45 protein-coding genes (2 of these 45 cut by a window edge) are annotated in these 57671 nt (G+C 50.8%); 20 read left to right on the top strand and 25 right to left on the bottom strand.

Going from position 1 to position 57671, the window contains the following annotated elements; all coding sequences use genetic code 11:
* The 3 genes from KD147_RS09260 to KD147_RS09250 form a co-directional block, all read right to left on the bottom strand.
* Positions 1 to 832, bottom strand: partial view of an ABC transporter ATP-binding protein gene (locus KD147_RS09260; protein WP_105254401.1) — the 5' portion only. It extends 95 nt beyond the left edge of the window; 832 of the gene's 927 nt are visible here — the first part of the coding sequence; it begins with the start codon at positions 830 to 832; its stop codon lies off the left edge, out of view.
* Positions 829 to 1785, bottom strand: a complete 957-nt coding sequence (locus KD147_RS09255; RefSeq protein WP_212547630.1) for an HlyD family secretion protein — start codon at positions 1783 to 1785, stop codon at positions 829 to 831. Before KD147_RS09255 ends, KD147_RS09260 begins: the two co-directional genes overlap by 4 nt.
* Before the next feature lie 279 nt (positions 1786 to 2064).
* Positions 2065 to 3888: a serine hydrolase gene (locus tag KD147_RS09250; protein ID WP_212547629.1), complete on the bottom strand. Its 1824-nt coding sequence runs from the start codon at positions 3886 to 3888 to the stop codon at positions 2065 to 2067.
* Between the two features lie 346 nt (positions 3889 to 4234).
* Here KD147_RS09250 and KD147_RS09245 point away from each other — a divergent pair, with 346 nt between their 5' ends.
* Both KD147_RS09245 and KD147_RS09240 read left to right on the top strand, forming a co-directional pair.
* A complete protein-coding gene (locus KD147_RS09245) occupies positions 4235 to 4552 on the top strand; it encodes a response regulator transcription factor (RefSeq protein WP_212547628.1) in 318 nt (105 codons plus the stop codon).
* Positions 4553 to 4559: 7 nt separating this feature from the next.
* Entirely contained in the window at positions 4560 to 4715 is a 156-nt protein-coding gene (locus KD147_RS09240) for a helix-turn-helix domain-containing protein (protein WP_212547627.1), read from the top strand.
* Positions 4716 to 4727: 12 nt separating this feature from the next.
* Here KD147_RS09240 and KD147_RS09235 read toward each other — a convergent pair whose 3' ends face one another.
* The 3 genes from KD147_RS09235 to KD147_RS09225 form a co-directional block, all read right to left on the bottom strand.
* Positions 4728 to 5810, bottom strand: coding sequence for a leucine-rich repeat domain-containing protein (locus KD147_RS09235; RefSeq protein ID WP_212547626.1), 1083 nt, complete (start codon positions 5808 to 5810; stop codon positions 4728 to 4730).
* Positions 5811 to 5926: 116 nt separating this feature from the next.
* Positions 5927 to 6223: a hypothetical protein gene (locus KD147_RS09230; protein ID WP_105254414.1), complete on the bottom strand. Its 297-nt coding sequence runs from the start codon at positions 6221 to 6223 to the stop codon at positions 5927 to 5929.
* 28 nt (positions 6224 to 6251) lie between these two features.
* Positions 6252 to 8582, bottom strand: a complete 2331-nt coding sequence (locus KD147_RS09225; protein ID WP_105254415.1) for a sensor domain-containing protein — start codon at positions 8580 to 8582, stop codon at positions 6252 to 6254.
* A gap of 599 nt (positions 8583 to 9181) precedes the next feature.
* Here KD147_RS09225 and KD147_RS09220 point away from each other — a divergent pair.
* On the top strand, positions 9182 to 10108 hold the full coding sequence (locus tag KD147_RS09220; protein WP_249319092.1) for a tetratricopeptide repeat protein: 927 nt from the start codon (positions 9182 to 9184) through the stop codon (positions 10106 to 10108).
* 99 nt (positions 10109 to 10207) lie between these two features.
* On the opposite strand, the gene KD147_RS09215 is transcribed toward KD147_RS09220, so the two are convergent.
* Positions 10208 to 10708, bottom strand: coding sequence for a nuclear transport factor 2 family protein (locus KD147_RS09215; protein WP_212547625.1), 501 nt, complete (start codon positions 10706 to 10708; stop codon positions 10208 to 10210).
* A 17-nt stretch (positions 10709 to 10725) separates the two neighbouring features.
* Positions 10726 to 11466 carry a ferredoxin--NADP reductase gene (locus KD147_RS09210; RefSeq protein ID WP_212547624.1) on the bottom strand — a complete coding sequence of 247 codons (741 nt, stop codon included), beginning with the start codon at positions 11464 to 11466 and terminating at the stop codon, positions 10726 to 10728.
* A 250-nt stretch (positions 11467 to 11716) separates the two neighbouring features.
* On the opposite strand from KD147_RS09210, the gene KD147_RS09205 reads away from it, so the two are divergent.
* The 6 genes from KD147_RS09205 to cyoE all read left to right on the top strand — a co-directional run bounded on the left by KD147_RS09205 (position 11717) and on the right by cyoE (position 17220).
* Positions 11717 to 12127 (top strand): hypothetical protein, encoded by a 411-nt coding sequence (locus KD147_RS09205; RefSeq protein ID WP_212547623.1) that lies wholly within the window; start codon positions 11717 to 11719, stop codon positions 12125 to 12127.
* A 310-nt stretch (positions 12128 to 12437) separates the two neighbouring features.
* Entirely contained in the window at positions 12438 to 13343 is a 906-nt protein-coding gene (cyoA, locus tag KD147_RS09200; protein WP_212547622.1) for a ubiquinol oxidase subunit II, read from the top strand.
* 2 nt (positions 13344 to 13345) lie between these two features.
* Positions 13346 to 15334 (top strand): cytochrome o ubiquinol oxidase subunit I, encoded by a 1989-nt coding sequence (cyoB, locus tag KD147_RS09195; RefSeq protein WP_212547621.1) that lies wholly within the window; start codon positions 13346 to 13348, stop codon positions 15332 to 15334.
* Entirely contained in the window at positions 15331 to 15963 is a 633-nt protein-coding gene (gene cyoC / locus KD147_RS09190) for a cytochrome o ubiquinol oxidase subunit III (RefSeq protein ID WP_212547620.1), read from the top strand. The genes cyoB and cyoC overlap by 4 nt, the downstream gene beginning before the upstream one ends.
* Entirely contained in the window at positions 15963 to 16319 is a 357-nt protein-coding gene (gene cyoD / locus KD147_RS09185) for a cytochrome o ubiquinol oxidase subunit IV (protein WP_105214483.1), read from the top strand. The genes cyoC and cyoD overlap by 1 nt, the downstream gene beginning before the upstream one ends.
* Before the next feature lie 16 nt (positions 16320 to 16335).
* Complete coding sequence (gene cyoE / locus KD147_RS09180) at positions 16336 to 17220, top strand: heme o synthase (protein WP_212547726.1); 885 nt, start codon at positions 16336 to 16338, stop codon at positions 17218 to 17220.
* A 73-nt stretch (positions 17221 to 17293) separates the two neighbouring features.
* On the opposite strand, the gene KD147_RS09175 is transcribed toward cyoE, so the two are convergent.
* Positions 17294 to 18202 (bottom strand): histone deacetylase family protein, encoded by a 909-nt coding sequence (locus tag KD147_RS09175; protein WP_212547619.1) that lies wholly within the window; start codon positions 18200 to 18202, stop codon positions 17294 to 17296.
* A 192-nt stretch (positions 18203 to 18394) separates the two neighbouring features.
* Between KD147_RS09175 and curA the strand changes: the two genes are divergently transcribed.
* Positions 18395 to 19414 carry an NADPH-dependent curcumin/dihydrocurcumin reductase gene (gene curA / locus KD147_RS09170; protein ID WP_212547618.1) on the top strand — a complete coding sequence of 340 codons (1020 nt, stop codon included), beginning with the start codon at positions 18395 to 18397 and terminating at the stop codon, positions 19412 to 19414.
* Positions 19415 to 19460: 46 nt separating this feature from the next.
* On the opposite strand, the gene KD147_RS09165 is transcribed toward curA, so the two are convergent.
* On the bottom strand, positions 19461 to 20984 hold the full coding sequence (locus tag KD147_RS09165; protein ID WP_212547617.1) for a hypothetical protein: 1524 nt from the start codon (positions 20982 to 20984) through the stop codon (positions 19461 to 19463).
* Positions 20985 to 21588: 604 nt separating this feature from the next.
* On the opposite strand from KD147_RS09165, the gene KD147_RS09160 reads away from it, so the two are divergent.
* The gene (locus KD147_RS09160; protein WP_212547616.1) at positions 21589 to 23067 is read left to right on the top strand and encodes a cytochrome-c peroxidase; all 1479 of its coding nucleotides are present in this window, start codon (positions 21589 to 21591) and stop codon (positions 23065 to 23067) included.
* Positions 23068 to 23082: 15 nt separating this feature from the next.
* Here the strand turns inward: KD147_RS09160 and KD147_RS09155 are convergent, their stop codons facing one another.
* Positions 23083 to 25038, bottom strand: coding sequence for a GGDEF domain-containing protein (locus KD147_RS09155; protein WP_212547615.1), 1956 nt, complete (start codon positions 25036 to 25038; stop codon positions 23083 to 23085).
* A gap of 257 nt (positions 25039 to 25295) precedes the next feature.
* On the opposite strand from KD147_RS09155, the gene KD147_RS09150 reads away from it, so the two are divergent.
* On the top strand, positions 25296 to 25790 hold the full coding sequence (locus KD147_RS09150) for a hypothetical protein (RefSeq protein ID WP_105254423.1): 495 nt from the start codon (positions 25296 to 25298) through the stop codon (positions 25788 to 25790).
* Between the two features lie 128 nt (positions 25791 to 25918).
* Positions 25919 to 27646, top strand: a complete 1728-nt coding sequence (locus tag KD147_RS09145; RefSeq protein WP_212547614.1) for a class I SAM-dependent methyltransferase — start codon at positions 25919 to 25921, stop codon at positions 27644 to 27646.
* Between the two features lie 62 nt (positions 27647 to 27708).
* On the opposite strand, the gene KD147_RS09140 is transcribed toward KD147_RS09145, so the two are convergent.
* On the bottom strand, positions 27709 to 30015 hold the full coding sequence (locus tag KD147_RS09140; protein WP_212547613.1) for a nuclease-related domain-containing protein: 2307 nt from the start codon (positions 30013 to 30015) through the stop codon (positions 27709 to 27711).
* Positions 30016 to 30261: 246 nt separating this feature from the next.
* Between KD147_RS09140 and KD147_RS09135 the strand changes: the two genes are divergently transcribed.
* Positions 30262 to 31824: a sensor domain-containing diguanylate cyclase gene (locus tag KD147_RS09135; RefSeq protein ID WP_105254426.1), complete on the top strand. Its 1563-nt coding sequence runs from the start codon at positions 30262 to 30264 to the stop codon at positions 31822 to 31824.
* On the opposite strand, the gene KD147_RS09130 is transcribed toward KD147_RS09135, so the two are convergent.
* Complete coding sequence (locus tag KD147_RS09130) at positions 31821 to 32018, bottom strand: hypothetical protein (RefSeq protein ID WP_212547612.1); 198 nt, start codon at positions 32016 to 32018, stop codon at positions 31821 to 31823. The genes KD147_RS09135 and KD147_RS09130 overlap by 4 nt on opposite strands.
* Before the next feature lie 185 nt (positions 32019 to 32203).
* On the opposite strand from KD147_RS09130, the gene KD147_RS09125 reads away from it, so the two are divergent.
* Positions 32204 to 34387, top strand: coding sequence for a bifunctional diguanylate cyclase/phosphodiesterase (locus KD147_RS09125; protein ID WP_212547611.1), 2184 nt, complete (start codon positions 32204 to 32206; stop codon positions 34385 to 34387).
* 145 nt (positions 34388 to 34532) lie between these two features.
* Positions 34533 to 35513: an ATP-grasp domain-containing protein gene (locus tag KD147_RS09120; protein WP_212547610.1), complete on the top strand. Its 981-nt coding sequence runs from the start codon at positions 34533 to 34535 to the stop codon at positions 35511 to 35513.
* Here KD147_RS09120 and glsB read toward each other — a convergent pair.
* From glsB to KD147_RS09080, 8 genes are all read right to left on the bottom strand, one after another.
* A complete protein-coding gene (gene glsB / locus KD147_RS09115; protein ID WP_212547609.1) occupies positions 35499 to 36419 on the bottom strand; it encodes a glutaminase B in 921 nt (306 codons plus the stop codon). The two genes, KD147_RS09120 and glsB, sit on opposite strands and share 15 nt — an antisense overlap.
* A gap of 129 nt (positions 36420 to 36548) precedes the next feature.
* Positions 36549 to 37916: an exopolysaccharide Pel transporter PelG gene (gene pelG / locus KD147_RS09110; RefSeq protein WP_212547608.1), complete on the bottom strand. Its 1368-nt coding sequence runs from the start codon at positions 37914 to 37916 to the stop codon at positions 36549 to 36551.
* Positions 37904 to 39409: a GT4 family glycosyltransferase PelF gene (gene pelF / locus KD147_RS09105; RefSeq protein ID WP_212547607.1), complete on the bottom strand. Its 1506-nt coding sequence runs from the start codon at positions 39407 to 39409 to the stop codon at positions 37904 to 37906. The genes pelG and pelF overlap by 13 nt, the downstream gene beginning before the upstream one ends.
* A complete protein-coding gene (locus KD147_RS09100) occupies positions 39396 to 40373 on the bottom strand; it encodes a hypothetical protein (RefSeq protein ID WP_212547606.1) in 978 nt (325 codons plus the stop codon). The genes pelF and KD147_RS09100 overlap by 14 nt, the downstream gene beginning before the upstream one ends.
* Positions 40336 to 41703, bottom strand: a complete 1368-nt coding sequence (locus KD147_RS09095) for a PelD GGDEF domain-containing protein (RefSeq protein ID WP_212547605.1) — start codon at positions 41701 to 41703, stop codon at positions 40336 to 40338. The genes KD147_RS09100 and KD147_RS09095 overlap by 38 nt, the downstream gene beginning before the upstream one ends.
* 7 nt (positions 41704 to 41710) lie before the next feature.
* On the bottom strand, positions 41711 to 42220 hold the full coding sequence (locus tag KD147_RS09090; RefSeq protein WP_212547604.1) for a hypothetical protein: 510 nt from the start codon (positions 42218 to 42220) through the stop codon (positions 41711 to 41713).
* Positions 42221 to 42235: 15 nt separating this feature from the next.
* Entirely contained in the window at positions 42236 to 45739 is a 3504-nt protein-coding gene (locus KD147_RS09085; RefSeq protein ID WP_212547603.1) for a tetratricopeptide repeat protein, read from the bottom strand.
* The gene (locus KD147_RS09080; RefSeq protein ID WP_212547602.1) at positions 45739 to 48453 is read right to left on the bottom strand and encodes an endo alpha-1,4 polygalactosaminidase; all 2715 of its coding nucleotides are present in this window, start codon (positions 48451 to 48453) and stop codon (positions 45739 to 45741) included. Before KD147_RS09080 ends, KD147_RS09085 begins: the two co-directional genes overlap by 1 nt.
* A 614-nt stretch (positions 48454 to 49067) precedes the next feature.
* On the opposite strand from KD147_RS09080, the gene KD147_RS09075 reads away from it, so the two are divergent.
* Together KD147_RS09075 and KD147_RS09070 are read left to right on the top strand one after the other, a co-directional pair.
* Positions 49068 to 50621, top strand: a complete 1554-nt coding sequence (locus KD147_RS09075) for a methyl-accepting chemotaxis protein (protein WP_212547601.1) — start codon at positions 49068 to 49070, stop codon at positions 50619 to 50621.
* A 114-nt stretch (positions 50622 to 50735) separates the two neighbouring features.
* Positions 50736 to 51938, top strand: a complete 1203-nt coding sequence (locus KD147_RS09070) for an anhydro-N-acetylmuramic acid kinase (RefSeq protein ID WP_212547600.1) — start codon at positions 50736 to 50738, stop codon at positions 51936 to 51938.
* Here KD147_RS09070 and KD147_RS09065 read toward each other — a convergent pair.
* From KD147_RS09065 to soxR, 4 genes are all read right to left on the bottom strand, one after another.
* Positions 51935 to 52411 (bottom strand): hypothetical protein, encoded by a 477-nt coding sequence (locus tag KD147_RS09065; RefSeq protein WP_212547599.1) that lies wholly within the window; start codon positions 52409 to 52411, stop codon positions 51935 to 51937. The two genes, KD147_RS09070 and KD147_RS09065, sit on opposite strands and share 4 nt — an antisense overlap.
* A 288-nt stretch (positions 52412 to 52699) precedes the next feature.
* Complete coding sequence (locus tag KD147_RS09060; protein ID WP_212547598.1) at positions 52700 to 53215, bottom strand: hypothetical protein; 516 nt, start codon at positions 53213 to 53215, stop codon at positions 52700 to 52702.
* A gap of 148 nt (positions 53216 to 53363) precedes the next feature.
* Complete coding sequence (locus KD147_RS09055; protein ID WP_212547597.1) at positions 53364 to 54563, bottom strand: Nramp family divalent metal transporter; 1200 nt, start codon at positions 54561 to 54563, stop codon at positions 53364 to 53366.
* A 111-nt stretch (positions 54564 to 54674) separates the two neighbouring features.
* On the bottom strand, positions 54675 to 55139 hold the full coding sequence (gene soxR / locus KD147_RS09050) for a redox-sensitive transcriptional activator SoxR (protein WP_212547596.1): 465 nt from the start codon (positions 55137 to 55139) through the stop codon (positions 54675 to 54677).
* 67 nt (positions 55140 to 55206) lie between these two features.
* Here soxR and KD147_RS09045 point away from each other — a divergent pair, with 67 nt between their 5' ends.
* Complete coding sequence (locus KD147_RS09045) at positions 55207 to 55758, top strand: flavodoxin family protein (RefSeq protein ID WP_212547595.1); 552 nt, start codon at positions 55207 to 55209, stop codon at positions 55756 to 55758.
* 350 nt (positions 55759 to 56108) lie between these two features.
* Positions 56109 to 57671, top strand: partial view of a TonB-dependent receptor domain-containing protein gene (locus tag KD147_RS09040; RefSeq protein WP_212547594.1) — the 5' portion only. Its footprint extends 1359 nt past the window's final position; the window shows 1563 of its 2922 coding nt (coding positions 1–1563); it begins with the start codon at positions 56109 to 56111; its stop codon lies off the right edge, out of view.

Below are 57671 nucleotides of genomic sequence, written 5' to 3'. Positions count from 1 at the left end.
ATTTAAGCCAGTCGATTGGGTTGGGTATTTGCTCATAGACGAGGACGCGCAGGCGCACTCCTAGCTGTGCGGCGGAGCGCACCTGTTCATTGGCGATCAGTTTAGATTTTAATGAGCGCAAACCGGAGGTTTTGACCTCAACAATGTTCACCCCCATCTTCTGCATTAATTCATCCGGCGAGCCATCGGCGCGTATTGCCCCAGACTCCATAATCGCCAAGCGGTGGCATCGTTCCGCTTCGTCCATATAATGGGTGGTGACCAAGATGGTGGTGCCTTGCTCGGATAAGTCGAATAGCTTCTCCCAAAAATCCCGTCGATTTTCCGGGTCCACGGCGGAGGTGGGCTCATCGAGAAACAGTAGCTCGGGCTTATTGATGGTGGCGCAGGCCAAAGACAAACGTTGTTTTTCTCCGCCACTCATGCCGCCGACCATTTGCTTTTGTAAGGCATGCAGCCCGTAGGTGTCGATTTGCTCTAGGCAGCGAGCTTTGAGCTCTGTGCCAGCTAAACCGTAAATCTGCCCCATAAAAAACAGGTTTTCTTCCACCGTTAAATCTTCATACAAGGAGAACTTCTGGGTCATATAGCCGATCCTTAGCCTTAATGCGTCTGCTTGGCGAGGAATGGCCAGCCCCAATACCTCAACTTGGCCGGTGGTTGGCGTAAGTAACCCGGTAAGCACCCGAATGGTGGTCGACTTGCCGCAGCCATTGGGCCCTAAAAAGCCATAGATATTGCCTTTTTCCACCTTCAGCGAAATGTTGTCCACGGCTTTTAAGGTGCCAAACTGTTTGCTGAGATTGTGCGCTTGAATCACCAGTTCGGTCATAATGAGTCCAACTTGATCTGCACTGGAATGCCCGCAGGCAGGGCCTTGGTGCTTGCTGGTAGGTCAATTTCGGTCAAATAGACCAGACGCGAGCGATCGCCTTCGCTCATGCTGCGATAGGGTGTAAAGGCGGGCTCCACAGACACCCAACGTATGATGCCGGCGACCTCTTTTTCCACCCCATCGATACGCACCATGACTTCTTTACCGGCGATTATGTTCGCCTTGTAGGGCTCGGGCACATAGACTCGGGCATAGGGGGTGCTGTTAGCCTGTAAAATGGCGACCACACTGTGTTCATCCACCCGCTCACCTACATTGTATGGGAGTGAGTCCAAAATACCGTCGCGGGATGCCCTGACCGTAAGCTCTGCCAAGACGGTTTGTTCATATTCCACATCCGCTCGGGCCGCCGCGAGCGCCGCTCTGGCTAGTTGAATGTCTTCAATGCGCGCCCCGTTAAGGAGTTTTTTGAGGTTTTGCTGGGCTACCTCGACCGCCGCTTTGGCTAACTCCCAGGCGGCAATGGCACTGTCTAACTCTCTTTGTGAGGCCAGGGATTTGGACACCAACTCTTGTGTGCGACTAAGCTGCAACTCGGCTTCATGGGCGGTGGCGTTTGCCGAGGCCAAGTTCGCTTCGCCAGCGAGAATGTCTTCCTCGCGCTCGCCATTGAGTAATTTTGTCAGCTGCATTTGCGCTTGCTGCTCAACCGCCTTGGCCTTGTTTAAGGTCGCTAATTGCTTGGTGTGATTAAATTCAACGAGAATATCGCCCGCTTTTACCCGCGATCCTTCTGCAATCGGCTGTGCCATGATGATTTCATTGGATGTGGCCAACAGCGTGATTCTGTCTCGCTCAAGAATACCGAACGCGGTATTGGAGTCGCTGTCAGTGCATGCCATTAAGCTTGTTAGCAAAACGAACCAAAGCGGGATGTATCTCAATTTCATGGAGCTCGCCCAAGGTTAGGAGCAAATTAGTAAATAACGTCCTGTTAGATATAAGTTTAATTTAAATCTGTGAAATGTTTGGTGGTAATGAAGATATTTATTAGGAAAGCCACATTGACAATTAATGGCAAAGCCGACCACTAGGACGGCTTTGCGCGGCGTAGACGTTAAGTAGAGCACAGGGTGCCGAACGGCGCTAGCGGCCGCTCGGACTAACGCTATTTTTACGCTTTTATCGCGATATGATTAGGGGGCTGCGTTTGCATAAGAATCAACCCACTATTTAGCCAAGTTGGCGATTTGCTTTGCCAGCTCGGTGGGGTTACCCGCATTTCTATTGGCTAGCACGATGACGACCAGCTCATTGCCAAAGTCTAAGCGCCAATAGGTCTTGGCACCGTTTTGTGCGCCAGAATGGCCAAAGACGTTATTTTTCCAGAAGGATTTTCGTGTACTGTCCTTGGTTACTTGACCTGCGAATAGCTTAAGTCCGAGACGTGCCATATCGGTGGCCGAAGACTCCAGGCCTCCACCGGCATACTTCCAGCTAATATTGTCTCTCTTCGCTTCAGATGTCGCACTTTTGTAGATCATTGCCCGCTCTTTCACGGATTTTTTCATATTCTCAGCCCGCAATGTGGGTAAACCAAGCGACTGTCCGAAGTGTTGCTCAATCAGTTTTGGGAAACTGGATTTAGCCGCCCCTTCAAGCGCCGCTCCGGCAACGGTATAGGCATGAGTGCTGTAACATTGCTTACTACCCGGAGAAAACCTCAGGGCGTCATCGATAAACAGTGACATGGCCTGGTTTTGCGTCGAAAATTGGCTAGAACTCTTGTCTTTTCCGGCAAGGTTATTAGGTACCCAACAACACTTGGGATCCGTGTTTTTACAATCTTTAGGTCTGCGGGAACCCTTATAGTGTCGAATGCCCGAACGGTGTTCCAGTAATTGGCGTACGGTATGCGTGTGGGCGGAGGGCAAATCGGACACGTAATCAAGGGTGGGCTTATCCACAGATAATTTATTTTGATCGATTAAACGCATTGCCAACAAAGCCGTTACCGGTTTGCTGACCGAAGCGAGACGGTAAATCGTCCCTGCATGGGCTGCGCTCTTATCCTTCACATTGGCCAATCCAAAGCCGCGTTCATAGACTATCTTGCCTTTTTTGCCTATGGCTACACTGACGCCCGGAATATTGTTGTCTTTACGGTATTTTTCTACGAGTTTATCGATACTTTTACGTGGACCCCAGCTCAGGCGCTCGCCATTTTGCCGCCAAACACCCGCATATCGAGTACCCTTGTTAGTGTTATAGGCCTCAAAATCCTCTAGCCGATAACCTTGATCCCGCGCTGTCTTCCAAGCGTTAGCATACCCTTGGGCTGACATATCACGGAGGGCTTTCCAACCGCGTTTATTGGTGTTCTTCACCCAGATTGCGGCATACTGATGTTTGCCATCGAGACGATATGATTCCAGATCAAGTACCCTATAGCCTTGGTCTCTAAAGCTTTTGAACTTCTCGGCATACTGAGATGCAGACATATTTCTAAACTCGGCCCAGGCAGTGTTGCCGGTATTTTTCACCCAGATAGCAGAATAAGCCGTTTTTCCCCCATTTTTATAGGCTTCAATATCCACCATCCGATAACCATTGGCTTTGTTCTTATTAAACTTTTCTTTGAACTGGGCATCGTTTAAATTGCGGTACGACAGCCATTTTATGTTTTCTTTGTTTTCCACCCACACACCGGCATAGCGCATGCTATTTCCGACTTTGTAGGCCTCTTGATCAATTAAACGATATTTATCTTTGAGGGAGTTCCAGGTATTAGAAAACTGCTCATGGGTTTGATCTCTGAGGCTTCGCCATTTTCGATTGTCTGTGTTGTGCTGCCAAATTGCAGAATACAGACGTTTGCCGTTAACTTTATCGACCTCGATATCGACTACGCGATAGCCTTGGCGTGATTTCTTTTTAAAATATTCTCCGAACTTTTCACTTGAATAACCACGAATACTGGACCAACCGACCTGATCGGGGTCATCGATTGATTGCGCCGACGCGGTATTAAAGAGCAGGATACTGATAATCAACAAAGCCGCCGATATGCTTTGTATGGTATTAGCTCGATTCATCTTAATCTCCTTTTGGGCTTTCCCGAGTGAACGTAGGTGATATTTAAACTCCCGTACCTGGGCATGAAGGAAGCCAAACCGCTTGTTATCGAGACCTTGCTAGGTCACCTACCATACAAGAAAGCCTAATTCATGAAGGTTAAAAGTCCAACGACAGTGCCTCTATCGTTTTTTTACCTGCTTCGCAAATTGTCTAGAGCAAAGCATGTGCAGGCTCAAGCAGCACCAAGGTGGATATTTACGGAAAAATATGCACTAATAAAATACTCACAAAAACTAAATAACTATTCACGGTGTAAGACTTATGAGTGGTAGTGAAACCCAAAGCGTGTATGTAGTTGATGACGATCCTGTGGTGCTTGATGCCATTGCCGAGTTGCTGCAATCCGTCGAGTTAAACACCCATACCTATGCTTCGGCGCAGCAGTTTTTCGATGCCTACAACGACGACATGAGCGGCTGCCTGCTGCTTGATATTCGTATGCCCGACATGAACGGCATGGAGTTGCAAAAGCGTTTAAGTGGCATTAATGCCAAGCTTCCCATTATTTTTATCAGCGGCCATGCCGATGTTTCACTGGCGGTGCGGGCGATGCGCGAGGGTGCCGACCCTGTGTTTTGAGTTACCCATGAGTCGTGCCGATATTGCTAATTTGCTGGGTGTTTCCTCCGAGGCGGTCTGCCGCGAGTTCACCCGCTTAAAGCAAGAGGGCGTACTCGAGGTTAAACGTAAAAAAATCTACATCAGTGATATCGATGAGTTATACGCCCTGGCCAATGAGTAAAGGGCGTATTGGTTAGGTTGGCTCATCAACTATGCATAGACTCCTTCTGAGCTCATCCATATAGTCCCAACTTGGGTGCAGGCGCGTTTTTAACGCGTCGGTGCCCATACTTTTCAGCGCTGCCGGAGCAGTTATCTCGGCCGTTGGATTCCCCCAAAACGCATAACTGCCAATCGAGGTAACGGAGTCGGGCAGGATCACCTCGGTGAGCTCGTTACTATCAAAGGCGCTAGTGCCTATATGGATCAGCGAGTCTGGCAGGGTGACGGCCGTTAGGTGTTGGCAATCAAAGACATGAGGGGCTATGCTGGTGACCGAATCGGCCAGGGTAATGGCCTTACGTTCGCCGCCATAGGCAATCAAGGTGCGGTTAGACTCTTCCCCATAAATAAAGCCATGTGTGATCTTGCCGTTTACCTTTTCAATGCGGTTATAGCGAAACGCGGAATAGTGAATATGCTCCAGTGTTTTTGGCAGGGTGATGGCCGTGAGGGTATTGTGCTCAAAGGTGCCTTCATCAATTCGTGTCACCGCCGCGGGAACCGCGACCGAAGTGAGCTTGTTGACCCGAAAGGCATCCGCCCCCAAATGACTCAGCGAGTCGGGCAGATTAACTTGGGTCAGCAGGTTGTACTCGAACGCCCCGGCGTCAATCCTGCTCAGCGTGTCCGGTAAATCTACACTTACTAACTCATTAAATCTAAAGGCATCTTCGCCAATGTGTGTCAGGGCTGCAGGCAGGCGAACGCCGCTGAGTTTGCTGTCCCAAAAGGCGCGCTTGCCGATGTGGGTGACCGCCTCGCCAATAATGACCTTGGAGAGCCTGATACGCTCAAACGCCGACGGCGCGATATGGGTGATACTCACCCCATCGAGATTACTGGGAATACGCACTGCAACATAATCTGAGATAAAGGTACGCGGGCCATAATTACCTTGGTATTTGACCAGGGTGCCGCTGCTACTATCTAGAATGACATCCTCTGAGGTCAGCGTGTATGGGGTGTAGGTGTAGGCAAACAGGCCAGCTAAAATAATGGCCAATAGGGGCACTAAAACGAACACCAGGGGTCTATTTAATCGACGTGATTTCATCTACTCATCCATGATTTGTGTGGCTTAACTCGGTTCCTTGCGTCATTGCTGTTGGGGCCAGGCGCAGCTCCATTGTAGCGCACCTGAGCCGAGCAAGTCAGCGTTTACAAAGGTTTTTAAATCAAGGGATTGTGTGGCTTGGCCTTGTTCACTGGGTCGATAAATTCAATTTGAGTAAGATGAAAGGGGGTGCCCCATTGCTGTATGGTCATCATATCTCGCTGGGCATAGCCTTGTAGTTTGACCTGAGCGCCGGCTTGTGAAAAGGTTGCAGGCAGGTTTAGTGGTAAAAGGCGCTTGCCATCGCGGGTAACTAGGCCGAAAAAGCCCCCTTCAAGGTTTAAATAACAGACTTCGGCCTCCAACCATTTTTCGTCTGTGTTGCTTGGCGGCGATGCGGGTGACTCTGTCATTAGCTGGACTCCATCTCTTAGTTTATTTTTAGGTTGATGGCAGCAAGGACTCGCCTTGCTCGGTCTTGGTCTTGCTGTCCGAAGCCATAAACAGGCGCTCAAGCTCGGTTGCAGAGACCGGCTTACTGAAATAATAGCCCTGATAAGAGTCGACCTTATAGGATTTCAGTAGATTAAAATGCTCTTTCATTTCAACGCCTTCGGCCACAACGGTCAAATTAAAGTTATTCGCTAAATCGATAATCGATTTCACCACCAGGTGCGCGTGCTCGTCGCTGACCATGTCTTGCACAAAGGTGCGGTCGATTTTAATTTCATCTATGGGCAGCGAGCGTAAATAACTCAATGAAGAATAGCCGGTGCCGAAATCATCCAAGGCGATGGACACGCCAAACTCTCTGAGTTTATTGAGCTTTTCGGTGGCATCATTAATATCGCGAATAAGCACCGACTCGGTGACTTCAACAATTAGCTTACTGTGGTCAATCTGGTATTGCTCTACCACCTTAATAAAGTCTTCGACAAAGTGGGCGCGCCAAATCTCCTTGGCGCTGAGGTTGACCGCTATATGCAGGTGCTTACTGTGGGCCTGACTTTGCCATTGCTCGAGTTGCTGGCAAGCCCGCTCTAGCACTATGGCGCCTATGGGCACGATCAAATTGCTTTCTTCGGCCATGTGCATAAACACATCTGGGCTTAATATACCCAGGCTGGGGTGCTGCCAGCGCACTAAGGCCTCGGCGCCGATCAGCGTTTCGTTCATATCGAACTTGGGCTGCAGATAGATACAAAAATCACGATTGGTGATGGAATCATGCATGGCTTTTTGCAGTTCACTGATCTGACGCAGTTCATCCTGCATATTGGTATCGAAGATCATTGCCTTTTGACCACCGCTGGCTTTGGTGCGGTACAAGGCCATATCCGCCAGTTGCAACAGCTTCATGGTGCAGAGGTCATCGGCGGTAAACACCACGCCGCCAATACTGCCGGTGATCGAGTAATCGACGTCTATATCTTGCACGTCGCTGGCTAACGACGTCGACTTGGAAATTTCTTTCAGCACCCGCTCGGCAAATTGCTCGGCGCTATGCAAGGCCTTGGCTTGGTCCATATTGAGGTGCGGCAGCACAATCACAAATTCGTCGCCACCAAAACGGGAGATGATGCCCCGGTCCTGATTAATCTGTTTTAAACGCTCGGCCACCACCTTGAGCAACTGATCGCCGATATGGTGGCCAAAGCTGTCGTTGAGTAACTTAAAGCGATCCAGATCGAGAAACAATAAGGCGCTGAAACTATTACTTTTTTGATTTGCTTTTATGGTTTTTTCTAATTCAATTTCTAACTGAGCGCGGTTCAGCAGGCCGGTAAGCTGGTCAAAATAGGCCAGGTTTACGATCTTATCCTGATTGTTTTTCTCTTCGGTGATATCCAGTGCTAGGCCGACCAACCACAGCGGCTGATTGTTGTCGTCAAACTCGGCAACACGGCCGCGATCCCAAATCCAGATCACCTCACCGCTGGGCTTTTTCATACGAAATTCAATGCTGTAGGACTGATGATCTTGCAATAGCTTTTTCAGCACCTTGGCCACCATGGGTCGGTCTTCGGGGACAATACAGCTTTCAAACTCTTGGAATGACTTGTCGCTGTGCTCAATGCCGGTGATCAGCTCCCATTGACGGTTATGCAACACCTGATTGGTCTGCACATTCCATTCCCATAGCCCTTCTTCGGACACATCCAACACATGCTCGAGGCGTTTTTTGTTTCTGTCGGCTTCTTCTTTAAGGCGGGTGATTTCGGTGATGTCTTTGGCTATAACGGCGATATGAAGTTGGTTGCGAACATCGCGAAAAGGCACCTTTACGGAATGAAAATGACGGATTTCGCCGGTATTGGCGTCAGTGGACGACTCGTACACTTCTTCTATTTCAAAGCGACGCATAATGCCTTGGACATTGTCCTTGAAAAAGTCGGCTTGCTCTTGATTTTGGGTAAAGTAATAGTCGTCTTTGCCCACCATTTGCTCCGGGGAGCAGTTGTAGAGCTTGGCCATGGTGTCGTTACAAAACTTGAAGTTGCCGTGATAGTCCTTGATCAGCACCACATCGTTGATGGAGTTGAGCAGCCGCTTGATAACGGCGGCATGCTTATTGACTTTGCGGATCACAAACAGCAGTAAGCTCATGGTTAACAACAGTTGGGTGCACAGGAGAAAAAGCACCTTGGCGATGTCATGCATATTTTGCGCGAAAAGCTTGTAGACCAGTATCATTGCCAGGGTTGAGAACGCCGATATAACGACCGCAAACAAAAAAATCTTACCCTTGTATATTTTGTTTATATCAAACATTTATAATCCTAAATTAGCATGACCTGGCAAGTCCCGACCCATTTCAAAACCCTATAAGCTAGATGAGGTTAGCGCCCATGATTGTCTTCCTTGCTGCGCAAACAGGTTATTTTTATCTATGTTGCTTTGCGCGCGGCCGAACACGGCTGTTATATAAGGAAGTAAAGACCACATTCCCCTGGTTGCAAACTCGCTTGACGGCTCGGTTGAAAGCTCGGTTGAAAAGCTCGGTTGAAACAAACAAAGCCGACATTCGGCGCAACACCTGGCTGAAACATATCTTGGTAACGCATTTGTCTATAAACCGCTCAATTATATTGTTTCTCGGGCTGCGTTAATTTTATTCAGTTACTATCCATTATGCCCAAAAATACCAGTTAATCTAGCCGCAATAAAAATATAAGTGTATGTAAAATCAATTAAGTATGGGTTCAGTGTCCGCTAACTAATATGGCCCCTCACTCCTGTTAATGTTCCTTTGAACCTTTATTGTTGTTAAGCAGGTTAGCCAGCTATATTTGTAGCTGGCTTTTTTTTGCCTGGGCGTCGCCAAGCTGGCATCATAGGGGCTGCAAAAAATAAGAGAAAAGGATCTAAGCATGCTGAGATGGGTAAATTACCTAGTATTTGGTTTTATGTTGAGCGTTTTGACGGTGCAACCGGTTTGGGCACAAACTGAGCAGCCCGCAGAAACCTTACCAGAGCAGCAGGCAAAAGGACTTTCTCAAGAACAACAAGCGCAGGCGCAACAAACGGTGTCGCAGTTGAACGAGCCCATGTATCGGCCATTGATCGAACGTTATATTCTCGATGAACTACAGGCCGTGCGCAAAGATCAGCAGGCGCTGCGTGCCGAATATGTGGAAAAGATAGCCCATGCCCAGCTGGACACGGCCGACCGCGCTCTTGGCTACACCACAGATACTATGAATAACCTCTTTATTCTGATCACGGCCACCGTATCAATTCTTGTACTGGTGGGCTGGAATTCATTGCGTGATGTGAAAAACAAGGTCGAAGACATAGTTAACACCCGTGTTAAGGCCATTACCGAAGAGTACGAATCCCGCCTTGCCGGACTCGAAAGTCAGCTTCGTGAGCGTTCTGAAGAAATCCTCAATAACCAGAAAAAGATCACCATTACCAATGAAATCCACTCATTGTGGATGCGCGCCAACCTTGAAAGTGACTTTGGCACCAAGGTGGAAATCTATGACGAGATACTGACGCGCAAACCGGAAGACGTTGAAGCCATCGCCTACAAGGCCGATGCACTGTTGGAACTCGGTGATATTCAGCAGGCGATTGTTCTATGTAACCAAGCGCTGGAGATTGACTCCGACTATGGTTACGCTTATTGGCAACGGGCCTGTGCCTACGCCATGACCCACAAGCACAGTGATGCCCTGGCGGATATTCGTATGGCTTTGGAATACTCGCCGAATCTGCGCAATGAGCTGCTTCATGAAAGCGCCTTTGCCAGCTTGCACGATAACGCCAGCTTTAACGATATCGTTAACGGCTGATAGCTGATATAGACAGGTTAAGACATAAAAATGGCGGCCAGTGGCCGCCGTTTTTGTTTATGGGAGAGATTGCCTCGGGGAGTGCTTGCTTGGCAGCGGCTATTTACCTCTAAAAAACAGCACCTTGGTAACCTTGGCATTATTGATTTCGTAGCTGGCGACCACTTCGCCGCGCTTATCCACCACCTCGGGGTCTTGGCTGCATGACTCGGAGAGTTCCTGATCTATCACGTACTTACCGTGAACGATGCGTTTTATCGGTGTGCTTTTTACACAGTGCAGACTTTTAAACATGGCGCCATAGCGGGCAATTAATTGTTCCTTGCCGCTAAACATGAGTTGATCCGGGAACATGTAAAAGGAAATATCTTCGGCGAAATAGCTAATAAAGGTATCGATATCCTTGTCGTTGTAGGCGCTAAGCAGGGCGTCAACCACGGCCACAGCCTGTTGCTGGGCTTGACTTAATTGCTTGGCGGTGCGTTTTTCGAGTTGATTCTCAACCAGTTCGCTTTCTTGGCTGCTAGGCGCGGCATTGTCGTTGGCCAGGGCCGGTTGCCACAGCAGGGCCGCCAAGATAGCGACAATATGGGTTTTCATAGTTAGTCCTTTGGTTACTACCAGTATTGCTCTACGGTTATTTGCCCCGGGCTCCGGCGGCGGTTGCGATTGTAGCCTAAATCGCTTAAACATTGACTGGTTTCTTTGACCATGTCGGGATTACCGCAAATCATAAACTGTGCCACATCCGGGGTGGCCTCAAGCTGAACGTGCGCAAAAAGCTCGCCGCTTGTGATCAAGGCCGGGATACGCTGTTTGAGCGGCGTTATATCTTTCTCGCGGGTCACCACAGGCACATACTGCAATTGTGGGTGTTGTTCCTGCAGCTCCAGGATCATTTCCTTATAGCTGAGATCATCACTGTGGCGCACGCAGTGTACCAGCACTATATGTTGAAATTGTTGCCATACCTGTTGCTCTTGCAGCATAGATAAAAACGGGCCGATGGCGGTTCCTGTGCTTAACATCCACAGCTGCTCGGCGCTGGGCACCTCGTCCAGGGTGAAAAAGCCATTGCTTTGGGCGGCAATTTGCACGCTGTCGCCGGGTTGTAAGCGCGCCAGGGCCGCGGAAAGTGCGCCATCATCCACCTTGATCAGATAAAACTCCAGGTTGTTAGAGCTCGGTGGGTTCACAAAGGAGTAGGCCCGAGCCACTCTTTGGTCGCCAATTTGTAGCGCCAGTTTGGTGTATTGTCCGGCGGTGAATGGGTCAATGTCAGCGGTAACGACTAAACTAAATAGCTTTTCGTTCCACCATATCAGCCGTTTTACTTTTGCCTCTAACCAGTTCGCCATAATGTGCTCCAAAGCCTTTAACCTCAACAAGTTAAATCTGGCAATGGAATGACTTAAAGTCAATTTATGGCGCCACAAAGGGGATTGTTGGTTACATTAAGTTGCAGTTTATGGCTCCTTGATAACCCAGAAAGCCTAGTGGGCTATTGAAACCCTGCTTGGCTTTGATATACTCGCGCTCGAAGTTTCAGTAAGTAGTGAAACTTCGGAACCAGCTTTACGTTTCCCTGAACCAATCTGGAAAAATCGAGTGTCAAAGCCAAGCCTACACACATTAAACTTTTTGCCGCAGTCGCTGCTTGCGAATGTGGGGCAAAGTCGTGTGTATGGACGTGCTCTAACCATGACCTTCGCCTTCGCGTTGGTGAACTTTGCTTTACTGTTTAGCGGCACCCTGGGGGATGTGGCTGAACTGGAAGCCCTGCTTGGCAATGGCCTACAGCATGAATCTGTGCTGGTGACCTTGGCGCAATTTCTCGCCCACCCGGTGTTGAGTGCGCAGTTGCTGATTGGTTTGTGCTGGTTGTTATTTCATGTCTTTGTGGCCAAGCGCACCGGTATCTTCCTGCGCAAAGCGGCCTTTGCCTTTGTTGCGCCCACGCGCAGCCAACCGGTGCAAGATGCCCACGGTTGTCGCGCGCCACCCCTCATTGCCGGTTGATTGTCGGCACCGTTACACCTTGTTGTGCACAAGTAGGAACATGCGTCTTTCCAAGTAACGGCCTCAGTGCGTCTGCTTAATACCTGTCACTGAACACAGTCAACCCACCGCAGTATTGTTCGCGGTGCGTCGGGCACCTCTGGTTTGCATTCATTTCCGTGTGGGCTGCCAACCAAAAAATACCTTACTACCGCGAATTAATGCGCTTTGAGCATAGCTATGCCGTGCTTAAACATCTCAGGCCCCGTGCGTCGGATATACACTCGCGCGCCGGTGGCGAGGTTTAACCTTTAGGTTGTAGGGTAGTGTTTTGTTAACTCGCAAACTCTTTTCAATAGCTCTGGCCCTGATGGTGCTGGCGCTCAGCGGCTGTAGCGGCGGAGTGCTGGACCCCAAGGGGCAAATTGGCGTGGATGAGAAAAACCTCATCATTATCGCCACTCTTCTTATGTTACTTGTGGTGATCCCCGTGATTGTCATGACCTTGTATTTTGCCTGGAAATACCGTGATGGTCGTGACCATGAAATTTATGCACCCAAGTGGGCCCACTCCACCAAGATAGAAGCGGCGGTATGGACCATTCCGATTGTCATCATCATAGTGCTGGGCGTGATCACCTGGCGTTCGACCCAGTCGCTGGACCCCTATAAGCCGCTTGAAGGCAAGGGCGAGCACCTCAAGGTGCAAGTGGTGTCGTTAAACTGGAAGTGGCTGTTTATCTATCCCGAGCAGGGCATAGCCACGGTGAATGAACTGGTGTTTCCAGCCAATGTGCCGGTGGAATATAAGATCACCTCGGAAAGCACCATGAACTCTTTCTTTATCCCGCAATTGGGCAGCCAAATTTATTCTATGGCCGGCATGGAAACCCAATTACACCTGATAGCCGACGAAGCCGGCACCTTTAACGGATTTTCCGCCAACTACAGCGGCGCCGGTTTCACCGGAATGCAGTTTGATGCCATTGCCACGCCAACCCAGGCGGATTTCGATAACTGGGTGGCCGAGGTGAAGGCAAAAGGACAGACATTGGATAAGGCCGCTTACGAGCAACTTGCCGAGCCCAGTGAATACCACCCGGTTACCTACTATGGCGCCGTGGAAAACGGCTTATTCCACAGCATTGTTATGAAGTATATGCAGGGTCATGGCGAGATGAACTATTACGCTAAACCCGAGCATTCGGCGCACATCCAGCACGGCGTCGAGGAGTGAATATGAGTTTATTTGGAAAGCTATCAATCGATGCCATCCCCTACCATGAGCCCATTATTATGGTGACCTTGGCGGTGGTGGCCGTGGTCGGCTTGCTACTGGCGGCCGCGCTTACAAAATACAAAAAGTGGGGAGTGCTCTGGTCTGAGTGGATCACTTCCATCGACCATAAACGCCTGGGAGTGATGTATATCACCTTGGCGCTGATCATGCTGTTTCGCGGTTTTGCCGACGCCATTATGATGCGCACGCAACTGGCCATGGCCACCAGCGGCGCGGCGGGATATTTGCCGCCAGAACATTATGACCAAATCTTTACCGCCCATGGGGTGATCATGATCATCTTTATGGCCATGCCCTTTATGATTGGCTTGATGAACATCATAGTGCCTTTGCAAATTGGTGCCCGTGATGTGGCCTTCCCGTTTTTGAACAACCTCAGCTTTTGGTTGACCGCCGGTGGTGCCGTGTTGATCAACCTGTCTCTTGGACTGGGGGAATTTGCTAAAACCGGTTGGGTGGCGTATCCGCCTTTATCCGAGCTCTCCTTTAGCCCGGGCGTGGGGGTCGACTACTATATCTGGGCGCTGCAAATATCCGGGCTTGGCACCTTGCTGACCGCGGTGAACTTCCTGGTCACCGTATTTAAGATGCGTGCGCCGGGTATGAGCCTGATGAAAATGCCCATCTTTACCTGGACCTGTACCTGGGCCAACATCCTGATCGCCGCCTCTTTCCCTATTTTGACGGCAGTATTGGCGATGTTAACGCTTGATCGTTACCTGGACTTCCACTTCTTCACCAATGAAGCCGGTGGTAATGCCATGATGTATATCAACCTGTTTTGGGCCTGGGGTCACCCCGAGGTATATATCCTGATCTTGCCTGCTTTCGGCATTTTCTCCGAGGTGATCTCCACCTTTACCGGCAAACGCCTGTTCGGTTATAAGTCAATGGTCTATGCCAGCGGCGCCATTTCTATCCTCGGCTTTATCGTCTGGCTGCACCACTTCTTTACCATGGGCTCAAGTGCCAACGTCAACGCCTTCTTTGGGGTCATGACCATGGTGATAGCCGTGCCCACCGGGGTGAAGCTGTTTAACTGGCTATTCACCATGTATCGCGGGCGCCTGCGCATTACCGTGCCGGTGCTGTGGACCATCGGCTTTATGCTGACCTTTACCGTTGGCGGTATGACCGGCGTGTTACTGGCCATCCCGGGTGCCGACTATGTGCTGCACAACAGCCTGTTCCTGATTGCCCACTTCCATAACACCATTATCGGTGGTGCGGTGTTCGGCTACCTGGCCGGGTTTGCTTACTGGTTCCCTAAAGCCATGGGCTATAAGCTCGATGAGCGTTGGGGCAAGGCGTCTTTCTGGTGCTGGCTGGTGGGCTTCTTCGTGGCCTTTATGCCGCTGTACGTGCTGGGCTTTTTGGGTATGACCCGCCGTCTTAACCACACCAATAACCCGGATTGGAATATCTGGCTGTACATTGCCTTTGTCGGTGCGGTGATCATCATGGTTGGCATTGTCTGCCAGGTGATCCAACTGTATGTGAGCTACAAAAACCGCGAGCAGCTTAAAGACACCAGTGGCGATCCTTGGAATGGTCACACCCTGGAGTGGTCAACGGCATCACCGCCGCAATACTACAACTTTGCCAAAACTCCGGTGGTTTCGGATATCGATGCCTGGACCGAGGTGAAAGAGCAGGGCAAGGCCTATCAGCCAGGATTAAGTTACGCGCCTATCCATATGCCGAAGAACACCTCGGCGGGTGTACTGATGAGTGCCGGGATCACGCTATTTTGCTTCGCCATGATCTGGCATATCTGGTGGTTGGCCATGGTAGGCCTAGCCGGTGCCATCGCCATGTTTATTAAGCGTTGTTACACCAAGGATGTCGATTACTACGTGCCGGTTGATGAAATTGAACGCATCGAAGGCGCCCATATTCAGCAAGCTACAGCGGGAGGGTCGCTATGAGTGCCACAACTTCAGCTTCAATCAATGCCTTAGCGGGCGTGCACGCGCATGAGCACCACCATGAGCATCATGACACCGGCGGCAACACGGTATTCGGTTTTTGGTTATACCTGATGACCGACTGTTTGTTGTTTGCGTCCTTTTTTGCCACCTATGCGGTGCTCTATATGAATACCGCCGGCGGCGTGTCCGGCAAGGATATCTTTGAACTCGACTTTGTCGCAGTGGAAACGGCGGCGCTGCTGCTGAGCAGTATTACCTTTGGTTTTGCCATGATAGCCGCCAACGGCCAGAAAAAAGCACAGACTCTGGGTTGGCTGGCGGTCACTTTTGCCTTTGGTGCCGTCTTTATCGGCATGGAAGTGTATGAATTCCATCATTTGATTGCCCATGGTAACGGGCCACAGCAGAGTGCGTTTTTAACCTCCTTCTTCTCCTTGGTGGGCCTGCACGGTATGCACGTTACTGCCGGTTTGATTTGGATGACGGTGATGATGATTGAAGTGTTGCGCCGTGGTTTGGGCAAGCAAACGGTGACCCGTTTAAGCTGCCTGAGTTTGTTTTGGCACTTCTTAGACATCGTTTGGATCTGTGTGTTTAGCGTAGTGTACTTGATGGGAGCCATGTAATGAGTCATAGCGAAATTCAACAAATTGAAATAGTTGAAGAAATAAGCCATCAGCAGGCGTCTAGTCAGGTTAAAGACTATGTTATCGGCTTTGTGCTCTCGGTGTTGTTAACCGCCATCCCTTTTTGGGCGGTGATGACGGGGGCGCTGTCGCAAGGCAGTACTATGGCCACCGTGGTGGTGGCGGCCATAGTGCAAATCTGGGTGCACTTGAAATACTTCTTACACCTTAACTTTGTCACCGATGAGGGCAAGGCCAACAGTGTGTCGTTTATTTTTAGTGCCCTGATCATCGTTATGGTGGTCGGCCTGTCGGTGTGGATCATCTATGAATCCAACGCCATGATGATGTACTAAGAAAAGGGTCGTGCTTATGTTTCGTCGTTACTTTACGGTGACCAAACCTGGCATCATCATGGGGAATCTTATTTCCGTCGCGGGGGGCTTCTTGCTAGCCGCTCGCGGGGAAGTGGACCTCGCCTTGATGCTGGCAACCTTGGTCGGATTGTCTTTGGTGGTGGCCTCGGGCTGTGCCATCAATAATGTCATTGACCGCGATATCGATGCCAAGATGGCGCGCACCAAACGCCGAGTGACAGTAACGGGCGAAATGTCGGCAACGGCGGCATTGTTCCACGCCTTGGTGTTGGCGGTATTAGGTTTTGGCGCATTGTACTGGTACACCAATACCTTGGCGTTGGGCTTTGCAGCCTTTGGTTTTGTTATTTATGTAGGCGTCTATAGCCTCTATATGAAGCGCAATTCGGTGTATGGCACCCTGGTGGGCAGCTTGTCGGGGGCGGTACCGCCCGTGGTGGGCTATTGTGCGGTAAGCGGCCAGTTTGATGCCGGTGCCGCCGTCTTGCTACTGATGTTCTGCGTCTGGCAAATGCCACACTCCTACGCCATCGCTATCTTTCGCTATCAAGACTATCAAGACGCCAACATTCCTGTGCTCCCCGTGGCACAGGGAATCGAGCGGGCCAAGCGGCAAATTGTCTTGTACATCGCCTTATATGCCTTAGTGGTGATCTTGCTGCCCCTGGGTGGCTACACCGGCTTGGCCTTTACGGCGGTGGCCTGCACCACCAGTTTCTGGTGGTTGCTGATGGCGCTTCGCGGTTATCGTCGCAATATCGATGTTTCCGGTTGGGCAAGGCAGGTGTTTGCCTTTTCCATCGTTAATATCACCATTTTAAGCATTACCATGGCTGTGGATTATCATGTCGCGGGTTCACAGCTCATAGCGCTGACCTAGTTTAGGTGAGTGCGCAATAGCGGCATATTCCCAATAGTAAATGATAAGCAAAGGCTCCTCGGAGCCTTTTTTCTTACAGGCGTGCGGCCTGCTCTACGACGATTGCGTGACGCGCCGCTAAGCGGGCATGATCTCTGTCATAACCGCCGCCAATCACGGTCGCCACCGGCGTATTGTGTTGCTGACAACGGGTGAGTACCAACTGATCCCGCTGCGTTATGCCCTGCCAACTGATATCAAGTTTGCCCAGGCCATCCTCTTGCCAAATATCGACGCCCGCATCGTAGAGCACTAAATCCGGGTTTAAGCTATGCAATAAATGGCTGAGGGTGTCATCGACAATGCCCAAATATTCATCATCGCCCATATTATTGGCCAGGCCTATGTCGAGATCGCTGGCGCATTTTCGAAACGGGAAGTTCTTTTCACAGTGGATTGAACAGGTGTAGGCATAGGGCTGATGCTGTAACAGCGCCGCGGTGCCATCGCCTTGATGCACATCCAAATCAAAGATAAGCACATTGGTTACCTCGCGCGATTGGATCAGGGTCTGGGCGGTGAAGGCCAGGTCGTTGACCATGCAGTAGCCGGAGCCAAAATCATAATGCGCGTGGTGCGTACCACCGGCGAGATGACAGGCCAGCCCATGCTTTAGCGCCAGGCGGGCGGTTTTCAGTGTTCCCAGCGGGGCAGTAAAGGTACGGGCCATTAAGCTGGGTGACCAAGGTAAGCCGATGCGCCGCATGGCCTTGGCATCGAGGCGATTATGCCACAGGTCGTCGACATAGGTGTCGCAGTGCACCAAGGCGAGATCGTCCGGGTAGCCTATTTCCGGCTGATGCAGGTTGCCCTGCACTAAGCCTAACTCCTTCGCATGCTTATAAAGGCGCGCAAATTTGCTCATTACGAACCTGTGGTTGGGATCAAAACTGAATGAGTAATTTGGGTGATACACCAGGGGCAAATGCGGGTTAAAGCTCATAAGATTCGACAACGTGACTTTTGTAAAGAGTCTACCGAATGATGAACGTCTTTGCCCAGGTTTCTTCTTTATCAGGCGAGTGACGCTTTATTACCTAGGGTTACATTTTGCAACCTGATACCGACTTGAAAGCCTGATGAGCGCCCCAACTTTACTTGAGTAATCATTCAAGAATAATTAGGAGTTAATAAAATGAACCGTCAAATCCTGTTGAACTCACGCCCGGTAGGGGAGCCCACCGCCGATAATTTTCGTTTGCACCAAGGGGAGATCCCAAGCCCAAAACAGGGTGAAATGCTGCTGCGCACCGTTTATCTCTCGCTTGACCCTTATATGCGGGGACGCATGAGCGATGCCAAGTCTTACGCCGAGCCGGTTGCTCTTGGCGGGGTGATGTTTGGCGGTACGGTCGCGCAAGTAGTGGAGTCTAAACTGGATGGCTATGCCGAAGGTGACTGGGTGCTGTCGATTAATGGTTGGCAGGACTATGCCATCAGCACAGGTGAGATGGTCATTAACCTGGGTAAAAACCCAAGCAAGCCATCCTGGGCCTTGGGTGTCTTGGGAATGCCCGGCTTTACCGCCTACATGGGCTTACTGGATATCGGTAACCCTCAGCCGGGCGAAACAGTGGTGGTCGCCGCGGCCAGTGGCGCGGTGGGCTCTAATGTGGGTCAGATTGCAAAAATTAAAGGTGCCAAGGTGGTGGGTATTGCCGGTGGCGAAGAAAAATGCCGTTACGTGGTTGAAGAGCTTGGCTTTGATGCCTGTATCGATCATAAGGCCGATGATTTTGCCGAGCAATTAGCCGCCGTCTGTGACAAGGGCATCGATGTCTATTTTGAAAACGTCGGCGGTAAGGTGTTCGATGCGGTATTACCGCTATTAAATCCCTGCGCCCGTATTCCTTTGTGCGGCAATATCTCCCAGTACAATAGCGACGAGCTGCCGGCTGGGCCGGATCGCTCATACCAGTTGATGTCATTTTTGCAGGTGACGCGCGTAACGGTAAAAGGTTTTATCATTTACGATGATTACGGCCATCGTTATGACGAGTTCGCCAAGGATATGCAACAGTGGGTGAGTGAGGGCAAGATCAAGTACAAAGAGCACATGATCGAAGGCCTTGAGAATGCGCCGGCGGGATTGAACGACGTACTCAACGGGCGTAACTTCGGCAAAATGGTCGTCAAAATTAACGAACCGCTTTAACCAGGAAAGAAAAAGCCGAGTTTAACTCGGCTTTTTTATCTTCTTTTTACTCAACTTTATTGAGTATTCTCAGGCTCTGATATGAGTAGTCACTTGCACCACTTTTTACTGCAAAGCTGTAACTAAAGACGGTCTGACCAGCCTCGCTGTGCAGCGGACGTAGCGAACGCATAAAATACATTGCTTCCGGAGTCGCCAGCGTCTCGGTATAACATTCATCATAGCTTGTAGCAGTAGGACAATAATAGCTTGAGATAAACTGAATTCTACCTTGCTCATCAAGCTTCCATAGGTCTCGTCCACTGTAGAAATCATCCACGCTTGGCTGATAATCAAAGAGCTCGCTATAATTGCCAAAGCCGCCGCCGTGCAACCACATATAATTGGTGGTGTCTTTCATATCCAAGCTGATGAATGCATCCTGATGCTGGTATATGCCGATAACATCGCTCAGCGTGTTAGCCGATGCCAGGTTGGTATCCACCTCCATAAAGGGGTAGGCAAGATAACTTTCTGACTCTGCAAAATATCGCGCAGCCCAGGTTATCTCTCCATTACTAAAGAAACTGTATTCCGTGGTCGTTGTTCCATCATTTACCGCCAGAACATCTGCTCCTTGAGTCAGTGTGAGCGTGCGTTCCTCAGTTTGTTGGTTTTTGGGACTGTAAATGTGCGTTGTAGCCTTGGTTGCCGACTCCAGCGTGAGTACCGTACCGCCAATCAAATACTCTTCTTCACCTACTGTGGTTGCCTCAGTAATAAAGCGCCCCGAGTAACTGGCACCAGTCGCCAGCGCCGGCGCAGAGATCTTATCTACCTTACTATAAATGAGCACATCCGCTTGCGGCATGAGTGCGTCTTCGAGCTCACTCGGATTAAGCAAGCTAATACCTTGCGACTCTGCCTTTAAATCATTGTGGTGCAGTAACTCAATGGCTAAACCTTGCTCCGTCTGCGCCAGTACTTTTATACCGTCTATATAATGGGTAAAAAATAAATCTACATAGTTATAATCTATATCATGGAATGAGCTGTAAAAATCCTCAGAAAGCTCCGAAAGGACGAGTTGATTACCTTCTATCTGGGTATTGATAGCCGTGCTATTGAAGTCTTTCCCTTTTATTCTTGCATAGAATACAGGCAGACTGGCTTTATCTGCGCTTGGCTCAAGATGGCCGACCCCATAATAGCTCGAAGGTTCGTCGATGAAGAAATAGCTGTGTTGTAACTCAGGCTGGACCGTTTTAGTTAAATTCATAACGGTTTCTGTTTCATCCGTGCTCAGCACCACACGAATCTTACCTTGTTCCTGAGCAACAACTTCGAATTCCAGCGAGTCATATTCTGTGCATGATAGACAGGCATATTTTTTGATATCCGTAGTAAAACCCGTGTCACTCACTTCATAGGAAAAATGATGGATATCACCATTAACATCGGTCATAACGCCGTTGTTGCTCTCGGTGAATGCTAACGAATTACCGTTAACAGGGTTAGTCCATAAACCTTCGAGCACACCATCACCAAGTGCAATGTCTTGCCATTTATCCGGGTTATCTGCGACGGTCAATGTCAGTTGATAATCGACACTGGCCTTGCCATCGCTGACTTGTAAAGTAACTTCGTGTTCGCCAATATCAAAAAAGCCTGGAGCGAGAGTTAAGGTTAGCTGTGAGTTTGCTACCTCTGTGCTTAACCAGTCCGGCTGCTGCTTTTACCTCGTAAGTGAGGGTGCCGCTAAGGGTTGGTGGAGTGTTTGTGGTTACCGGAGACGGAGTCGAATCGTCATTATTATCTGAGCCTCCACAACCTACTAATGTTGCAGAGATAAGAGCGGCTAGCGTGAGCTTCTTCATGGATAATTCCTTTATCATTGTTAGTATTTTGTAATAACAATGTGATTATATTCTCTTTTTCGGGACGGTTTCTAGTCATTTATTCCGTTATTTCCGCGTATTTAGTGCATAGCCTGCTTATATTTTAACTAGATATAGGGGTAAATCGCCCTTCAAATGCCAATAAAACGCCTTATGTAATGTTAAGTAATGTTAATGAAGAGGGGCTTGATATATCATGCCCGCCATCCGAGCGTCTGCTATCTGGCCTGCTGCATGCTTGCCGCATAGCCTGGCGTTAGCAAAGCAATAATAAATCCAATTAATGAGAAAAACGCAATGACAACAAAAATAGCGCTGCCTCTGGCCGTGTGCTTTATGCTGAGTGCCTGTGACTCCAACGATACTCAAACCCAGGAGCCACCCGCCGTTGAGGCCTCTGCGGTAGAAATTGAGCTGCAAAGCCTGATCGCCACAGAGCAGATCACGCCATTAGTTCCACCGCAAGAGGCCGTCGCCATCGACAGCCCGTTGGCACAATTAGGCAAGCAGCTATTTTTTACCAAAGCGCTTAGCGGCAATTTAGACACCGCCTGTGCAAGCTGCCATCACCCCAATTTAGGCGGCGGCGATGCCCTGGCCTTGCCGGTGGGCGTTGAAGCGCTGGAGCCGGACTTACTTGGGCCGGGCCGCCTTCATGATGCCAATGGTTATCACCACGATGACGGACCTACCGTGCCGCGCAACTCCCCCAGCACCTTTAACCTGGCGTTTTATCAGCGCACCCTGTTCCATGATGGGCGTATCGAAGTGCTAGATGAAACAGGCGATATGCGCACGCCCGATTCGTTATTCGGCGAGCGCGATGACAAGGCCGGCGTTTCCCTGGCACAGGCGCAAGCGCGATTCCCGGTGACCTCAAAAGAGGAGATGCGTGGTTTTGACTTTGTTGCCAATGGCAATAACCATGATTTACGTGCCGCATTACAAGCGCGTTTTCAGGGCGACACCAATGAGCTGGCCATTAACAACTGGCTGGAGGCCTTTCGTCAGGGTTTAGAGCAAGCCGATGGCAGTGCAAGCGCCTTGCTGACCTTTGACAACATCACCCTGGCCATTGCCGCCTATGAAAATTCCCAGGTGCTTATCGACAACCCCTGGGCGGCGTATTTACAAGGCGAGCAGGATGCTATTAGCGAGCAAGCCAAGCGCGGGGCGCTGCTTTTTTACAAATCCAGCGAGCAGGGCGGCTTTGCCTGTGCCAGTTGCCATCAGGGAGGCTTTTTCACCGATGAGTCGTTCCATGTGCTAGCGGTGCCGCAGATAGGCCGTGGTAAAGGTGATGGTGCTTGGGGAGACGATGACTTTGGTCGTTATCGTGAAACCAAGGTTGCCGATGACAAATATGCATTTAGAACGCCGACCCTGCTGAATGTCACGCAAACCGGGCCTTGGGGGCACAGTGGTGCTTTTAGCGAGCTGAGCGACATGCTGGTGCATCACCTGCAACCTCATCAAAGCATCAATGATTATGTGCCCGATGACACTCAGCCGGGAATACAAATGAGCCACTGGAGAGATAACACCGAGCAGGCATTGGCACAACTGGATAAACTGCAAAGTGAGGGTAAGTCACAGTTGCAGCCAAGCAGCTATGATGCACAGCAAATCGAAGACTTATTGGCATTTTTGGCCACCCTCACCGATCCCTGTACACAAACACCCAGTTGCATGAACAAATGGGTGCCCGGTGCGGATGAGCAAGACGCCGACGGTTTGCGCCTGCAGGCCTATGATGGGGATGGCAACCTGCTGTAACCCTGAGACGCGGCGTTACAGTGTGTTGCTTATTACACAGTTACGCCGCAAGCGCTTGCCTCGATACAGGCATAGGTCGGCTTGCTTAAACAGGGCGTTCACCTGAGCCTTGGTGTATTCGGTGCTGGAGACACCCAAGGTGGCGGTGACCTCTATCAGCTCCTGATTAATGCAGATGCTGGCGTGGGCGATCTTCTCGCGAATTTTTTCGGCCACATGCACCCCTTGTTCCTGTGTGGTGTTGGGCAAAATAATGGCAAATTCCTCTCCGCCAATGCGGGCCACGATATCGTATTTACGGATCACCGTATTGAGTAACTGGGCCACGGTTTGCAGCACCAGATCGCCACCATGATGGCCGAAGTTATCATTAATTTGTTTAAACAAGTCGAGGTCAAGAATGATCAAGGCCAGGGTCTGTTCTTCGCGCACTGCCTGATCCAGGCGCAGTTGCAACTGCTCAAAGAAATAACGGCGATTATAAAGTCCGGTGAGGGGATCCGTGGTCGACTCTTTACGCAAACGCAGTTCCAGCAGTTTGCGCTCGGTAATATCGATCACCATGCCGGTCCACATAATGCCACCGTCGGTTTGTCGCTGCGGTATGGCATGGGCAAACAACCACTTGTAACCGACGCTCAGGGTGACCTTAAATTCACATTCGAAGTCTTCCAGCTTGGCGGCCGAGTGCACGATTTCTTCAAGCATATTCTCTCTGTCGCCGTGGGCGACCTTGCTTAACATGCGTGCCGGGTTTTGCAGCGCCTGCTCCGGCGTTACCTCAAAAATACGTTTCACCCCTTCACTGGCATAGAGAAAATGCCAGGAGCGCGAGGCCGTTAACACAAATTGATAGATCATACCGGGGATGATCTGCGCCAGGGCATCCATGCGGGTGTGCAGGCTCATATTCTCAGTTTTATCGAACAGTGAACCAACCAGGGCATCCGCCGCGCCATTGTTGCCTTTTGGCGCTTTCAGGCGCTGGCTGTGCTCACACAGCCACACATAATGGCCCTGACTATGGCGAAAGCGATAGTCACATTTACACACGCCCCGGGCACCTTGAGCAAGCCAATGATTATATTCCGCCTGCAGCGCTTCTCTGTCTTCCGGGTGTATTTGCGCCAGCCACCAATGACTGTTGCGTTGAATGCTGGCAACGTTGTAGCCGGTGATGCGCTCAACCTCGACCGACATATAGGTAAAGTGGCCCAGGCGATTGAGTGGGCTCTTAAACACCGCCGCCGGCAGACTATCGATAATGGAGTTGAGCTCGTTGCGCACCTGTTGTAGCTCATTAATGGTGTTGATGCGGGCGCTGATATCTATATGGGTGCCGGTGATCCACTCCGGCTGGTTGTCGACGGTGCGGGTAGCTACCCGGCCGCAATCCCGAACCCAGACCCAATGCCCGTCCTTGTGCTTTAAGCGCACCTCGCACAGGTAATCCTCGTCATCACCACAAAAGTGGCGTTCCAAGGCGCTGTTTGAGCGCTTAATATCATCCGGGTGGGCAAATTCAAGCCAGGTTTCAATGGAGATGGGGGAGAGCTCTTCCAGGGTATAACCGATAATTTGTGCCCAGCGCTCATTTAAGATCACCTCGCCGGTTTGATAGTTCCACTCCCAGGTGCCGGCGCGGGTACTGTTGATAATGGTTTGCAAACGCTCGGCATAACTGAGCTGGTGGTAGCCGGACAGGCGCCTTTGCAGGGAAACCATAATATACGCCTGCTCGCCGCAACACACATGTAAGTCACCCTGATACTCGCCGTTCTCGCACTCGGTTTCTACCCAATAATGTTCGTCCAGAAGCAAGGCTCTGAAATCCAGGGTTTCGACACTGGTGCGAAAAGCAAACTCATCTATGTGTAAGCCCAGGTAACGTTGCAAATGGCGTGGGAAGACCGCATTGCAAAGACCGCCACAATCGAAAAGCAAGATGATGGTATTTTCGTTGTTGCTCAAGTTGGTTCCTACAACTGTTTAGCTAAGAGTTATCGAGCCTGATTCTTTAGTATTAGTTGTTGGTGGCAGAGCGCTCGGTGTTAGAAAAAAGTATAGTGGAGGGATTTTTATCTGCGAACTTTTGTTCAGTTTTCATTAAGAGTTTTGAGCGTGTGTAAATAAGTGTAAAGAATCCGTTGGTTTATCTGGGGTTCATGGAGTCGCCACTAGAGTAAAGATATTACAAAGAGGTCAACTGACCGAAAAAGGAGGTCCTTATGCGACTCACTACATTTGTTATCGGTGCAGCACTATTTTGTTTGGCACCCCTGGATGCGGCTCTGGCGAAACCCGATCACTTTATGCCGCCAGGCCAAGAGAAAAAGCTGGTGAATCACGACGATCGTGATCACAAATATCGCCATGAAGGCGACAGAAAGCGGTATGACCGTCACGAGCGCGACAGAAAGCGCCATAAGCATGATCGCAAACATAAAAGGGATCGTCATTATGACCGTCACCATGATCGCCACTACTATGGCCATCATAAAAAGCATAAACGTAATCGTCACTACTACTGCGACCATTACAGCCATCGCCGCCATGACCGCTACTGGCGTGTAGGTCATCATATTGATTACGACCTATACCGCCATGGCAGAATACTGCGCCGCGACCGCCACGGTCATGTGATTGTCGATATGCACGGCGACATTTTCCGGGTACTGGAAAACAGCCTGGAGATAGTCGAAATCCTAAGCCGTCGCCACTAATTAAGATACGCACCAGAACGCCCCGCAAGGGGCGTTTTTTTGTGCCAGGAAAAGCGTGCCGGCCTTTGTTATTGCTATTTGGTGTGTTACTTTTCTTTCATAACTATAAGTAGTAGAAAGGATTCTTCTTGAGCGCTCAGTTTTATAACCAGCATGCTTCGCAATTGGCGGAGCAATACCTCAGTACCGACTTTGAAAAGGTGCATGCGTCCTGGTTGCATCTGCTTAAACCACTACTAAATAGATCACAATGTCGCATGCTGGACATTGGTGCGGGAGCGGGTCGGGACGCCTTATATCTGGCTCAGCACGGACAGGATGTTGAGGTTTATGCGGTGGAACCAGCCAAAATGCTTGCCGAGCTAGGTGCCAGGCATACACAGGATCATGCCGTGCATTGGCTTGAAGACTCATTGCCGGCACTCGAGCGTGTTACCAGCAAAGAAATCAGCTTTGACCTTATTTTGCTCAGTGCCGTGTGGATGCATATTCCCGAGGGGCAACGTCCGCGAGCGATCCGCAAGCTGGCAAACTTATTGAAGCCCGGTGGTCAACTGGTGATCTCCCTGCGTCATGGGCAAGGAGAGGTCGAACTTAAAGAGCGAGGCATGTATCAGGTATGCGCCGATACACTAAAGCAATTAGCAACGCAAGTTGGCTTGCAGTGTATTCTCTGCACCGAGCGACAAACCGATGAGCTTAACCGCGCAGGCGTACATTGGCAAACAGTGGTACTGCGCTTGCCGGATGACGGCAGCGGCTCCTTTAGTTTAATTCGTCATGTAGCCCTCAATGATGGTAAATCTGCGACTCATAAATTGGCATTGATGCGGGTGTTGTTGCGTATTGCCGATGGCCACCCCGGAGCCGTGATACGCAGGGAGGACAACCGCGTCATACTGCCAGCGGGTTTGGTAGCTCTTTATTGGTGCCATCAATATAAAGATCTAATCGACCATTACGATCTTTTCCAAACGCCGAATGCCAGCCCAAACATGGGGTTTATGAAAGAGGGTGGCTGGCATAAATTAAGGCACTTAGGTTCAACTGACTTTCGCGTTGGCAACCTATTTGCTGGTGAGGATGCGCTTGCTTTGCACCGCACCCTTTCCCATGCGGTGCAGAATATTCGCGATATGCCCTGCAAATACATTACCTTCCCCAATACAGAGCAGTGCGTATTTGAGCTTGCGAACCAAGTTGTTCGTGCCAAGGACACTCTGTTTTTAGATTTTGAGAGCCTGTGTCAATGGGGGGAGTTTTCGCTTCCCGAACATGTTTGGACGGCACTGAATCGCTACGCCTGTTGGATTGAGCCGGTGCTAGTCAGCGAATGGGCAAGAACCATGGCTAATTATCGCGGTAATGCAATTCACTTAAAGCAGCAGCCATATATCTTTTCTCAGGCATTAAACTGGCTTGACCCTAAGCGCACGACCACAGAAGTGCGCCAGCGAGTGACCGAGATGGCCGAAGAGGGTGATGCGATTCATTGTGTCTGGACGCAACGTTCGCTGCAGCAAGGTTTTGATGTTGATCATTGCATGCCTTTTTCACGCTGGCCAAACAACGATTTATGGAATTTATTACCGAGTACACCCAAAGCGAACAATGAAAAGCGCGACCGCCTGCCCAGCAATACCCGTTTGCTTCATGCAGGGGAACATATACGCCACTGGTGGCAACAAGCCTGGGAAACGGAAAAAGAGAGCGTGCTTTCGCAGCGCTTTTTCGCCGAGGCGAATCTGGCGCTACCGGGCTTAGGAGTGGGCAATCGTTCGATAGACGAGTTGTTTGCCGCTTTGGTATTGCAGCGCGGGCGTTTACGTGAACTGCAGCAGTTGCAGGAGTGGTAACTTATCGGCTCTATTGCACTTTTTAACACAATAAAATGGCGCCCATCGGGCGCCACTTCGCATTAAGATTTTTCGTTTTCCAACGGGCCGGCGCCTATGTCTATCTTTTCTTCCTGCGGCGTGAAGTCGGGGTCGAGCGACAGGTTAGCAAAGGGGTTGGCCTTGGCTTTGTTACTTGGCTCTTCCTCGTTATTTTCTTCTTCACCCTGGTCTTGAGCGGTTTCCTCTGGCGCTTGTTGTGCCAGGGCCGACTCCAATTCCATCAGGGCATCGTCCAGTGATTGTGTTTCGGGCTCGTTGAGTTCCAGATTTACTTCTGGCTCAGGCTTCATTTCGCTCGGCTCGTCAGTAATGGCCTGGGCGTTGAGAGGTTGCGCTTCGACTTGTTCCACTTCGCCTTGCTCGTCTTCAAGCGTTGGCGTGGCATGAGGCTCAACTATCTCGGTCAGAGCTTCAGTAGGTTGGGCCGCACTTGGCTGATCTAGAACCTGCTCAATAACGGCTTCTTCGTTATCTTGCTGTGGCTCGGGCGTTTGCTCGAACTCCTCAGCGTGAGTCGGATTTTCCATGCTGGGCTCGTCCTCAACGGGCAGTTGTGGCGCGTCACTGCTCGGTTCACCTTGGTGGCCACCTTGGTGACTTTGCGGCTCTTGCTCAGCAGGTGCGCTGTCAGTCGTTTGCGTGGTGTTCGAGCCGCTTGCCTGGTTTAAATAGGCCTGAAATTCTTCATCTGACATGCTCGACCAATCCTTACTGGTCGGTTGCGATGTGGGTTCGGGCGTATCTTCTTGCGGCTGCGCGTTTGTCTCGGCTTCGGGGGTAGCCGTAGGCTCTGTTACAGGAGTCGGGCTCGACTTCTCAGTATCTGCTTGCGCTTTTTTACGCACAAAGGGGTGGATTTCGGCGCAATGCTGGGGCTCGCTATGGCTGGCGGCTTTGCTTGCAGCGGCCGTACGGCGTAAAGGTGCAACATTCTGCGGCTGTGGCTCGTCGTTGCCATCGGCTTGCGGTGTTTGCTCAGTTGAGGGTTCGGCTGAAGGCTTGGCTGAGGGCTCAGCAGAAGCATCGGCTGAGGGGGTTCCCAACAGGGCATCCGCTTTTTCTTTCAACAGTGTTCTGGTTAGTTCTGGGCTAAGCGCTGCATGAGCCCCATAGGTCAGTAATTGCTTAATTTGGTCTTTATGAGCAGAGTTTAGTTCTTCGCCGTAGTCACGGGTGCTGATGCTGAGCACATGCTCAACAAACTCTTTCTCATGCAGCACGAAACTTGGCATGGGCGACTTAAATACCGCCTCGTTGTTAAACACGATAAGACAGTTGATCTCTTGCATCGGCAGTGAAAGCATCTCGGCCAAACTCTGCGCTTGTTCACGCAAGGCGGTAAGAGGGTTTGCAAACTTTTCGTCTTCGCCGTGGTGTCGGGTGGTCCATTCCTGGGCCTTTTCGCCGCCGTAAATATCACCGACAGCATCGATGTGGGCGACCATAAATACACCAAAGGGGCTCAGCAAGAGGTGTTCTATGTTTGTGCTTTTGCCTTCCTCACCGGTGGCGATGGGCACGTTGGTAAACTTGCTGTAAAGCTGCGGGTCTAAGGTGGCTTTTTTATTGCCGATCAATTTTTTCAGAGTCTTTATAAACTCCGAGGGCTTACTCATGGCTTGCGGTTTGCCTTCTGGCGACAATTTCGGCTTAGCGATAGCAATTGATTCTTGGCGTTTTTTACGCACCACCACCAGTGCGGCAATGCCAACTATGAGCACGAGTAAACCGAGAAGTGCAGGGACCATCATGTCCATCAGGCCTGATGTTGCAGTTTGTGCAATGGGCTGAGGTTTAGGTGCCACCTTGGTTGGTTTTGTTTGGGCTTTTGGTTCGGCCTTAGGCTGTGTTGAGTTTAGCTGTGCAGTCTGGGTTTCTGTGGCGCTGCCTGCTGCTGCCGTTTCGGTCTTGGCCTGCTCCTCAGCGGAGGCTTGTTGAGGCGCACTTGCTAAGGTAGCCACTACTTCTGGCTTGGTGGTGTTGCTCGGGGTGCTTTGCGCCTGCGTGGAGGCCAGCTCTTCTGCGGCACTGGTTTCGGTTTTAACTTGCTCTGTAAAAGGTTCGGGCTTAACCAGGGTCGCGCGCTCTGGCTCGTTAGCGCTTGCCTGAGGTCTTGTTTGTTGCTGTGCTTGGGCGTTTTTAAATTGCTGACAGTTTCTGTCATAGTCGCGCCGCGCGCTACGGTAAGTGGGATGCGTGCGCGAATGGTCGAATTGAGCCATTTGTTGTTTTAATAGAATACACATGGCGCGGTTATATTCTCGCGCCTCGGCTTCGCTAGCTGGCAACAGAACTAGGGTAAAAAGTAGTAGAAAAGCTAATCTCATTTCCGAAACATAAGTAAACATTGTGTTATCTTCACCTAGTCTAACAGTTATTCTATTAATTACGCTATAGCCTTATATAGTCATTTTAAAATTCAATAGGTTAAATCCAGCCTGTGTGCGATAATGGCACTTGATGCAGTGAGAAAATAGCATTTTTTTTGTGCGATTTTATTGACTAATAACAAATTATTAGCATGAATTTGTGTTACCCTGATTTGGTAATTAAGTATTAGTGGTGGGTAGTTAATGCGTCTTACGCGGTTGTTTTTACTCGATCTACGCCAAGTGATCCTGGGCTTTACCCTGCTCTTGGTGCTTATTACCCTGGCTAACCAGTTTGTTATTAGTTACCGGGTTTACACCCAGCAGGCCATGACCCAAAGCCTGGAGGCAAACCGCGCCTACGCCGGTAAAATGGCCGATATCACCAGCCAGTTTATTCAATCCTTGCAAATGCAACTGGCCTATAGCGCCCAGTCTCTGAGCCGCGATCTGGATAACCCCGCCCATCGCAAACAAGAGGTGCAGCGTTTGCTGGCACAGACTGAATCCTTTAATTCTGTGGTGCTTATCGATCATCGCGGCGAGGTGATCAGCGCCGCCCCGGAGCAACTGGGGGCCGTGGGTTTAACCCTACAATCGAGTGAGGCTAAACAGTCGTTAAGGGCCCAGCAGCCCTTGATGCCACAGCCCTTTGTATCGCCCTTGGGCAACCTGGTGGTAAGTCCTTCACATCCTATTTTTGCTGAGGGTGAACCCAAACGTTATCTGGGTTATATCGCGGGCACCATTTATTTAAATGGCAACAATATCTTATCCCGTCTATTGGGGACCCATTTTCACGGTGCAGAGTCGCGTATTTTGGTGCTCAGCGAGAATGGCGCCGTGGTCTATGATAACCAGCGTCAGCATATCGGGATGACCATAGGCGACGTGCACCCCTTATGGCCTGCGTTTATGCAAGCGCAAGCGGGTGAAAGTGGCGCCATGATCAGCACAAAAGAAGAGGCTCAGCTAATAGGCTATGCGCCGGTCAAGGACATGCGTTGGGTTGTCCTGGTGGTGAGTGCGCAGCAGCAGGTGGTCACCAGTGTGGGTAACACCATAGGCAACCTGATGAAAAAGGCGGCGCCGGTCACTCTAATTACGCTGTTAGCCATTTGGCTGCTTGCCGGTACCATCAGTGCGCCATTACAGCTACTGGCACGAAGAGTGCGCGACAACGATAAAACCTTTAGCGATATCCCCGCCTGGTATAACGAGGCTAAAACCCTGAAGCGGGCCATTGAAACTTACAGCAATGAGCAGCTGCAGCGCATCAGTGCACTTAACCTGGCGAGTAACACCGATCCTTTAACCGGCATCGGTAACCGCCGCTATATGCAAGCTTGCTTAGACTCAATGAAAGAGCAGGGGCAGGCGTTCGCTGTGCTGGCTCTTGATATCGATCATTTTAAGAAAATCAATGATCACTTTGGTCATGATATTGGCGATGAGGTGATCAAAACCCTGGCGCAGTTACTAAAGCTGGGCTGTCGTGAATATGACAGTGTGTGCCGCAGCGGCGGCGAAGAGTTTATGCTGCTATTACCCGGGCTTCATGTGGAAAAGGCACAGGAACTTGCCGAGCGCTTGCGTCAGCAGATAGCCAGCCATGAGTTTGCGCCCGTGGCCCAGGTAACCGTATCGGTGGGGGTAAGCTTGTGGCAGCCGGGCAACGAGATAGGTGCCGCACTTAAGGCCGCCGATAACGCTCTCTATAAGGCGAAACACAATGGCCGCAATCGCACCGAGGTGCAGTGGCTTTAACGCTGTTTCTGTCGCTCCATCAGAGTGAGTAAGCGTTGCGATAAGCCCCAGACCAACCGCAAGATCACCAATAGGGTGATGATCAGCAACAAGGTTTGGTCGCTAATAAACAGCCAACTCAGGCTCAGCGTGAAGCACGAAAACAGGCAAATTCGTAATAAGGTATTATTTTGTTTTTGAACACGTTTTTGCATAGTTTAGGTCACCTGGGTTGCTTGCCCTAGTGTAGCAAAGAAAACACCGATTTTTTGCCATGGTAAAAAAACTGTCACTCTAAAGTCATTGTTTTATATTGTCTTGATATATAACAATACGCTCAGGTGCACAGACGATATTGTGCTAAGCTACAAGAAAATAAGACAAAGAATAACATCACTTCATGACCCAGTCCTTCAACGCCCTGTACCAAACAAGCAGCAGTGAGCAAGCCTATGAGCTGGCCTTATCGATGATCGATGAGGTATTTGCTGCCAAATACTGTTTTGTCGGTCGCCTGAGTGACGATGGCGCGCGGGTACGCACCGCGGCTTTTCATGGCCAAGGGAATGTATTGGCCAACATAGAGTATGGGCTTGAAGAGACCCCCTGTGCCGACGCTCTGCAAAGCGTTGATGTCTGTATTTACAACGAGCAGGTTGCGGACTTGTTTCCTCAAGACACCATGTTGAGGGAGCTGGGTATCCATGCCTATTTAGGCGTGACGCTGCGTGATGTGGCCCGAAATCCCATCGGCATTTTGGTGGCCATGTTTGAGCAGCCACAGGATTTTAGCGAACAAAGCCTGCAATGGTTTCAAGACCTGGCCTTTATCGTTGCCGCACAGGCGCGCCATGATATTGATATTGAACGAAAAAATAACATGCTGGCGGAGCTGTCGCTGCGCAATATTGTGTTCGAGCAAAGCAAAGAAGCCATTATGATCACCGACAGTGAGAACAAAATCCTGCGTGTGAATCCGGCATTTGAACTTTACACCGGGTATCGTGAAAGCGAATTATTGGGGCGCTCCCCCGGGGTGTTGGCTTCGGGCCGTCACGACCAGCCTTTTTATGCCAACATGTGGCAGCAGTTGCACAACCATGGTCATTGGCGTGGTGAGGTCTATAACCGCCGCAAAAATGGCGAGGTGTACCCGGAAGAATTATCGATCACGGTTAATCGCGATGATAAGGGTGAAATCTCCCATTATATAGGTCTTTTTCGCGATATCAGCGATTGGAAAGAAAGTGAGCGACAACTGCGCTTTTTTGCCAACCAAGAGCCGCTTACCGGGCTGCATAATCGTCGCAGCTTTTTAGAGCGAGTAGAGCAGCATATTGACCTGTTTAATGAGCAGCGCACACTCAGCTCTTTATTGTTTTTGAACCTCGACCGCTTCAAAGACATCAACGATCTCTATGGCCCGGAAGTGGGAGACAGAGTGCTGGTGGCGGTGGCCTTACGCTTGCAACACTGCGTATTAAGCTCGGACGTGCTAAGCCGTTATGGCGGTGATGAGTTTACCTTGTTGCTGGCCAACAGCTCACCACAGCAGGCCTACGCCTGTGCCCAGCGTATTTTAACCCACATCTGCCAGCCAATCCGTCTTGGCGAGCTTAATATCGAGCTGACCTGTAGCCTGGGCATCGCCCATATCGATAACAATACCAAGAGCGCCACGGTGTTCGTACGCAACGCCAACCATGCCATGCTCAGCGCTAAACGGGCCCAGTCTCAAAGCATTGTTATCTACAGCGACGAGATTGAGGGCCAGTACTTACGTAAAATTCAGCTGCGCGACAAGCTGGCCAAGGCGCTTAAGGCCAATGAATTGAGCGTGGCTTATCAACCCATTATCAGCTTGCGCAGCGGCAAAATCACCAAGTTTGAAGCGCTTGCCCGTTGGCATGATGAGGAGCTGGGCACCATCTACCCCGATGAGTTTATTGCCATTGCCGAGGAGTTCGGTTTGATCTCCGTGCTCGGGCAATTCGTGCTCAAACGGGCCTTGAATGACTTGGCCACCCTGCACAAGCGGGGCTACCGTCATATCGGCGTGTCGGTCAATCGTTCGGCATCCGAGTTTAACCATTTGTTGCAGCCGGTTGAGGCGATTTTGGCGGCGTTGCACGAACATCAAATCGCCACCCATCAGCTTACCATAGAGGTCACCGAGTCGGTGGCCATTGGCGCACAAAAGCAGGTGCAGGATCAGCTTAATGAGCTCCGTGACAAGGGCGTCAAGGTGGCCCTGGACGACTTCTGTACCGGCTATTCCTCGCTCAGCCACCTTATCGACCTGCGCGCCGATTACCTCAAAATTGATAAATCCTTTACCCAGCAACTGCTCGGTGAGCATAAGCATCAGGTGGTGATCGCCAGCCTGATCAAAATTGCCTCCGAGCTGGATATGGAAGTGATCGCCGAAGGCGTCGAGTGCGAAGAGCAGCATCAGCAATTGCGTGATTACGGTTGTCACTTTAGTCAGGGTTTTTATTACTCTGAGCCGGTTAGTCTGGCTCAGGCGCTGATCCTGCTGGAGCAAGCCGACTCTTTGACCAGCCCGCTTGAGGTGAGCCACTAACTGGGCTCCTTCGTTGCTCCTTGGCAGACAGCCTTGGTGTCCCTACTCAATAGTGTGAATTTTTATCGCCACGATAAAATAATCTTGTTTTACCGGCGTTAAGCGGCAAAGCATAATGCCGCCTTTTGCTTATTGAGAGGGCACTATGCGCGGCTGGATAATCTACACTGATGGCGCCAATCTATTAAAACCAGAGCGATATGAAATCGAACGACTGCTGGCGGTTGCCAAAGAAGAGAATATCGAGCTGGAGGTCTATGCCCCGGATCAATTCGATCTACTGGTCACTCGTGAAGATGAAAAAAGTATCTTGATCGATGGCAACCCGGTGCCTCTGCCGGACTTTGTTATGCCGCGTATGGGGGCGGGTACCACCTATTTCGCCCTCGCCATTATCCGTCACTTAGAGCGCCTTGGGGTGTACTGTGTCAATGGGGCTCACGCCATAGAAACGGTCAAAGACAAGCTTTATGCGCAGCAAATCCTGGCTAAGCAAAACCTGCCCACGCCAACCACCATGTTGGTGAAGTTCCCGGTCAACATCGCCCTGGTTGAGCAGCAAATTGGCTTCCCCGTGGTGGTAAAAACCTTGTCGGGCTCTCAAGGCAGCGGCGTATTTTTGAGTAAGACCCGCAACGAGTTCGACGACTTGATGCAACTTATTGAGGCGACCAGTCCTCAGGCCAATATTATTCTGCAGCAGTTTGTTAAAAGTAGTCATGGCCGCGACTTACGAGTACTAACCATAGGCGGCAGAGCCGTGGCCTGTATGGAGCGTAACAGCGGCGGCGATAACTTTAAGGCCAATGTCAGCGCCGGTGGCACGGGCTCGCTTTATGCCATCACCCCGGAAATTGAATGGTTGGCAACGCAAACCGCCAATGCTCTGGATCTCGACGTGGCCGGTATCGATTTATTGTTCGATGAGCAGCACTTTAAGATTTGTGAAGCCAACTCCAGCCCAGGCTTTGAGGGGCTAGAGCAGGCCACCGCCATTGATGTGGCGCGGGAGATCTTCCACTTTATTCGTATTCGTCTGGGCATTTTCGATAAGCCGCAGTCGGCACCGAAGGCAGCTAAAAAAGCGGCCATGGAAACCGCTGAGGAAGCCTTAGAAGAGCTGTAACGACAGCCTGTCGGCAAATTGCTCCAGTGCATAAATACCGGCGCTGGAGTTGCCGTATTCATTGAGTTTGGGCGACCACACCGCCACCGTAAACTGTCCCGGCACTACGGCGATAATCGCACCACCGACGCCCGACTTACCCGGCATTCCGACGCGGTAGGCAAAGTCTCCGGCGGCATCATAGAGGCCACTGGTAAAGAGCAGGGAATTGAGCTGGGAGTTTTGCTTGGCGGCAAGAATGCGTCGCTTTGAGGCCACATCCACGCCCTTATTCGCTAAATAGGAAAAGGTACGCGCCAATTCGGCACAATTCATCTCCATGGCACAAAAGCCAAAATACACCTTTAAGACTTCCTCCACTTCGTTTTCAAAGTTATTAAACGACGCCATTAAATAGGCCATGGCGGCATTGCGATGGCGGTGTTGAAACTCCGAGCGAGATACCTGCTGATTGATATTGATGCGCGGATTACCGCTGAGCTGACGTACCGTTGCCAGCATATGGTGCGTCGGCGCACTGAGGCGCGAATAAAGCGCGTCGCAGGTAACAATTGCCCCGGCATTGATAAAGGGGTTGCGTGGGATGCCCTGTTCAAATTCGAGCTGGGTCAGGGAGTTAAAGGCCGTGCCCGAGGGCTCTTTGCCCACCCGCTGCCACAGGGTATCGCCATAGCGCTGCAGCGCCAGGGTAAGGGTCAGCACCTTGGAGACCGACTGTATGGTAAAGCGCTGCTCGCTGTCGCCGCTGAAATAACTCCGGCCATCAACCGTGTGCACCGCCATGGCAAACTGCTCGCCCTTTACCTGGGCCAGCGCCGGAATATAACTGGCTACCTGGCCGGGCATGTCAGGCAAACGCGCCCGTACATGGGTATTAATTTCGTCAATCACCTGCTGGATATTCATAGCACCCCACTCACTGCTTGGCTAAAGCGCAATCATACGGAATACGGCGCACGCGAAAAAGAGCCAAGACGAAATTTACGCGCCCGAGGGGTTCAACCCTGGGCGCTGTGCGGTGTGTGGCAAACGAGTTTAGCGTTGCAGCATAAAGGTTTCGTATTCGAGGCGATCAAACTGGCGGTTCAGCCAGACCAGTCCGAGCATGGTGGTAAGCAGCATGGACAAAGCGAAGCCGTAGCCATACATTTGCGGCCCGAGCATAATCGAGAACTCGGTCAGCATAAAGTTGGTCAAGGCCATGACGGCGACCAGAGACAGGGCCTCATAACGCCTGTCGAGATAGAACATGACGTTAAGGATAGCCATGACTATCACCTGCAAGGACACGCCCACCAAATCCACATAGAGCAGATGCAAATAGGCCAAGTCGATCTTGAGCAGGGTGAGAATTTCTTCACTCCACAGCAGCAGAAGTGCCAAGGTGAGTCCCTGTACCTTAAAGATCTGATAGAGACTGTTTTTACAGTCTAAAACCATTTGGTCTTTAAGGAGATACACGGACTCCAGGGTGCCGCCGTCGCGCACCGAGTTATAAAACTTCTCGTTGGACTTGGCGAAATCCGTCTCCATATGCAGCATAAACACGGCCATGCCGGGAATAATCGCCAGGTAGGCGACAAAAATAGGCAGATCGTAAATATAGGAGGCGCGAAAGCCGCCGATCACCTCGAAGGAGACCTCGGGGTGCGACCAAAACACAAACTTATCCACCCAGACCCCAAGGTTATACAAGAGACCGACCAGGGCGAGGGAGAAAAACGCTTGTTTTGGGTCTAAAAAGTCGAACGCTATCAGCTTGTTGGCACTAAAGGTGCGCAAAATAAAGAAGAGCAGGACGAAGGCGATTAAACCCTGGCAGGCGGCAAAAATAATCAGCAGCCCAAGAACACCGAACGGAGGTAATAACCAGGCGCCCAATACCATCAGGGTATAGCCGCCGCACAGGGTGATTACAATGCGGTAATACTGCTTCATCCCGCTTAAAAAGCCGATGATAAGCCAGAGGTTACACAGCACCACAAAGCCACAAAGCAGGGTCATTTTTACCGCCGAGTCGAGCTCGGTCTGACCGAGCACGGCAATGCCAAGGACGCTGGCCAACATGGAGACGACCAGCATGCAGCCAAGCAGATTCGGGGTGACCTTATGATCGTTGTGTTCAAATAAGCGGTCGGAGATAAAGCGGGTGAGCAGCACCTGAAACGCCCCACTCAAGAGCAGCGACCCCGCCATCATATAGGTGACCAGCACCAGAAACTGCACGATCAGGCTGCTGGGGAAAATGCGTCCTATGCTCAGCAGGCCAATGACCATCAGCGCCAGAATCGACAGCACCCAGGGACCGGAGCCGACAACGGCGGCCAGGCCATAGGCCTCCACATAGGAAAGCAGGGTGTTTTTGCGCAGAATACGACGCAGCTCAAAACCTATTCCTGCCATGCTAGCAGCTCCTCATACAGACCTTGGTAATGGTTATACATGGTGTGTTCCTGATAAAACCTTTGCACCCGTCGATAGCCGTTGTCACCGAGGCGACGCCAGTTTCGCGCATCATTGAGCAAGCTTAACAGTGCCGCACTGGTTTGGTTCGGGTCGGCAATATTGGTGACGTAACCGCAGCGGCCCAGGGCTTTATCTTCATCGTTCATGCCTTCGAGTATTTCCCGGCAGGAGCCCACTTCGGAGGCAACGCAGGGGACGCCGGCGGCCATGGCCTCTAGCAATACCAGGGGCTGCGCTTCGCTGATTGAGGTCAGCACGCAGACGCCAATATGCGGCATGATCTCGGCCACATCCTGCATGCCCAAAAAGCGGATATTGTCTTCCAGCCCCAGGCTGCTAACCAGCAACTTACACTCGTGGTAGTAGCTTGGATCTTCCTCGGTGGGGCCGACTATCCAGCCTTGCAGCTCAGGCTCGGAATTAACCGCCACCCGAATGGCACGGATAAAGGTTTTAATGTCTTTAATGGGCACCACGCGGCCGATGAGACCGGCGACTTTTGGCGGTGCCACCAAGCGGGCGTCGTAGGCCTCAGAAAAGCGGGCCATATTGATGCCGTTGACTATGATTTGGGTTTTTTCGGCAGGCGCACCATCGTGAATTTGCCGCTGTCGGTTGCCCTCATACAGGGCCACGATTTCATCGGCGCGGTCATAGGCGGTGCGTCCAAGCTGCTCAAAGAAATCGATCCAGGTTTGCCGCGTTTGCTCCATCTTCTTATGAATGCTGGTGTCCAACGCGCTGTGGCGGTCTTTAATCCAGCTCGCCTGGGTGAGGTCGATTTTACGCTCCTTGGTATAAATACCATGCTCGGTCAGCAAAAAGGGCGCGCTCTGTTGTTGTTTTGCCAAGGCGCCCAAAAACCCGGCATAGCCGGTGGAAATACTATGGAACATGCGTGCCTTAGGCAGGTTTTCGGCGATTTTTACTAGGGTAAAAAGCGGGCTGTATACATGTCTGAAGGTCCAGAAGTAATCGACGAAGGATTGCTGCTGAGCGTGCTGGTAATATAAATCGACGATCACTTCCCAGGAGCGCTCGCTGTAGAGAAAATCGCTAAAGCTCAGGCCTTGTTGTTTACCCAGGTTGTCGAGCAGACCCTGCAGTAGCTCGGGAGAAAGCGATTCCTCGGGGCGTTTAAAGCGCTCGATCACCGACTGCCACATGTTAAAGGCGGTTTTTTTACCGCGACGAGGGCGCGGCGTAAAGAGCCCGTGATGATCCATCAGGAAGTGCTTTTCTATGCCCACCACGTTATCCGGTAATTGATAATATTGCTCGCCGTAGGCCGACTTACAGCCACCGATAAAGACCAGATAAAAATTATACTGGGGCAAGCCGGTGATCAGCTGATGCACCCAGCTGGATACGCCACCGCGCACATAGGGGTAGGTGCCTTCGAGTAGCAGGCAAATATCAATAGGCTTCACGGCGCCAATACTCCCTTAATTCGTTGAGCGCTTCGCCTCGCTCCGTGGGTAAGTGACTTACCAAAAGGGCGGCATGGTGGTAGTCCCCTTGGGCAAAGGCGGCTTCGGCTAAATAGGGAGCCACCTGCTTCATCAACAGGCCACTGCGCCTGGCTTGCTCCAGGTATTGGTAGGCGCCCTGATAGTCTTGCAGCTCTAGCAATACTTTGCCAAGTTGTAGCTCGCTGCGCGCCGCAGGCGCGATTTCTTGCGCCTGCAACAGGTATTTTTTGGCCTGCTCCAGGTAGTGGGTGCGCAGGGGACCATCGGCGAGGCCCAGGTAGCACAGCTCCCAATAGAGCTCGGCAATTTGAAAATGGTGCGAGGCCCGTTGCGTTGATTGTTGTTGCTTAAGGGCATCGATTTTTTGGTTGATGGCAAACTCAATCTTTTCGATGGCGGCGTAGGCCAGCAAGCGCACGTCATCGGCCTTATCGGTGAGGGCCAGTTTAAGCAGTGGAATCGCCACCCGCTCTGGCAAGAAACGACAGGCATTGACGGCGATTTGGCGGCGCTCGTCCGAAGGGTTAAACAGCAAAATATCTTTAAGCGCGGCGGCGCCATATTGACCTTGCTCTAGTTGCTCCGGGTGCTGTGGTAACTCGGGGACCTCGGAGCGCTTCCACAGCGCCTGAGTCTGCTCTTTGGGCAGGTACAGGGCGAGAATAAACACGGTTGCCAGACCCAACATGCCGATGATGGGCATGCTGAAGGCGATGACAAAAATAAAGGCCATGGACGCCAGCACCGGCTTTTTATAGCGCATCGGCAATGCCAACCAGCATAACAGGGTGAAGGTGCCCGCCGCGGCACCGTGGCTGCTGGCATAGCCCAGCCAACCCAGCCAGCCGAGCTGGCTGTCACCGAGTAGGTACAGGCTGGCGGACTCAAAGAGTATCGTTTGAAGAATCAACCAAATCTTCATCAAAGGCTCCTAAATCGTCCAACAGCAGATTGACTTGCTGATGCTGTTCAAAGACCAGCAAGGGTCCCACCACGTCCAGTTCACCGGCGGCATAATTATGTTTATCGTTCAGAATCGTTTCTATGCGCTCGATAAATTGCTGCGCCTCTATCGCCGTAGTCATCGGCAGCAGGACGCAAAGCACTTGTTTCCCTTCACTATTTTCACAGGCCCAATAGACATCGGCACCACGGCGATAGTCGGTCACCCGATACAGATCCAGGTACTGTTTTGCACTGGTGTCGGTAAACACCACCAGGGCACTGTCGACCCCATAATGGCGTTTGTACCACAATTGATTGTCGAGGTACTGACTAAATAACTGCCTTTGTTCAGGTTGCAAAATGGGCGCAAACAACTGGTGCGACATAAAGTTAGCTATGTAGCCCGCCAGCAGCGCCATTAAAGCGATATTGCCCTCGGTCAGGGAGACAAATTTCACCTTTTCGGCCAAGAGCACGCCTTGAATTTCGCCGCTGACATCGACCATGGGCACCACCAGTTGATAGTGCAACTGATGCTCGTCGGACTCGATAAAGTCCGCCGGAGAGAGCACCGCCTTGGAGACCAGTACATCGGCCAACATGGGATCGCCCGGGTGCAACTGATGGTCGCTGCCCACCGTGGCCAGGGCCCCGGGAACCAGCTTGCCGTCCCGCACCTCGTACAGTCCGGCTTGATACATGGTGATCACATCGGCGAACACCTGCAGGCTTTTTTGTGCCAAATTGGCCAAGCGATTTTCGGTATGACCGGAAGCCGCCTGTTGCAACAATTGAATGCCGGTGCGCAAACTCATCTGCTTGCCCGCGGCGCGTTGTTCGAGCTGATCGTGAGAGATCTTTAACAGGTGGTAGTTTTGGGTAAAGCTTTTCAGCTTTTGTTCCATATATCTGTGGTTGAGATCGAATCTTTGGTTGATCTCGTGCCAGTGATCGCGAAACTCACCAACCAGCATGGTGACGACGGCGGTGCCCACCGACACCGAGAAACTAAGCTGAATTTGGGTGCCAAGCAGACGATCAAATAGGCCCGCGCCAAGCAGCAATAATACAAAGCTCATCATGCCGCGGCCAAAGCCATAGCGCAGCGCTATCAATACCGGTCCAAACATGGGCCAGTAGAAATAGTCGGTGGCCCTGTCATGACTCAGGGTCGATTGATAACCCCATATACTCAGCGCTAAGAAGGTAATGAACACCAACTCAAACCAGGCTATTGGCTGGTTATCGCTGCCGAGCAAGAGGCGATTGATAAGGGCATTGATACCCCGGCGTTTGCTATGTGGCATGGCCAAATTATTCCCAATCTAATTGGTCGAGTAAGTCTTCAATAGCATCTAAGGCAACGCCAGACAAGGACTCTCGTCCCCAGCCACTGTTAGATGCCGAGCCGCGCCACAGTTGTTCACCCGTGCTGGTGGCTAAAGTGAGGGTCAGGCCCACCGCAGGCTCGCCATCGAGACCATACTTGTATTGCCATTCCTGTACCGAGCCCGCAAGAACATAGCCCGCCGGTTGTTGCATCAGCCAGGCCTGCGCTTCTTGTTGGCGTTGCTGCGGCTCTAAACTGGCCTGCAGATCGCCGACCTGAGCCTTGGGATACACGCGCACCTTGATGCCTTGCTCGGCCAGCGCCGAGGCCACCAGTTGTTCTGCCTGAGCCTGTGCCATGGGCATATTTGACTGGTTGGCAAAGGGCATAATGTACAGGATATTGCCGCTATTCAGGGCCGGACTTTGGGCACTGTATTGGGAAGCACAGCCGGCCAAAAATAGCGCTAACGCGGTGGTGAGTAAAGTTTTCATGTTGCTGTCCTCGGATCAAAAATCTAAAAAGTAGCCTAAGTTAAAGGTGAGGCTTTCGCGACCATTCGGATCGGCGCTTTGCCACGCTCCCTTAATAAAGAATTCATCATTGCCAAACACGCGAATACCCAGGCCGACATTGGCGGAGTAGTCTGCTTCGTCGGTGACAAAGTTGTAACCTATGGCGCTGTCGAGCCAATAGCGCATGCCCGGTACCTGCTTGCCCGGCTCGCCGACATTACCGTGCAGCAATTGTTGTCCCAATGCCAAACGGCGATAGCGGGGCGAAATAAAGTCTGCTGCCACTACTGGCCTGCCCAGATAGTCGGACACGCCGGTGAGGGCACGCTGGTCCAGGGTGTTTTCCTGGTGATCATATTGTACATAGGCTTGCCAACTGGGGGTAAAGTTAAACTGCTCGCTCAGGCGCACCGTGCTGTGCCATTGTTGTGCAATGGGATCGTCGAAGTCGGACTTAAACAGCGAGCGTGACACGCTGACACTCAGTTGTTCGTAACGGGTTGGCTGCCAGTTTACTTCCCATTTGGCGCTGTCTTCACGGCCCAGCAGGAACAGGTTTTCGCTCTGCTCCGTGGCCATGTTATGACCGAGCGTGAGGCTGTGGCTCAAGCGCGATGAGGGCTGCCATATCAAGGTGGCAAACTGACCATAGTGTGTTTTTTGGTGGCGGTCACTGATGGCTACGCCGACTTCACCGCGATTAACCAGATAATGCTGCGGACTAAAACGCCAGGTTAGCTTTGCGGTTCGTTGCTGGTAGTCATCAAGGAGATCGCTCTTGGGTCGACCATGGTCATAGTAACCGTCGAGCAGCCACTGTCCGTTTTCAATGGGGCGGTAATATCTGAATTGCTCCGAGCGTACCTGCCATGAATCTTTTATCACATGCTCATAACGTAAGCCGTGGCTGGCCAACGGGTGCTGCTGTGCAAGCAGGCGTTGCAGCGGCGCGATGTCTAGTTTGGCGGTATGTGCGCCCAGCTGTTGCTCCGCTAATTGCCAGGCATGGGCGTTTTCACCTATTTGTGCCAAGGCCGATGCTCGAGTGAAATCATCGAGTTGCGTCGAGTTGTAACTAAGCTGATAGATGGCAGCTCGGTCTTCGCGCGCCAGGGCCAAGGCCAATTGCACATAGACGTTGAACTGCTGGTCTTTTAAATTGCTTTGCGCTTGCCACAATACTAACTTTTGCAGTGCACTGGGCTGTGAGCTGGTTAACAGCATGCCGATATCCGCCGTGTTGCCAACGGTCTGCAGGTGTTTGCTGAGCTGGGCATCCGCCAGCGCCGGGGATACGAACAGCGCCACCAAGGAGCGGTAACTTACATCCCCTCCCTCGACTTGACGCAGTTGCTCACTGAGGGTGCTGATCACTTGCCAACGCAGGCTCGAGGCCTGGGCCAGACTGCCTTGGTGTTCAAGGATTTGTGCCCAGTTTAACTTATCGGAGGCGCTCATGGGGGCGCTATTGTTAAGGCGTTGGAACCATAAATCCGCTTGTTGGAATAGGCCCAGTTGTTGCGCCGCGATAGCGAGTACCTGGTACATATCGCTGCTGTCTTGATGCGTGCTGATCACACGCCAATATAGCTCCCGCAGCCACAGGTTGTCGCCAATGGAGATGGCCAGCCACATGGCACTTTGTTTAACCTCATCATGTTCCGGGTGGCTGCCGAGCAACTGCTGCAACAAGTTTTTTGCGTTGGCATAACGCTCCTGATGCATGGCTAAGCGGACCCGCAACAGCTGCATATTCAAGCTGGTGTCGTCGCCATGGTTGGCAAGCCGGGCTTCATTGGTGGCATTGAGTAAGCGCTCGTCACCTTGCTCAAGCGCGAGATTCATTAGATAGATCAGCAGCACCGGTGATTGGGTACGCTGATAATAATCCCACAGCACGTCTATATCCTGGCGCTGTTTGCCGTTATGGCTGGCGATTAAGGAGTAGGGGTCTAAACGGGTGTCGCCACGCTCGATGCGTTGGCGCTGATAATAGCGCTGTAGCTCGGTGGCCGCATTGTAATTGGCCAGCTCCTGCAAGGTGATGAGTTGGTCAAGAGCCAAACCTTGGGGGTTGCTGTATTGATGCAAAATGGCCAGGGCCTGCTGTGGGTTGCCAGTGGCCATAAAGCTTTGGGCAAAGTAATTGAGATCAAGATAGTTGCTTGGTGTGGGTACCTTAATTTGCTGCCACAGCTCAGTCGCCCGTTGTGGTTGACCGATAAAGTTATAAAAACGCGCCAGTTGGAACCAATAAAGTGGCTCATTCGGAAAGCGCTGAGATAAATGCTCTAGGCGTTTCACGGTGGCCTTGGCGCCGTAGGCCTTGTCGTTATAGTTGACCCATTGCAGGCGCTCTTCCTGATTCAGTTGTTGTGTCTGCGCCAGCTGATAGTAAAAGTCACTCAGAGCCTTGAGGTCGCTTTGCGCCAAGGCCTCATTTATTCCCTGGCGCAACTGCGCCAGCTCAGGATTGTAACGCATCAGGTCTTTACTCATGGCAAGCGCATTATCTAGGTCGCCACGCCATAAGTAATAACTGTGCAGGGTGCTGATATGCTCGGCTGAGGGTGCCGCCTGATTGACCTTGGCCAGCCAGGTGATAGCGGTGGCAATATCGCCGACACCGACCGCAAGTTCGCTGGCCTGCAGCCAGTCCTGACTATCCGAGCTGATGCTGGCCTTTTGCACTGCAAATTGGCTGGCTGAGGCACTGTTATCGGCGCTGCGCGCAAAGTCGATGCCTTGTTGCAAACAGGCAAGCTCGCAGAGCCCGGCGTCGATATGTTGGTTTATCAGCGCCAGTCCCTGGGGCCAGCGTTGATGCTGTTGATACAGCGCCAGGAGTTGTTCGAAGTGAGCGGCCGAAGGCTGGCGTTGATAAAGTTGTTTCCCGTGCGCCATGGCGGAGTCATACAAGCCGGCTTGCAGTGCAAGTGTGAACAAACGCTGCAGATCGCCCTGACTGTGGTTTTTTAAAAGCTTATGGGCCACCGCGGGTTGGCCGATTTGCAGTGCGTATTCGGCAAAGGTCTGCCTTTGCTCGGGGCTGAGATCGTCGGGCAGATACTTGAGGTAGCGACTCAGTTCGCGGGTGGCCTGCTCTTTAAAGCGCGAATCATGGCTGAGCTGCAGTAGGCTGTTGGCGTACATGCTCTGAGCGCGCAACAGCTGCTCGGGATCGCTAAATTGGCTTAGCGGCGTAAGGTGATGCAACACCTTTTCATAGTCTTTTAAGCGGTAATATTGTTTGGCAAAGGCCATTTGCAGGCGCGGTGAGGGGTCATCCGCGTCCTTTAACACCCGTAAAAACGCCAGCGCCACATTGGGGTCCTGCGCTTCGTCGAGGATATCAAGCAGCAGACCGCGGTTAGGTTGTAGTATCCATAACAGGGCCAATGTAGCCAGGGCCAAACTGATCAGCGTACGGCGATTGGTCAGAACAATGCGTTTATCCTGTTTGTTGCGGCTGCCCAGTACGTACTTAGGTGTGGTCATCAGCGCTTACCACCCTGAGCTTGCGCATCACAGTTAAGGGTAAATCGCACCCGGCCCTTTTGTTTGCTGGTAAGGGTAAGCCGATCGCCATTGTGCTTTTGTGTAATTGGTGCACCACTGTGTTGTTGTATGCGACAACCACGCGCCTGAGCAAAATGGGCTTGCAAGGGCTGGTGGCTCATAAAGCGGATATCGGTCTTGTCTCCTTCTTGCTGCCAATGCTCAAGCACCGCATTGGCACTTTGCAGATACATGCGTCCGGAAAAGGGTTTGGAATTTTGCGTCAGCTCGAGGCGAGCGCGCACCGTCGACAAGGTCACATAGTGGCCATCGGGGCCGGCATTGACCCCGGCCACCCCCTGGCTTTGACCACCTGGGAGCTGCTCTTTATTAATGCGCAGGCTTTTGACGCCGGTGCTGGTGATATACCAGGCATCGTCATTGATTGATCTGGCTAAACCGGTCTCATACAAGGCGCGGGCGCGGTGCGCATATTCGCTGAGGTACAAGGGCGTGAGCGGATGCCTATCCACCCAATCATAGATCTTTTCCAAAGCATCTAAGGACGCCGGGTAAACGCCGGAGTACATATGATAATAAACGCTCACCGGTTTTAGGCGGCGGGGTTCGCCAAGCAGTTCAAAGGTTTCAATAGCACGGCTAAAGCCGCTGAAATTTTCCGTCCACAGCTCGGTATAGAGGTTTTCGTTCATTACCGGCGCATACACCTGCACCGCATCTTCGTACCAATTGAGGTGTGGCGTGACCTGGGCAATGGAGTAATTATCGTTCAGCACATAGGTATTGCCGCCATTGACATTGTACAGACCTAATTGATCGACCTTGGCGATGATATCGGCGGTAGGGTTGGCGGCGCCAGACCATAAGTAAACCTCGACCTGCTTGTCTTTCGGCGCCAGTCGTTCGTTGATATAGCGCACACTGGTAAAAATTTCGCGGTCGTAATCGAGGACATAACCGGGCACGGCTAAGGCATCGCCATAGAGCTTTTCCTTGGCTTCAATACGCGGATCCCAGAAAAAGGGGTGGCTAAAGGTGTGTGACGCTATTTCAACATTATCCAGCGCAAAGATGTCTCGGGCAATGGCTTCAAGTTCGGGGCTCAGCTCGGGATAAAGCCCGGTTTTCGCCACCTCGGCCTCGATCACCGACACCGTATGAGGCAACTTAGAACGACGCAAAATATTGGTATAAATAGAAGCACCAGCAAAGGGCTTGCCCGGTAGCCAAGCCCGGGAAGGGAAGCCATCGCCATCTATGTGAGCCGTGACGATTCGTTGACCCGACTCGCTGGTAATATCGGCACTGGGTATAGGCGCCAATTGCAACAAGGGCACCAGATATTCAAATGGGTCAAGAGGCCAGCGCTGGCGATCGCCCGGCAGTTCCTGCACCGTTAGCGGTTCTAACCAAAGGCCACCCCATTGGCTGGCAGCAACGCCTATGCCTTGTTGCCCCTGCTCGTCGACGAGAGCAAGCCGAGTTTTTTGTTTTTCATCTTGCCAACGGTAACGGGGAAATTGTTCACCTTGAGCTTGCGGCAGTGGGTACTTAAGTGTGGCGCCGTCCAGCTGTATAGCACCGCGATAGTTGCCTTGCTGTTGCACACCTAGACGAGCCAACAGGCCCGATTGTTCCGGCAATTCGCCTACTAAAACCGTAGGCAGCGTGTCCAGGCTGCGTAACAGCGCGTCGCGAGCGCTGCGTTGCTGATAGCTTACTTGGGGCAACCAGAACACCGCCGCGGCATAGCGATTCCAGTCCAGCTTGGACAAGGCCGGTCCATGAATATCAATACACTGGGGCACATAGCCCTGGTATTCAATCAAGGTAGCCAGGAAACGATGGCACTCGGACTGCTTTTTAACATTAACGGACGAGTCATACAGGCCTAGCACGCGACGGCGCACCGGATAGCGGGTGGACACGCCAAACTGATAAAGCATGGGGTCGCTGACATAGGGGGTAAAGCCTAACGCCGCTATCTCTTGTGCGGCCTTGATGCGCTGTGCGTCCTCGGCGGGCAGATAATCAATGACTATGGCTTCAATATTACTGGCTTGTACTTGCTGCAATTGCGCCATAAGCCATTGGGCGTCTTCGGCGCTTTGTTTTTGGTAGCGCTTGCCCTGGTAATCATACGAATGAAACAAGGACTCGGCGACCACGGCCAGCGGCGGTTGTGCCAGATGTGGATAGAGCTCAAAGCCACGGTTAAGGAGGATAGGCCCTTGCACCTGTAACTCATCAATCAGGCTTATTAAGGCTTGTTGTTGGACGTTAAATTGCCCTTGGTCGAGTACCCGTTGATAGCTATCCAGGGTGTCGAGAAAGAAACCATCAAACCCGGCTGCACGCAGTTGCTGCGCCTGTGTAAACAGGTGCTGGCGCCAAGACTCGGCGCTGGCATCCATAATGCTGGCTTGCCACTGCTCGTTGTAACCGAGTACCGCCGAGGAGAAACGCGGTGCCAGTTGTTCATCGGCTTCGCCCAGGCTTAAGTAGGCAAATACCTGGGTGTTGGCACTTTTAAGCTGCTGTAATTGTGCTGCGGAGAGCTGCTCGGGGCTGACGACCACGCGCTCATAGCTTAATAGCTCCCGCGTTGAGTCGATATCACCATAATAGAAGGCAATAGACTGGGGAGCCTGTGGCGTTTGTGCGAGTCCCTGCTTCGTACTTATTAAAAGCATAAAACATAGTAGCGACGCGGTGATTATGGAGCGAAGTGCGTGATACAAGAACGTAAATACCTATAGCTATTGTTGTGTAAGCGCTTATTGGTGATTAAAATCCTTTTTAAATCAGCCGGTTGTTATTTAGCCAATACTTTGGTGCTAATTTTATGTGATTCTATTTCAATTACAAGCCATTTATTTATTTTACAATTGGTTTAATACTCGATTTTGTAAACATAAGGCTATTACAGCAGATTACACCTAAGGCCCAGGATTGAGTGGTTTAATTGCGCTCTAGATTTCTTCTTCTGTTTGCCAACTTTAGTGCGGCCATGAAAGCAAGTGGCCTATTGCATCCCTCCTTGCTCAGTATAGTAACTCATTGGCAAATTTGGAAAATATTGCCAAGGTCAAAAACTAGACTGGTGAATTAAGGGCGTGACGCTTCACTTATATAATGGCTAATTTGCCAAAAGTTTGATCTAGATCAAGTTTTCACCCTAGAGAGATGAATAAAGCATCATTAAGGCTTTGATCACAACGTATTTATGAGGCGTAAGCTCAACTTTTTGGTAATATCCCGCCTTTAAATTTAAGACTATTGTTGTGTTTTGAATGGGGGCCAACAAATGCGCACGAATCTGCCGGTGACACAGAATGAACGTCACTTCGCGAAAGACCAAAAATTGATCTCGGTGACCGATTTACAGGGCAATATTCTTGACTGTAACCAGGCGTTTATCGATATAAGCGGTTATAGCCGCGAAGAGCTTATCGGTCAGCCACATAACCTTGTCCGCCACCCGGATATGCCCGGCGCCGCCTTTGCTACCATGTGGCGTTACCTTAAGGCTGGTCAGCCTTGGATGGGACTGGTTAAAAATCGCTGTAAAAATGGCGACCACTATTGGGTGGATGCCTATGTGACGCCCATTACCGAGCACGGCCAGGTGGTGGGGTATGAGTCGGTGCGTAGTTGTCCCGCCCGAGAGGATGTTAATCGTGCTGCGGCCCTATATGAGCGGGTCAATGCCAATAAAAGTAGGCTCACGCTGCCCGACAACAGCGAGTTTTATGTGCTTATGGTCGCCTTTGTGGCGGCAGCTGTGCTGTGGTTTTTCGAAAAGACATTAGCCGCCGAGGTGGTGATGGTGGGCAGCGTCATTCTTTTTGCCGCCTTCAATACCTTCTCTCGATTACGCCTTAAGAAGCGTTTGGACCAGCTTATTGAAGGGCGCTTTAACGATCCGTTGGCGGTATTGAGTTATTGCGATCACAGCGGTCCGCTCGGGCGACTCCATGTTGCCGTAAAGGCGGAGCGCGCCCATCTAGGCACCATTTTAACGCGTATCGATGATGCTGCAGCCCGAGTGGCCGACGATGCTCAGGTGAGCTTTAATCTGTCTACCAATGCTGGTCAGCAAATCGACGCTCAACATCAGCAAACCGAGCAAGTGGCAACGGCCATGAACGAGATGACCGCGACCATAGCCGAGGTCTCGCAAAATGTGAATCTTACTTCTGAGCAGGCCCGGGCCGCTAACGAGCTGGCCATTGAAGGATCCGAAGTGGCGCAAAAAACCCGCGCTTCTATCGAGACCTTAGGGCACACGGTAGCGCAGATCAGCGATTCGGTGCGCGGCGTTTCCGAGCAGTCCGGCTATATTGCTGCGGCGGCGCAGATGATCGAGCAAATCGCCGAGCAAACCAACTTGCTGGCTCTGAATGCGGCGATTGAAGCGGCGCGCGCCGGTGAGCAGGGGCGCGGTTTTGCCGTGGTTGCCGATGAGGTACGACAGTTGGCTCAGCGTACTCAGCGCTCGACCGGTGAAATTCAAGGCATTATTAATGAACTCAATGCCCGCAGCGAGCAAGCCGTGGTGATTGCTGAGCAGGGACAACAGGAATCGCTTATGGGCCTGGAAGAAGTGGAACGCAGCACACATATGCTTGCAGGCATAGTCCAGGCGGTGGCCAATATTAACGATATGGCGACGCAAATGGCCGCGGCCGTTGAAGAGCAGGCCCATGTGTCCGAAGACATTAATAGACAGGTAGTGGGTATTGCCGAGCTTGCCAATGATTCACAGCAAAGCTCGGTGCAGGCGCAAAGTGCCATTACCCGCTTGACCAAGGTGGCCGACGATTTATGCGAGTTGGTGGTACGCTTCGCCAAACACTAGGTGTATTTTGCTGGCGCCTGTCACCCCGGGGTGGGGAGTCAGGCACGGCAAACAATTTGAGTTCTGCTGGTAGTTAGCTTAGATTGGCGATAACAGAATCTTAAGGTTTCCCCTATGCATGCACATATTGAGCGCCTTTATGGTATCGCCGCTAAGCCAGAGCGTATTATTATCGGATTAATGAGTGGCACCTCCATGGATGGCCTCGATGTTGCACTGTGTCGCGTTCGTGGTGCCGGTACTCATACGCAAGTTGAGGTGCTCAAATTCACTACCTGCCCCTATCCCGATAGTTATCAGCAGCGGGTGCGCCAGGTTTTCGCCAAGCGTGATATCGATCTGCAGCATCTTACCTTGATCAATCCCTGGATTGGGCAGTTGCATGGGCAACTGGTGAATGAGTGCTTGGCGCGTTGGCATATAGATCCTGACAGCGTCGATGTTATCGCCAGCCATGGGCAAACCGTTTTTCATTGTCCGCAAAGCCAGCACGGGCTCAGCGACTTTGGCAACGCCACACTGCAGCTCGGTGATGGTTGTCACCTAGCCCGTACAACCGGAATTATCACCTTAAGTGATTTTCGCCAAAAACACATCGCCGCAGGCGGCGAAGGCGCACCATTGGCTGCTTATGGCGATTATTGGTATTTTGCCAGTAACGAGGAAAACCGAGTGCTGCTGAATATAGGTGGCATAGCGAATATTACCGTGCTGGCAAAAAATGCGCCTTTAGAGCAGACCTTATGCGCCGACATCGGTCCAGGCAACACCATGTTGGACGCCTATGTGCAGCGTTACTTTGCTCCCCTTGAATACGACCAAGACAGCCAATTGGCAAAACAGGGTAGGGTAGACTCGGAGTTATTACAGGCCCTGTGCGCCCAGCCGTTTCTTGCTAAAGCCATGCCCAAAACCACCGGCCCGGAAGTATTTAATCTCGCCTATTTGACGCAATGCCAAAAGCAAAGCAATACCCAGGAATTACATCATCATGATGTGCTGGCCACCTTGTGTGAATTTGCCGCGCTGGCGATTGCCAAGCAGCTTAATGTCCTGGCAGAAAAACTCGGTGAAATGAAGGTGTATGCCAGCGGCGGTGGTATTCATAATCCATTGTTGATGGCGCGAATTAGAGCACATTGTACGGCGGATATAAGCCTGGGCTCGTTGCAACTCTTAGGCATAGAGCCGGACGCCAAGGAAGCGGTGTTATTTGCCTTACTCGCTAATGAGACCTTGGCCGGCAGCACCACGAGCGATGCCGGTCATGCGGGCATGCCGGCGGTGACCATGGGCAAAGTCAGTTTTCCCGACTAACCCCAAATGCGTTGGCAATAGTCGACCAAACGGCGGGCTTTAGATTTGCTCTGCGGCTCAGGACTCAGGTGTTCGTATCGGCTTTGCGGGTGCAGGTAAACGCTAAACTGGGCACTTTCTTTAATGATCTCGTGGCGACCATGAAGGCTTAGCTGCAATAGCCCCTGACCTTGTATTTCAAGTTGAGTCGACGTGGTGTTTGGGTGCAGTGTTAAAGCGACAATTGCACTATTGAGGTCGCGCTCGCGCACGCGGTAGTGCGCCTGCAACTGGGCATGGCGTTGTTCGGCAAAGCTCACGCTAGCATGAAGACAGTCCCCGGGTTGGGCATTGTTTGGCAGACGGCAAAGCAGTTGCGGCAATTGTTCGGGCGCGCCTAAAAGCACGGGCTGCTGCGTTAAACTATCAAAGTCTGCTAAAGCATTGTCGTTACGCAGTGAAAACACTGCCAACGGAGAGCGAAACTGGGTCATATCCTGTCAATTATTGCCGATTTACGAACAATTATGCGCCGTCAAAATGACAGTTTTATGACTTAGATCGAAATTTATACTTTTTTGTTAGCTTAACGTAGCTTTATACCCCGTTCTTTACTCGCTCGTTCGTTATTAGGAACCCAGTTTAAAGTCTAATCGGACCTTGGTTGTGGCCGCAACCGACTGCCCATTTTCAAACTTGGGGGCATAACGCCATTTCTTTACCGCTTTGCTTGGCGGGTACGAGCTATCTAGGCGCTTTACCAGTGAGCGCCTAGCATGGGTTTATTTAAACACCACTTCTTTTTGCGAGCGGCTGTAGTGACGTTTTTGTTCCGGGGTCCATTCACCATTTTTTAAATATTGCGTTGTGACCACAAACTGCCCGTCTACGTATGAGCTGGTGGATTTCACCCGAGTGATCCCTTCACTGCTACCGCTCACATCTTCGTAGGCAACAAAAGAGCCGTCGTCAGTGACTTCTAATGTACCCTGAGTGTAAAAGCCTGCGGTGGTGAAATAGTAGAACACCAGGGATTCTTTACCTTTATCCCAAAAAATCAGAGACTCTCCGCCATAGGCACCGTCATTAATACTGTGCATAGTGCGTATCGCAGTGCCGTTAAGTGCTCGTTCCCACTTGCCCACATCGGTGACATCAGGTTGTTCGGGGCCCATGCTGAAGGTGGACTCCCAGGTACCCAGGTAAGGTTCGAACACTTGCAGTTCGCTGGCAAGTTTGCCAGTAGCACTCGCTATATGGGTACACAGTAGCAATATGGCGGTCAGTAGGTATTTCATCGGCGTTTTTATCTCGCGTAACCTTGGTTGCCTTTAAGAGTGAACGACAATCCTTGCGTGATCAAGAAAGAAGCAATAAATACAGTTGATTAGCCTATGATATCTAGGCCCTTTGTGGGTACTCAAAGGGCCGGGGTATCGCCAATCATTACAGCAGTGAAAAAAGTTTATAAGTGCTTAAGCCGACCACGGTAATAATGACCGGCAGGCTCAATAGGTTGACCAGCCAGCCATTTTTATATTGGCCCATCACCTGCTTGTTATTGAGTAACCATAATAGGTATATACAAACAATGGGCAAAAGTAAGGCATTACTGGCTTGGGCAAAGATGATCACCGCCACCGGATCGAGTCCCAAGCTGGCAACCGCGGTGCCAAAAACCAAGATGGCGAGAGCGACCAGCTTAAAGCGCCTATCTTCTACCGCGTCTTTGCCGCCGAGCATACCACAGACCGCATAAGCGCCGGCTAACGGAGCGGTAATCGCACTGGTTAGGCCAGCGGCAAATAAACCAATGGCAAAGAAATACTGGGCATAGGTGCCGAGCAGGGGCTCCAGCTGTTTCGCCATATTGGCGGCATTGAGTGGACCCGTATGCTGGCCAAAGAAGGCAACGCTGGCGGTGGCGACTATGGCCAGGGTGATAAGACCGCCAAGACCCACCGAAAGACCCGTGTCCCAATTGTGCGTTCGAATGGCTTGGCCTACATCCTGTGGTTTGGCATCTTCTCTGGCAATCACACCTGAGTGTAGAAACAGGTTATAAGGCACGATAGTGGTACCTATGAGCGCCAGCACAGTGGTCAAAGAGTCTACGGGCAGGCTGGGTTTAAAACCGGCAAATAGCTCGCCAATTGAGGGGGCCGCAAGCACCATGGTGGCAAGAAACACTACACTCATAACGCCAACTAGGAGTATCAAGGTGCGCTCAATTAATTTGTATTTGCCGCTGTACAGAAGCAGAGCGCTGACAAGCGCAATGACAGGTGTCCAGATGACTCCAGTACTTTGGCCAAAGAGACCCTGTAAACCCAAACTGGCGCCGCTAAGGTTACCTGCTTCATAGGCGGCACTGCCGATGCCGATGGCGCTGATCACTAATAAGATAGCCAAATACCTTAACAGCGGCTGGTTTATATTATCGCGTAGGGCTGGTGCTAAGCCTTGGCCGCTGACTACGGCTAATCGGGCCGCCATACTCTGTAATAAAATGGTGGCAAACACCGAAAATAACAGTGCCCAAAGTAGGGTAAAGCCAAAGTTAGCGCCGGCGACGGACGCGGTGGTAATGGTGCCAGGACCGATAAAAGCGGCGGCAACGAGCAGGCCTGGGCCGAGTTTTTTCATATAGTTAACCCTGTCTCTTTTTAGCGCTATTGAACTAAGCGCTCATCATTATTCTTGTTATCTAGTGCAGGTTAATAAGATATAGAAAAGCTGGCAATAAAGAAAACGACTCTACTTTTCATCTTTTTCCAGTTCGGGGTGCTCCAGTAATACGGCACCGCTGCTAAGCTTCGCTAATTGGTCGTCTGGGTTGTATATAGGGCAATGTTGCATCGACAGGCAGCCGCAACCGATACAGCCGTCAACCTTATCTCTAAGCCTCTGCATATACGCAATCTTCTCATCTAACTGCCTTTGCCAATGCCGCGATAGGCGTTGCCAGTCGGCCTTGGTTGGCGTGCGCTGATCCGGCAAGGTACTGAGTGTTTCCTTAATTTCTTCCAGGGTAATGCCCATTTTTTGTGCCGCTTTGATCACGGCGATGCGTCGTAATACATCACGTTTATAGCGCCGCTGGTTACCCTGATTACGCCAACTGCGGATCAGACCTTTCTTTTCATAAAAGTGTAATGCCGAAATGCTTACGTCGGCGCGGTCGGCGACCTGGCCCACCGATAAGTTCGCTTCTAATGTCATTTGCCCTTGACCTAAACTTAGGTTGAGCTTTTAGCCTATTGCTAAATTTCAAATAAGGCAATTGGTTATGGCTAAACACATTATTATCTTCAGCAGTGCACGACGTCACGGCAACACCTATAAAGCAGCACGAACGCTGGCGCGGCGATTGGATACCTATATATTGTTTCTAGACGATTTTAGAATAAAAAATTACTGTTATGAAATAAATGAGTATAAAGAGATTGAAGAAGATGATTTTCGAACACTAATAGCTAAATTAATTACCTTTGAGCACTGGGTTTTCGCCTCTCCTGTGTACTGGTATAACACTACACCTCAGCTAAAGAACTTCTTTGATCGCCTCACCGACTATATGAATGAAGAAGAGTTGCGTCCGCAATTGAGGTTATTGCGTAAAAAGCACATGTCGCTGCTGTCGACCAGTAACGTTGAACTCGGTTTGGACGCCTTTGCTGCTCCCTTTAAATTAAGCGCCGAATATTTGGGAATGCGATTCTTGTCTCATTACCATGCATCTGCTAACAAGCCTGAAAAAATAGCAATTCGTTCACCTGGAAAACCTTTGAAAGCAAACTCATGGCACCGTTTATTCGTAGGGGTAATGGAAAAAAAGTAAAGAAAGTAGGTTTGGATGAATTAGAAAGTTGCTCTGAGACTCTTTTATTTTCGTTAGGGCTCTTACTGCAAAGTTGTTTCTTTTTTGTGGGAAATGTCAAGCGAAATGAAGGTGTACACTGTGTTAATTTGTATCATTTTTTCGATAGTCCTTAGTATGTCAGTTGCTTTTATTGCTAAAAAGTAAATTAAATATTTCGTATTAATAAAAAAATATGGAATTTTTGTCTGTTTTTGTTGTAAAAAATTTCTTGAGTATGTAAAAAGAGGGGTGTCCAATCATAACATTACTACTCTAGTTCAAATAAAAGTCTTTATTGGGCAAGTTATTATAATTTCGGGGAACAAAAAATGTTTAATAAATCTACAATTACGAAAGCAATACAGTATTCATTGCTTGCCAGTACAGTGATGTCGGGTGCGGTATTGGCTGCTGATGAAACCGACAACCAAGTTAAAGAAGTTGAAAAAATTCAGGTAACAGGTTCACGCATTGTAAAGCCAAAGCTTTCTCAACCTGCTCCCATTGTAACTATCGGCGCGAAAGAAATTGCTCAGGCTGGTGTTCCTGATTTGGGTAGCGTTCTGGCTGAACTACCTGCGATTGGCTCTACAGATACATTGATTGGTAACAACAATAGCAACTCACTTGCGGGTGTAACATCAGCAGACCTTCGCCGTCTAGGTGCTGCTCGTACACTAACACTTGTTAATGGTAAACGTCATGTTGCAGGTGCTCCGGGCAGTGCTCAAGTAGACTTAAATACCATTCCTGCTGCATTAATCGAACGTGTTGAAATTATCACCGGTGGTGCCTCTGCAATTTATGGCTCAGATGCTGTATCGGGTGTAGTAAACGTTATTCTAAAAGATGACTTCGAGGGTTTTCAGTTTAATGGCTCAGTTGGTAACTCAACTGAAGGTGTTGGCACAAAAAACCATTCTTACAGTATCGTAGGTGGTGCGGAAGTATTTGATGGCCGCGGTAACGTTACATTCTTTGCCGGTAAAGATCGTATCCGCGAAGTTATGGCTAACGACATTCGCCAGGTCGAAAACTACGGAAGTGTAGTGAATCCACTTGATACTGGTGAAGAAGATGGCATTGCGGATCGCTTGACTGTTCCAAACGTAATGTCTGAGCGCATCAGCGAAAATGGTGTAATCAACCCATTTGGTGCTGCTGGTTCTATCTGGACATTTGATAACAATGGCACCCCAACCCTTATGCCTGAGCGCACGTACACAAACAGCTTCGCGTTTGGTAGTTTTGCGGATGGTTGTGAGTTCTGTTTTAAAACACAGGATTACGAAAATGTTTATCCTGATTTAGATAAAACGACAGTCGGTTCAACGTTTAATTTTGACTTCAATGATAATCATTCTTTCTACTCTGATTTCAAATTTGTTCGTTCAGATATTAAACAGCAGTTCCAGCCGTCATTCCGTTTTGGTAATGTTGCAATTAACGTTGAAGACAACCCTTACCTAGACGAAACATTGCGTCAGGACCTATTGTCTCAAGGTGCAACCAGTGTCGCATTTTCTAAATTCTTCGGCGAACTAGGTAACCGTAGTGCAGACAACAAACGTGAACTATTCCGTTTCGTAGGCGGTTTTGAAGGTCTATTTACTCTAAGTGAGACAGATTTCTCTTATGACCTCTATTATGTACATGGTCGTACAGATAACACTCGAAACACTCTTAATGATTTGATTCCAGCTAACTTCGTTGCAGCACTTGATGCTGTAATCGATCCGGCCACGGGTGAAGTTGCTTGCCGCAGTCAAGTGCCTTCAGCTCAAGGTGAAGGGTATCAAGATCCAGCAAGTGTAAATGGCTCTGATTGTTCTCCTTACAATCCTTTCGGTTATAACCAGGCTTCGCAAGAAGCGAAGGATTGGGTGAGTGCC

This window comes from Pseudoalteromonas sp. BDTF-M6 (assembly GCF_018334135.1).
In the GTDB taxonomy this organism is placed as follows: domain Bacteria; phylum Pseudomonadota; class Gammaproteobacteria; order Enterobacterales; family Alteromonadaceae; genus Pseudoalteromonas.
Note: the sequence above shows the minus strand (reverse complement) of the source record. Positions and strands in the feature narration are given on the sequence as shown.

Excerpts from the sequence above, each read along its gene's own strand:
- KD147_RS09255 (WP_212547630.1), bottom strand. The coding sequence starts at position 1,785 with ATGAAATTGAGATACATCCCGCTTTGGTTCGTTTTGCTAACAAGCTTA.
- KD147_RS09245 (WP_212547628.1), top strand. The coding sequence starts at position 4,235 with ATGAGTGGTAGTGAAACCCAAAGCGTGTATGTAGTTGATGACGATCCT.
- KD147_RS09240 (WP_212547627.1), top strand. The coding sequence starts at position 4,560 with ATGAGTCGTGCCGATATTGCTAATTTGCTGGGTGTTTCCTCCGAGGCG.
- KD147_RS09235 (WP_212547626.1), bottom strand. The coding sequence starts at position 5,810 with ATGAAATCACGTCGATTAAATAGACCCCTGGTGTTCGTTTTAGTGCCC.
- KD147_RS09230 (WP_105254414.1), bottom strand. The coding sequence starts at position 6,223 with ATGACAGAGTCACCCGCATCGCCGCCAAGCAACACAGACGAAAAATGG.
- KD147_RS09225 (WP_105254415.1), bottom strand. The coding sequence starts at position 8,582 with ATGTTTGATATAAACAAAATATACAAGGGTAAGATTTTTTTGTTTGCG.
- KD147_RS09220 (WP_249319092.1), top strand. The coding sequence starts at position 9,182 with ATGCTGAGATGGGTAAATTACCTAGTATTTGGTTTTATGTTGAGCGTT.
- KD147_RS09215 (WP_212547625.1), bottom strand. The coding sequence starts at position 10,708 with ATGAAAACCCATATTGTCGCTATCTTGGCGGCCCTGCTGTGGCAACCG.
- KD147_RS09210 (WP_212547624.1), bottom strand. The coding sequence starts at position 11,466 with ATGGCGAACTGGTTAGAGGCAAAAGTAAAACGGCTGATATGGTGGAAC.
- cyoB (WP_212547621.1), top strand. The coding sequence starts at position 13,346 with ATGAGTTTATTTGGAAAGCTATCAATCGATGCCATCCCCTACCATGAG.
- cyoC (WP_212547620.1), top strand. The coding sequence starts at position 15,331 with ATGAGTGCCACAACTTCAGCTTCAATCAATGCCTTAGCGGGCGTGCAC.
- cyoD (WP_105214483.1), top strand. The coding sequence starts at position 15,963 with ATGAGTCATAGCGAAATTCAACAAATTGAAATAGTTGAAGAAATAAGC.
- cyoE (WP_212547726.1), top strand. The coding sequence starts at position 16,336 with ATGTTTCGTCGTTACTTTACGGTGACCAAACCTGGCATCATCATGGGG.
- KD147_RS09175 (WP_212547619.1), bottom strand. The coding sequence starts at position 18,202 with ATGAGCTTTAACCCGCATTTGCCCCTGGTGTATCACCCAAATTACTCA.
- curA (WP_212547618.1), top strand. The coding sequence starts at position 18,395 with ATGAACCGTCAAATCCTGTTGAACTCACGCCCGGTAGGGGAGCCCACC.
- KD147_RS09160 (WP_212547616.1), top strand. The coding sequence starts at position 21,589 with ATGACAACAAAAATAGCGCTGCCTCTGGCCGTGTGCTTTATGCTGAGT.
- KD147_RS09150 (WP_105254423.1), top strand. The coding sequence starts at position 25,296 with ATGCGACTCACTACATTTGTTATCGGTGCAGCACTATTTTGTTTGGCA.
- KD147_RS09140 (WP_212547613.1), bottom strand. The coding sequence starts at position 30,015 with ATGAGATTAGCTTTTCTACTACTTTTTACCCTAGTTCTGTTGCCAGCT.
- KD147_RS09135 (WP_105254426.1), top strand. The coding sequence starts at position 30,262 with ATGCGTCTTACGCGGTTGTTTTTACTCGATCTACGCCAAGTGATCCTG.
- KD147_RS09130 (WP_212547612.1), bottom strand. The coding sequence starts at position 32,018 with ATGCAAAAACGTGTTCAAAAACAAAATAATACCTTATTACGAATTTGC.
- KD147_RS09125 (WP_212547611.1), top strand. The coding sequence starts at position 32,204 with ATGACCCAGTCCTTCAACGCCCTGTACCAAACAAGCAGCAGTGAGCAA.
- KD147_RS09120 (WP_212547610.1), top strand. The coding sequence starts at position 34,533 with ATGCGCGGCTGGATAATCTACACTGATGGCGCCAATCTATTAAAACCA.
- glsB (WP_212547609.1), bottom strand. The coding sequence starts at position 36,419 with ATGAATATCCAGCAGGTGATTGACGAAATTAATACCCATGTACGGGCG.
- pelG (WP_212547608.1), bottom strand. The coding sequence starts at position 37,916 with ATGGCAGGAATAGGTTTTGAGCTGCGTCGTATTCTGCGCAAAAACACC.
- KD147_RS09100 (WP_212547606.1), bottom strand. The coding sequence starts at position 40,373 with ATGAAGATTTGGTTGATTCTTCAAACGATACTCTTTGAGTCCGCCAGC.
- KD147_RS09095 (WP_212547605.1), bottom strand. The coding sequence starts at position 41,703 with ATGCCACATAGCAAACGCCGGGGTATCAATGCCCTTATCAATCGCCTC.
- KD147_RS09090 (WP_212547604.1), bottom strand. The coding sequence starts at position 42,220 with ATGAAAACTTTACTCACCACCGCGTTAGCGCTATTTTTGGCCGGCTGT.
- KD147_RS09085 (WP_212547603.1), bottom strand. The coding sequence starts at position 45,739 with ATGACCACACCTAAGTACGTACTGGGCAGCCGCAACAAACAGGATAAA.
- KD147_RS09080 (WP_212547602.1), bottom strand. The coding sequence starts at position 48,453 with ATGCTTTTAATAAGTACGAAGCAGGGACTCGCACAAACGCCACAGGCT.
- KD147_RS09075 (WP_212547601.1), top strand. The coding sequence starts at position 49,068 with ATGCGCACGAATCTGCCGGTGACACAGAATGAACGTCACTTCGCGAAA.
- KD147_RS09070 (WP_212547600.1), top strand. The coding sequence starts at position 50,736 with ATGCATGCACATATTGAGCGCCTTTATGGTATCGCCGCTAAGCCAGAG.
- KD147_RS09065 (WP_212547599.1), bottom strand. The coding sequence starts at position 52,411 with ATGACCCAGTTTCGCTCTCCGTTGGCAGTGTTTTCACTGCGTAACGAC.
- KD147_RS09060 (WP_212547598.1), bottom strand. The coding sequence starts at position 53,215 with ATGAAATACCTACTGACCGCCATATTGCTACTGTGTACCCATATAGCG.
- KD147_RS09055 (WP_212547597.1), bottom strand. The coding sequence starts at position 54,563 with ATGAAAAAACTCGGCCCAGGCCTGCTCGTTGCCGCCGCTTTTATCGGT.
- soxR (WP_212547596.1), bottom strand. The coding sequence starts at position 55,139 with ATGACATTAGAAGCGAACTTATCGGTGGGCCAGGTCGCCGACCGCGCC.
- KD147_RS09045 (WP_212547595.1), top strand. The coding sequence starts at position 55,207 with ATGGCTAAACACATTATTATCTTCAGCAGTGCACGACGTCACGGCAAC.